At 61.3% G+C, this 57341-nt stretch carries 52 protein-coding genes (2 of these 52 cut by a window edge); 32 read left to right on the top strand and 20 right to left on the bottom strand.

Translation table 11 applies throughout. The annotated features are described in order from the left end of the window. The 4 genes from ACYAS9_RS07745 to ACYAS9_RS07730 form a co-directional block, all read left to right on the top strand. A protein-coding gene (locus ACYAS9_RS07745) for a PstS family phosphate ABC transporter substrate-binding protein (protein WP_463567725.1) crosses the window boundary here: on the top strand, positions 1 to 153 show its final stretch. 861 nt of this gene lie to the left of the window's left edge; only the last 153 of its 1014 coding nucleotides appear in the window; its start codon lies beyond the left edge, outside the window; the stop codon is at positions 151 to 153. Between the two features lie 135 nt (positions 154 to 288). Continuing rightward, on the top strand, positions 289 to 1335 hold the full coding sequence (locus ACYAS9_RS07740) for a hydrolase (RefSeq protein ID WP_463567724.1): 1047 nt from the start codon (positions 289 to 291) through the stop codon (positions 1333 to 1335). 45 nt (positions 1336 to 1380) lie between these two features. Beyond that, positions 1381 to 2106 (top strand): AzlC family ABC transporter permease, encoded by a 726-nt coding sequence (locus ACYAS9_RS07735; RefSeq protein ID WP_463567723.1) that lies wholly within the window; start codon positions 1381 to 1383, stop codon positions 2104 to 2106. Next, on the top strand, positions 2103 to 2417 hold the full coding sequence (locus ACYAS9_RS07730) for an AzlD domain-containing protein (RefSeq protein WP_463567722.1): 315 nt from the start codon (positions 2103 to 2105) through the stop codon (positions 2415 to 2417). Before ACYAS9_RS07735 ends, ACYAS9_RS07730 begins: the two co-directional genes overlap by 4 nt. A gap of 8 nt (positions 2418 to 2425) precedes the next feature. On the opposite strand, the gene ACYAS9_RS07725 is transcribed toward ACYAS9_RS07730, so the two are convergent. Further along, positions 2426 to 3280 carry a sulfurtransferase gene (locus tag ACYAS9_RS07725; protein ID WP_463567721.1) on the bottom strand — a complete coding sequence of 285 codons (855 nt, stop codon included), beginning with the start codon at positions 3278 to 3280 and terminating at the stop codon, positions 2426 to 2428. A 245-nt stretch (positions 3281 to 3525) separates the two neighbouring features. Here ACYAS9_RS07725 and coaD point away from each other — a divergent pair, with 245 nt between their 5' ends. Both coaD and ACYAS9_RS07715 read left to right on the top strand, forming a co-directional pair. After that, the gene (coaD, locus tag ACYAS9_RS07720) at positions 3526 to 4008 is read left to right on the top strand and encodes a pantetheine-phosphate adenylyltransferase (protein WP_463567720.1); all 483 of its coding nucleotides are present in this window, start codon (positions 3526 to 3528) and stop codon (positions 4006 to 4008) included. A gap of 111 nt (positions 4009 to 4119) precedes the next feature. Then, the gene (locus ACYAS9_RS07715; RefSeq protein WP_087268466.1) at positions 4120 to 4371 is read left to right on the top strand and encodes a YfhL family 4Fe-4S dicluster ferredoxin; all 252 of its coding nucleotides are present in this window, start codon (positions 4120 to 4122) and stop codon (positions 4369 to 4371) included. 13 nt (positions 4372 to 4384) lie between these two features. Here the strand turns inward: ACYAS9_RS07715 and ACYAS9_RS07710 are convergent, their stop codons facing one another. From ACYAS9_RS07710 to ACYAS9_RS07700, 3 genes are all read right to left on the bottom strand, one after another. Beyond that, positions 4385 to 4726, bottom strand: a complete 342-nt coding sequence (locus tag ACYAS9_RS07710; RefSeq protein ID WP_463567719.1) for a multidrug transporter — start codon at positions 4724 to 4726, stop codon at positions 4385 to 4387. A gap of 109 nt (positions 4727 to 4835) precedes the next feature. Beyond that, a complete protein-coding gene (mutM, locus tag ACYAS9_RS07705; RefSeq protein ID WP_463567718.1) occupies positions 4836 to 5648 on the bottom strand; it encodes a bifunctional DNA-formamidopyrimidine glycosylase/DNA-(apurinic or apyrimidinic site) lyase in 813 nt (270 codons plus the stop codon). An 18-nt stretch (positions 5649 to 5666) separates the two neighbouring features. Beyond that, positions 5667 to 6479, bottom strand: a complete 813-nt coding sequence (locus tag ACYAS9_RS07700; protein WP_463567759.1) for an HDOD domain-containing protein — start codon at positions 6477 to 6479, stop codon at positions 5667 to 5669. Positions 6480 to 6705: 226 nt separating this feature from the next. On the opposite strand from ACYAS9_RS07700, the gene ACYAS9_RS07695 reads away from it, so the two are divergent. From ACYAS9_RS07695 to ilvD, 6 genes are all read left to right on the top strand, one after another. Then, positions 6706 to 7245, top strand: a complete 540-nt coding sequence (locus tag ACYAS9_RS07695) for a type 1 glutamine amidotransferase domain-containing protein (RefSeq protein ID WP_463567717.1) — start codon at positions 6706 to 6708, stop codon at positions 7243 to 7245. 81 nt (positions 7246 to 7326) lie between these two features. Then, positions 7327 to 8523, top strand: coding sequence for a class I SAM-dependent rRNA methyltransferase (locus ACYAS9_RS07690; protein ID WP_463567716.1), 1197 nt, complete (start codon positions 7327 to 7329; stop codon positions 8521 to 8523). Positions 8524 to 8933: 410 nt separating this feature from the next. Then, on the top strand, positions 8934 to 9077 hold the full coding sequence (locus ACYAS9_RS07685; protein WP_463567715.1) for a hypothetical protein: 144 nt from the start codon (positions 8934 to 8936) through the stop codon (positions 9075 to 9077). A 69-nt stretch (positions 9078 to 9146) separates the two neighbouring features. Continuing rightward, positions 9147 to 9632: a glycine-rich domain-containing protein gene (locus ACYAS9_RS07680; RefSeq protein ID WP_463567714.1), complete on the top strand. Its 486-nt coding sequence runs from the start codon at positions 9147 to 9149 to the stop codon at positions 9630 to 9632. Beyond that, a complete protein-coding gene (locus ACYAS9_RS07675; RefSeq protein WP_463567713.1) occupies positions 9629 to 10894 on the top strand; it encodes a hypothetical protein in 1266 nt (421 codons plus the stop codon). Before ACYAS9_RS07680 ends, ACYAS9_RS07675 begins: the two co-directional genes overlap by 4 nt. A gap of 300 nt (positions 10895 to 11194) precedes the next feature. Next, on the top strand, positions 11195 to 13036 hold the full coding sequence (ilvD, locus tag ACYAS9_RS07670) for a dihydroxy-acid dehydratase (RefSeq protein WP_463567712.1): 1842 nt from the start codon (positions 11195 to 11197) through the stop codon (positions 13034 to 13036). A gap of 70 nt (positions 13037 to 13106) precedes the next feature. Here ilvD and ACYAS9_RS07665 read toward each other — a convergent pair whose 3' ends face one another. Then, a complete protein-coding gene (locus tag ACYAS9_RS07665; RefSeq protein WP_463567711.1) occupies positions 13107 to 14174 on the bottom strand; it encodes an HAD family hydrolase in 1068 nt (355 codons plus the stop codon). 166 nt (positions 14175 to 14340) lie between these two features. Further along, entirely contained in the window at positions 14341 to 14859 is a 519-nt protein-coding gene (locus tag ACYAS9_RS07660) for a dihydrofolate reductase (protein ID WP_463567710.1), read from the bottom strand. Between the two features lie 93 nt (positions 14860 to 14952). On the opposite strand from ACYAS9_RS07660, the gene ACYAS9_RS07655 reads away from it, so the two are divergent. The 3 genes from ACYAS9_RS07655 (at position 14953) to ACYAS9_RS07645 (ending at position 18243) form a co-directional block, all read left to right on the top strand. Then, a complete protein-coding gene (locus tag ACYAS9_RS07655) occupies positions 14953 to 16332 on the top strand; it encodes a DUF2868 domain-containing protein (protein ID WP_463567709.1) in 1380 nt (459 codons plus the stop codon). Next, positions 16325 to 17701: a DUF3482 domain-containing protein gene (locus ACYAS9_RS07650; RefSeq protein WP_463567708.1), complete on the top strand. Its 1377-nt coding sequence runs from the start codon at positions 16325 to 16327 to the stop codon at positions 17699 to 17701. Before ACYAS9_RS07655 ends, ACYAS9_RS07650 begins: the two co-directional genes overlap by 8 nt. Positions 17702 to 17784: 83 nt before the next feature. Then, positions 17785 to 18243, top strand: a complete 459-nt coding sequence (locus ACYAS9_RS07645; protein WP_459742543.1) for a YkgJ family cysteine cluster protein — start codon at positions 17785 to 17787, stop codon at positions 18241 to 18243. Here the strand turns inward: ACYAS9_RS07645 and ACYAS9_RS07640 are convergent. The 4 genes from ACYAS9_RS07640 to thiI all read right to left on the bottom strand — a co-directional run bounded on the left by ACYAS9_RS07640 (position 18240) and on the right by thiI (position 24697). Then, positions 18240 to 19655, bottom strand: a complete 1416-nt coding sequence (locus ACYAS9_RS07640; RefSeq protein WP_463567707.1) for an aminotransferase-like domain-containing protein — start codon at positions 19653 to 19655, stop codon at positions 18240 to 18242. The genes ACYAS9_RS07645 and ACYAS9_RS07640 overlap by 4 nt on opposite strands. Positions 19656 to 19682: 27 nt before the next feature. Continuing rightward, positions 19683 to 21107, bottom strand: a complete 1425-nt coding sequence (locus ACYAS9_RS07635; RefSeq protein WP_463567706.1) for an L-lactate permease — start codon at positions 21105 to 21107, stop codon at positions 19683 to 19685. Between the two features lie 175 nt (positions 21108 to 21282). Continuing rightward, positions 21283 to 23103 (bottom strand): translational GTPase TypA, encoded by a 1821-nt coding sequence (gene typA, locus ACYAS9_RS07630; protein WP_459742538.1) that lies wholly within the window; start codon positions 23101 to 23103, stop codon positions 21283 to 21285. A gap of 139 nt (positions 23104 to 23242) precedes the next feature. Continuing rightward, positions 23243 to 24697 carry a tRNA uracil 4-sulfurtransferase ThiI gene (thiI, locus tag ACYAS9_RS07625; RefSeq protein WP_463567705.1) on the bottom strand — a complete coding sequence of 485 codons (1455 nt, stop codon included), beginning with the start codon at positions 24695 to 24697 and terminating at the stop codon, positions 23243 to 23245. 335 nt (positions 24698 to 25032) lie between these two features. Here thiI and glnA point away from each other — a divergent pair, with 335 nt between their 5' ends. The 7 genes from glnA (at position 25033) to ACYAS9_RS07590 (ending at position 33820) form a co-directional block, all read left to right on the top strand. After that, positions 25033 to 26439 carry a glutamate--ammonia ligase gene (gene glnA / locus ACYAS9_RS07620; protein WP_463567704.1) on the top strand — a complete coding sequence of 469 codons (1407 nt, stop codon included), beginning with the start codon at positions 25033 to 25035 and terminating at the stop codon, positions 26437 to 26439. Positions 26440 to 26486: 47 nt separating this feature from the next. Then, positions 26487 to 27698, top strand: coding sequence for a hypothetical protein (locus ACYAS9_RS07615; protein ID WP_463567703.1), 1212 nt, complete (start codon positions 26487 to 26489; stop codon positions 27696 to 27698). A gap of 226 nt (positions 27699 to 27924) precedes the next feature. Then, on the top strand, positions 27925 to 28440 hold the full coding sequence (locus ACYAS9_RS07610) for a DUF4124 domain-containing protein (RefSeq protein ID WP_463567702.1): 516 nt from the start codon (positions 27925 to 27927) through the stop codon (positions 28438 to 28440). Between the two features lie 34 nt (positions 28441 to 28474). Next, positions 28475 to 29068, top strand: coding sequence for a DUF4124 domain-containing protein (locus ACYAS9_RS07605; RefSeq protein ID WP_463567758.1), 594 nt, complete (start codon positions 28475 to 28477; stop codon positions 29066 to 29068). Between the two features lie 330 nt (positions 29069 to 29398). After that, positions 29399 to 30484 (top strand): nitrogen regulation protein NR(II), encoded by a 1086-nt coding sequence (gene glnL / locus ACYAS9_RS07600; RefSeq protein ID WP_459742530.1) that lies wholly within the window; start codon positions 29399 to 29401, stop codon positions 30482 to 30484. Continuing rightward, a complete protein-coding gene (gene ntrC, locus ACYAS9_RS07595; protein WP_463567701.1) occupies positions 30481 to 31917 on the top strand; it encodes a nitrogen regulation protein NR(I) in 1437 nt (478 codons plus the stop codon). Before glnL ends, ntrC begins: the two co-directional genes overlap by 4 nt. 130 nt (positions 31918 to 32047) lie before the next feature. Next, positions 32048 to 33820 carry an amidase gene (locus tag ACYAS9_RS07590; protein ID WP_463567700.1) on the top strand — a complete coding sequence of 591 codons (1773 nt, stop codon included), beginning with the start codon at positions 32048 to 32050 and terminating at the stop codon, positions 33818 to 33820. 158 nt (positions 33821 to 33978) lie between these two features. Here ACYAS9_RS07590 and mgrA read toward each other — a convergent pair whose 3' ends face one another. The 4 genes from mgrA to ACYAS9_RS07570 all read right to left on the bottom strand — a co-directional run bounded on the left by mgrA (position 33979) and on the right by ACYAS9_RS07570 (position 39674). Then, positions 33979 to 35016 carry an L-glyceraldehyde 3-phosphate reductase gene (gene mgrA / locus ACYAS9_RS07585; protein ID WP_463567699.1) on the bottom strand — a complete coding sequence of 346 codons (1038 nt, stop codon included), beginning with the start codon at positions 35014 to 35016 and terminating at the stop codon, positions 33979 to 33981. Between the two features lie 111 nt (positions 35017 to 35127). After that, a complete protein-coding gene (locus ACYAS9_RS07580; protein WP_463567698.1) occupies positions 35128 to 36063 on the bottom strand; it encodes an aliphatic sulfonate ABC transporter substrate-binding protein in 936 nt (311 codons plus the stop codon). Between the two features lie 16 nt (positions 36064 to 36079). Beyond that, positions 36080 to 37402: an LLM class flavin-dependent oxidoreductase gene (locus tag ACYAS9_RS07575; RefSeq protein ID WP_463567697.1), complete on the bottom strand. Its 1323-nt coding sequence runs from the start codon at positions 37400 to 37402 to the stop codon at positions 36080 to 36082. Position 37403: 1 nt separating this feature from the next. Then, positions 37404 to 39674, bottom strand: a complete 2271-nt coding sequence (locus tag ACYAS9_RS07570) for a TonB-dependent receptor (protein WP_463567696.1) — start codon at positions 39672 to 39674, stop codon at positions 37404 to 37406. Positions 39675 to 39899: 225 nt separating this feature from the next. On the opposite strand from ACYAS9_RS07570, the gene ACYAS9_RS07565 reads away from it, so the two are divergent. Further along, a complete protein-coding gene (locus ACYAS9_RS07565; protein WP_463567695.1) occupies positions 39900 to 40946 on the top strand; it encodes a LacI family DNA-binding transcriptional regulator in 1047 nt (348 codons plus the stop codon). Positions 40947 to 40991: 45 nt separating this feature from the next. After that, the gene (locus ACYAS9_RS07560) at positions 40992 to 41729 is read left to right on the top strand and encodes an SDR family oxidoreductase (RefSeq protein ID WP_463567694.1); all 738 of its coding nucleotides are present in this window, start codon (positions 40992 to 40994) and stop codon (positions 41727 to 41729) included. A gap of 120 nt (positions 41730 to 41849) precedes the next feature. Here ACYAS9_RS07560 and betT read toward each other — a convergent pair whose 3' ends face one another. Both betT and epsC read right to left on the bottom strand, forming a co-directional pair. After that, the gene (gene betT / locus ACYAS9_RS07555) at positions 41850 to 43805 is read right to left on the bottom strand and encodes a choline transporter BetT (RefSeq protein ID WP_459742688.1); all 1956 of its coding nucleotides are present in this window, start codon (positions 43803 to 43805) and stop codon (positions 41850 to 41852) included. Positions 43806 to 44082: 277 nt separating this feature from the next. Next, on the bottom strand, positions 44083 to 45036 hold the full coding sequence (gene epsC, locus ACYAS9_RS07550) for a serine O-acetyltransferase EpsC (RefSeq protein ID WP_463567693.1): 954 nt from the start codon (positions 45034 to 45036) through the stop codon (positions 44083 to 44085). A 200-nt stretch (positions 45037 to 45236) separates the two neighbouring features. Between epsC and ACYAS9_RS07545 the strand changes: the two genes are divergently transcribed. The 8 genes from ACYAS9_RS07545 to ACYAS9_RS07510 all read left to right on the top strand — a co-directional run bounded on the left by ACYAS9_RS07545 (position 45237) and on the right by ACYAS9_RS07510 (position 51721). Next, a complete protein-coding gene (locus ACYAS9_RS07545; RefSeq protein WP_463567692.1) occupies positions 45237 to 46235 on the top strand; it encodes a D-cysteine desulfhydrase in 999 nt (332 codons plus the stop codon). Positions 46236 to 46440: 205 nt separating this feature from the next. Beyond that, entirely contained in the window at positions 46441 to 47238 is a 798-nt protein-coding gene (gene tcyJ / locus ACYAS9_RS07540) for a cystine ABC transporter substrate-binding protein (RefSeq protein WP_463567691.1), read from the top strand. After that, positions 47235 to 47903 carry a cystine ABC transporter permease gene (gene tcyL / locus ACYAS9_RS07535; protein ID WP_463567690.1) on the top strand — a complete coding sequence of 223 codons (669 nt, stop codon included), beginning with the start codon at positions 47235 to 47237 and terminating at the stop codon, positions 47901 to 47903. Before tcyJ ends, tcyL begins: the two co-directional genes overlap by 4 nt. A gap of 3 nt (positions 47904 to 47906) precedes the next feature. After that, positions 47907 to 48650 (top strand): L-cystine ABC transporter ATP-binding protein TcyN, encoded by a 744-nt coding sequence (tcyN, locus tag ACYAS9_RS07530; RefSeq protein ID WP_463567689.1) that lies wholly within the window; start codon positions 47907 to 47909, stop codon positions 48648 to 48650. Between the two features lie 306 nt (positions 48651 to 48956). Then, a complete protein-coding gene (locus ACYAS9_RS07525) occupies positions 48957 to 49682 on the top strand; it encodes a hypothetical protein (RefSeq protein ID WP_463567688.1) in 726 nt (241 codons plus the stop codon). 178 nt (positions 49683 to 49860) lie between these two features. Continuing rightward, on the top strand, positions 49861 to 50319 hold the full coding sequence (locus ACYAS9_RS07520) for an REP-associated tyrosine transposase (RefSeq protein ID WP_463567687.1): 459 nt from the start codon (positions 49861 to 49863) through the stop codon (positions 50317 to 50319). Between the two features lie 155 nt (positions 50320 to 50474). Beyond that, complete coding sequence (locus tag ACYAS9_RS07515; RefSeq protein ID WP_463567686.1) at positions 50475 to 51101, top strand: class I SAM-dependent DNA methyltransferase; 627 nt, start codon at positions 50475 to 50477, stop codon at positions 51099 to 51101. Positions 51102 to 51223: 122 nt separating this feature from the next. Next, entirely contained in the window at positions 51224 to 51721 is a 498-nt protein-coding gene (locus tag ACYAS9_RS07510; RefSeq protein WP_463567685.1) for a hypothetical protein, read from the top strand. Here ACYAS9_RS07510 and ACYAS9_RS07505 read toward each other — a convergent pair. From ACYAS9_RS07505 to ACYAS9_RS07490, 4 genes are all read right to left on the bottom strand, one after another. Further along, on the bottom strand, positions 51718 to 54819 hold the full coding sequence (locus tag ACYAS9_RS07505) for an efflux RND transporter permease subunit (protein ID WP_463567684.1): 3102 nt from the start codon (positions 54817 to 54819) through the stop codon (positions 51718 to 51720). The two genes, ACYAS9_RS07510 and ACYAS9_RS07505, sit on opposite strands and share 4 nt — an antisense overlap. Beyond that, on the bottom strand, positions 54816 to 55886 hold the full coding sequence (locus ACYAS9_RS07500; RefSeq protein ID WP_463567683.1) for an efflux RND transporter periplasmic adaptor subunit: 1071 nt from the start codon (positions 55884 to 55886) through the stop codon (positions 54816 to 54818). The genes ACYAS9_RS07505 and ACYAS9_RS07500 overlap by 4 nt, the downstream gene beginning before the upstream one ends. Then, positions 55883 to 56995, bottom strand: a complete 1113-nt coding sequence (locus ACYAS9_RS07495) for an efflux RND transporter periplasmic adaptor subunit (protein WP_463567682.1) — start codon at positions 56993 to 56995, stop codon at positions 55883 to 55885. Before ACYAS9_RS07495 ends, ACYAS9_RS07500 begins: the two co-directional genes overlap by 4 nt. 138 nt (positions 56996 to 57133) lie before the next feature. Next, positions 57134 to 57341 carry the 3' portion of an RHS repeat-associated core domain-containing protein gene (locus tag ACYAS9_RS07490; protein WP_463567681.1) on the bottom strand. It continues 839 nt past the right edge of the window, so only the last 208 of its 1047 coding nucleotides appear in the window; its start codon lies beyond the right edge, outside the window; its stop codon occupies positions 57134 to 57136.

Genomic DNA, 57341 nt, shown 5'->3' with positions numbered 1-57341 from the left:
TCACTGGCACCGTTTATCAAGGCGTACCTGCGCCTGGCCTTGAGCGATGAGGGTCAGGCACTGGTGCGCGCGCAGACCGCCAGCGAAGAGGGCTATGTACCGCTCAGCGCCCAGGACCTGGCGCTGGAACGGCGCAAGCTCGAAGGGCTTTGATGGCCAACGGGCGGTTGCACTGGCAATCGCCCGATACGGCCTGGCATTGGCACCATTGGGGCAATCAGCCCTTACATCTGGCCCGACTTGATGGCAACGTAGGCAACGACTTTGTCTGGACCGACGATTGACGCCATGCCCTCGCCTTCCTTCCATCCCCTCCACGTCAGCCCCTTCGTGCCCGCCACCGGGCTGGGCAATCCGCACCTGCAAACCCTCTGGGGACCGTTATTGCGCCGGGGCATGCCGATCGAGCGAACCCGCGAGCGCATGTGGCTGGACGATGGCGACTTTCTCGACCTGGACTGGCATGGCCCGCACCAGCCCGAGACACCGCTGGTGCTGGTATTGCACGGGCTGACCGGCTCGGCGAATTCGCCGTATGTGGTGGGTTTGCAACGGGCCATGATGGCGCAGGGCTGGGCCAGCGTGGCGCTCAACTGGCGCGGCTGTTCGGGCGAGCCCAACCTGCGTTCGCGCAGTTATCACTCCGGCGCCAGCGAAGACCTGGCGGCGGTCATCGCCCATCTGCGCGCCAGGCGACCGCAGGCACCGCTGTATGCGGTGGGCTATTCGCTGGGCGGCAATGTGCTGCTCAAGTACCTGGGCGAGTCGGGCGACTACAGCCAATTGCTCGGCGCCGTCGCGGTGTCGGTGCCGTTTCGGCTGGACCAGTGCGCCAATCGTATGAGCCAGGGCTTCTCGAAGGTCTACCAACGGCACTTCATGCGCGAGATGCTCGGCTATATCCGCGACAAACAGCGACGTTTCCAGCATGAAGGGCTCAGCGAAGGCCTGGCCGAACTGGCCGCCCTCGGTTCGCTGGAAAACCTGCGCACCTTCTGGGACTTCGACGGCCGGGTGACCGCGCCCCTGCACGGCTTTGCCGATGCCGATGATTACTACCGACGCGCGTCCAGCCGCTATTTTCTCGGCCAGATCCGCACGCCGACGCTGATTATCCAGTCGCTCGACGACCCGTTCGTGTTCGCCCACAGCCTGCCGGAACCGGCCGAGCTTTCGTCGTGCATCGACTTCGAACTGCAAGCCCGCGGCGGGCATGTGGGGTTTGTCGAAGGCTCGCTGAAAAAGCCCCGGTATTACCTGGAGCGGCGCATTCCGTTGTGGCTGGGCATTGCCCATGAACGGGATAACCCGTACCCACGCAGCATGACGGTGTAGTTGCAAAAAGCATTAAGATGCGCGGCACAAGGAGGTGGTATTCCCATGTCACGCAGTCATCTGTTTTATCGCGGTCTTCGCGACAGTGTGCCGATGCAGGTCGGTATCGCGCCGTTTGGCATCATTTTCGGCACGCTGGCCGGGGTTGGCGGGCTTTCGCTGTTGCAGGCGGTGGGCATGTCGGCGCTGGTGTATGCAGGCTCGGCGCAATTTATCGTCATCAGCCTGCTGGGCTCCGGCGCCAGTGCAGCGGTGATTCTGCTGACCACGCTGGTGGTCAACCTGCGCCATGTGCTGTACAGCGCGACCCTGCAGCCGCAGGTGAGTGCGCTGCCACAACGCTGGCGGATATTGCTGGCGTTCTGGCTGACCGACGAAACCTTTGCCGTGGTGCAGCGCTTTTATCTGGTCCATGGCCGCACGCCGCAGGCGCACTGGTACTGGCTGGGCGTGGCCACGGCGTTGTACACCTGCTGGGTTGGCAGTTCGCTGATCGGCGTGTTGTTCGGCCAGGCCGTGCCGGACATGGCAGGCTGGGGGCTGGAGTTCGCCATGCTGGCCACGTTCATCGGCATTGTCGTGCCGATGTTGCGCAACCGGCCGCAGATCGCCGCCGCGCTGGTGGCCGGCGGCGTTGCCTTGTTGACCTATGAACTGCCCTACAAGCTAGGGCTGATGGCCGCCGCGTTCAGCGGCATCGTCGCCGGCGTGCTGCTGGAACGCAGGCGTCCGGCAGCGGTGCAGGAAAATGCCGGCGAGGTGAAGTCATGAGCTTCTGGTGGCTGGTGGCAGCCATGACCGCGATTACCTTTGTGCTGCGTTACAGCCTGTTCGCCTGGCCGGGCCTGAGCTTTCCACCCGTGGTGCGCCAGGCTTTGCACTATGTGCCGACGGCGGTGCTGACCGCTATCGTGGTGCCCGGCATGTTGCTGCCCGATGGCCAGAACTGGCAGGTGTCGTTGAGCAATCCTTATCTGCTGGGCGGCATTGCCTGCATCGGCATCGCCGCCCTGACCCGCAACCTGCTGGCGACCATCGGTGGCGGGCTGGCGGTGTTTTTTCTGTTGCGCTGGATTCTTTAAAGCCTGAATCAGGCGCCGGTCGCCACTTCGCGGCGGGCGTCGGTGATCCACTCGCTCCAGGAACCGGCATACAGCGCGCCCAGCGGGTAACCGGCCAGCGCCATCGCGAACAGGTTATGGCAGGCGGTCACGCCAGAGCCGCAATAGGCCACCAGGTCCGTGGGCGAGCGACCTTGCAGGGCCTGGGCGAAACGCTCGTGCAGTTGCGCCGCCGGCAGAAAACGCCCATCGGCGCCAAGGTTATCGGTGAAGGCCAGGCATTGCGCGCCCGGAATATGCCCGGCGACCGGGTCGATAGGCTCGACCTCACCGCGAAAACGCGGTTCGGCGCGGGCATCGATCAGCGTCAGGGACGGACGCCCGAGCCGGCTTTGCAAACGCTCGGCACTCAACAGCAGCGACATGTCCGGCTCGCCCTTGAACTGGCCCGGCTTGTTGCCCGGCGCATCGAGGCTCAGCGGCAGGCCTGCCGCATGCCAGGCTTTCAGGCCGCCATCGAGCAGGTAAACACCGTCGCGCTTGCCCAGCCAGGCCAGCAACCACCAGGCACGGGCGGCGAAAGCACCGGGGCCGTCGTCGTACAGCACGATGTCGCTGTTATCGTTGATGCCCCAGCCACGCAGCTTCTCCAGCAGCACCTTGGGGTCGGGCAGCGGGTGACGGCCGGTCTTGCCCTTGGTCACCGGCCCGCTGAGGTCGCGCTCCAGATCCGCAAATGCAGCACCGTCGATATGCCCCTGAGCATAACTGCGCTGCCCGTAATCGGAGTCTTCCAGGGCAAAGCGGCAGTCGAGGATCACCAGATTCGGCGCCTGTTGCCGGGCGGCCAGCTCCCGGGGGCTGATCAGTTGCGCAATCGGCATAACGAACTCCTGTAGGCAGAAAAGCGAATAATCGGGCGGCGTGGCAAATAGCAACGCCAAGATATCGAGCATAGGCTGTGGCAGCCGATGACGTCGACTGGCCTTTGGTATGCCCGCTTTCAACCGCCTTGCCGGTGGCCGATTATCGGCGCTTGTTACTTAGGTCGAAAGGCTCTTGGCTTGGCCCCTGCAAGCGGCTGCGATACCATCCGAGTCCCTCAACGGATTCCTTACAGGACCGCGCGATGAATAGAGTGTTGTATCCAGGCACCTTCGACCCTATTACCAAGGGCCACGGCGATCTGGTCGAACGCGCCTCGCGCCTCTTCGATCACGTGATCATCGCGGTGGCGGCCAGCCCCAAGAAAAACCCGTTGTTCGGCCTGGAGCAGCGCGTGGAGCTGGCCCGCGAGGTCACCCGCCACCTGCCCAATGTCGAGGTGCTGGGCTTCTCCACCTTGCTGGCGCAGTTCGCCAAGGAGCAAGGCGCCAATGTACTGCTGCGCGGTCTGCGTGCGGTGTCGGACTTCGAATATGAATTCCAGCTGGCGAACATGAACCGGCAACTGGCACCGGACGTCGAAAGCCTGTTCCTGACGCCTTCGGAGCGTTACTCGTTCATTTCTTCGACGCTGGTCCGGGAAATTGCGGCGCTGGGCGGCGATATCACCAAGTTCGTGCACCCGGCGGTGGCCGAGGCATTGAACGAGCGCTTCAAGCGCCCTTGATCTGCTGGAAGTGAGCTGACTGTAAGCTCAGGGTGCATCCCGAGACCTAATGCGGCACAATTCGCCGCATTGGTTTTCATGTGCCCGGTCCCCCCGCGGCAGGAGTGTTGCATGTCCCTTATCATCACTGACGATTGCATCAACTGCGACGTTTGCGAACCCGAGTGCCCGAACGAAGCGATTTCACAGGGTGAAGAGATCTACGTGATCAACCCCAGCCTGTGCACCGAATGCGTCGGCCATTACGACGAGCCGCAGTGCCAGCAGGTCTGCCCGGTCGATTGCATCCCGCTGGATGAAAACCGCGTCGAGAGCAAGGACGAGCTGATGAGCAAGTACCTCATCATCACCGGCAAGGCCTGATCGCTATCCCTGATTACTCCTGCTCGCCGTAACGATCGCCGGTACAGCCCAGGCAACGCACAAAGGCGGCCTTGGCCGGGTCGACCACCAGCGCCTTGCCGGTGCGGCCGATGCCACCGCCGGTCGCGGTAAAGGGCAAGGCCACCACAAACAGCGCAGTGCCGGCCACGGTTGCGGCAATCAGCAGCGGCCGGGCGATCAGCAGGTCGCCGATCATGGCGAAAGCAGGCGGGTTCTGGATTTCGTAGGCCGGGTTGCCCTCACCGGTGGGGTGATCGAAGCTGGCCATGGCGGGCATGGCCTGCACGCCGATGAACAAGGCCAAGGTAACGGCGAGAATGCGGAACGGGCTCATGCTGGATCCTTCGGCTGCACGGTTTGAATGCGCTTAACTATAAACAGCGGCAAGGGTTAAGCAAGGGCCGCACGCCGGCACTGTGTAAAGGCTTTGTGTGCCGGGCTTTTCAGCGCTGACACTTGGGGCAGAAGACACTGGCACGCTGGCCCAGCTTGACCTCGCGCAGCAGGCTGCCACAGACCTTGCACGGTTGCCCGCCACGCCCGTAAGCGAACAGCTCCTGCTGAAAATACCCAGGCTTGCCGTCGCCGCCGATGAAATCGCGCAAGGTGGTGCCGCCGCGCTCGATGGCATGCGCCAGGATGCGTTTGATCTCGATGGCCAGCTTCAGATAACGCGCGCTGGAAATGCTTCCGGCCTCGCGGCGCGGATCGATGCCAGCCGCGAACAGCGCTTCGGTGGCGTAGATATTGCCCACCCCGACCACCACCGCGTTGTCCATGATGAACGGCTTGACCGCCATCGACTTGCCACGCGAGCGCTCGAACAACCGCGCGCCGTCGAACAGGTCGGTCAGCGGCTCCGGCCCCAGCCGCACCAGCAGTTCGTGGTTATGCGGATCAAGGCTCCAGAGCATCGCGCCGAAACGTCGCGGGTCGGTGTAGCGCAGCGCCATCCCCGACTCCAGCTCGATGTCGACATGCTCATGCTTGAGCGCCGGCAGCCCGGCCTCGACCAGGCGCAGGTTGCCCGACATCCCCAAGTGGCTGATCAGTGTCCCGACCTCGGCCTGAATCAGCAGGTACTTGGCCCGCCGGCTGACCTCGACGATGCGCTGCCCGGACAAGCGCACATCCAGGTCTTCGGGGATCGGCCAGCGCAGACGGTGGTCACGCACGATCACGCGGCTGACGCGCTGCCCTTGCAGATGCGGCGCAATGCCCCGGCGGGTGGTTTCGACTTCAGGTAATTCGGGCATGGGGAACTCAGGTTGTGATCAGTGTCCGCTCAATTCGCGGATGCTTTCCTTGAGGTATTCGAAATCGTATTCGGACAAGCCGACGTAATCGAGCACCAGCGGGCCGACCGCCTCCCATTCGTGGTCTTCGTCCTGATTGCCCAGCACCCGATACGACTGGCAGATGTGTTCGGCCATCTTCAGCGGCCCCATCAGGTTCTTGAGCGGCGCGTTGCGGCTCGAATCGTCCTGGAAGATCGCCAGCGCATTGTGGTGGTTGGCAATCGCCGCACACAGGTGCTCGGGCAAGCGCCACGAGCGTGCGGTGTAATAGCCCACCACCGAGTGGTTGGTGTTGAAGGTGTCGTTTTCGGTGTCGACGATGCGCCAGTCGGCGGTGGCGCGCGCGTAGGCGTTTTCCAGCACCGGCATGTAGTCCGGGAAACGCTTGAGCATCAGCGGAATGCCGCAATCGTGAAACAGCCCCAGCGCGTAAGACTCATCGACCGTCTGCGAACCCAGGCGCTTGGCCAGGGTCAGGCTGGTCATGGCCACATCCTGGGCGCTGTCCCAGAAACGGTTGAGCGTAACGATGGTTTCATCGCTCATCTCACCCTTGATCGACTGGGCATTGATCAGGTTGATCACCGTGCGGCTGCCCAGCAGGTTCACGGCCCGATCAATCGAGGCGATCTTGTTCGACAGGCCGTAATGCGGCGAATTGACGATTTTCAGCAGCGCACCGGAAAGCCCCGGATCCTGCGAAATCAGCCGTGCGATCACGCCCAGATCAGGATCGGGCATGTACTGCTCCATCTGCAGATCGACCAGGATTTGCGGCTGCGGCGGCACACTGATGCCTTGCAGGGCAAGCTGGATCTGCTCTTGGGTCAACTCTTGGGACATAGATGCTTACTCGGGATCAGATCGGAATTCTGCCCCCTTAATCAGAAACGGTCCATCACCACCCGGTGATTTTTCATGAACTTTGCAGCGCCTCAGGCTTCGGACTCTTTAACACTGGCGCGCCGTAAACCTGTGTGCCAGATAACAGACCAAGCCGAGACAGGAGACGTTCATGTCCAGTTCACTGAGTGGGAAACGTGTTGCATTTCTGGTGACCGATGGTTTCGAGCAGGTCGAACTCACCGGCCCCAAAGAGGCGCTTGAAAAAGCCGGTGCCAAGGTCGAAATCCTCTCCAGCCAGGCCGGCAAGGTCAAAGGCTGGAATCACGACAAGCCGGCAGACGACTTCGAGGTCCATCGCACCTTTGTGCAGGCCAAGGATGAACACTACGACGCCGTGGTGCTGCCCGGCGGCGTGCAAAATTCCGACACCATTCGTGTGGATGAAGGCGCGCAACACATCGTGCGGCTGATCAATGGCCAGAACAAACCCCTGGCGGTGATTTGCCACGGCAGCTGGTTGCTGATTTCTGCCGAACTGGTCAAGGGCAAGACGCTCACCAGCTACAAGACCCTCAAGGACGACCTGGCCAATGCCGGTGCCCACTGGGTCGATGAAGAAGTGGTGACCGACGGTAATCTGATCAGCAGCCGCCAGCCCGACGATATCCCGGCCTTCAACAAGCGCCTGATCGAAGCGCTGTCTGTCTGAGACCCAGGGTTAATTCGCGTCCTTCCGGCCCTTGGCCGGGATGACGCGCTATACTCCCGCTCTTTTTTTCGGAGCGACGTCATGTCCCTGCCCAGCCTGCGCCTGAAAGCCAATGCCGACCGTCGCCTTCGTAACGGCCACCTGTGGGTCTACAGCAATGAAATCGACGTGGCCGCCACGCCGCTGAACAAATTCGCGGCCGGCGACCAGGCCGTGCTGGAAGCCGCCAACGGCAAGGCGCTGGGCATCGTCGCCATGAGCCCCAACAACCTGATTTGCGCGCGCCTGCTGTCGCGCGACATCAAGCTGCCGCTGGACAAGTCGCTGCTGGTACACCGCCTGAACGTGGCGCTGTCGCTGCGCGAGCGGCTGTTCGACAAGCCGTTCTACCGTCTGGTGTATGGCGACTCGGACCTGCTGCCGGGTCTGGTGGTCGACCGTTTCGACCATATTCTGGTAGTACAGCTGGCTTCGGCGACCATGGAGCAACACAAGGAAGACGTGGTCGCCGCTCTGGTGCAAGTGCTCAAGCCCAGCGGCATCCTGTTCAAGAACGACTCCAGCGCTCGCGACGCCGAAGGCCTGAACCGCTATGTCGAAACCGTTTACGGCGTAGTGCCTGAATGGGTCGCGCTGGAAGAAAACGGCGTGAAATTCGAAGCCCCGGTACTGGGCGGCCAGAAGACCGGCTGGTTCTACGACCACCGCATGAACCGCGCCCGCCTGGCCCCTTACGTCAAGAGCAAGCGCGTGCTGGACCTGTACAGCTACATCGGCGGCTGGGGCATCCAGGCCGGCGCGTTCGGCGCCAGCGAAGTGTTCTGCGTCGACGCCTCGGCCTTTGCACTGGACGGCGTTGAACGCAACGCAGCGCTGAACGGCTTTGCCGAGAAAGTGACCTGCATCGAAGGTGATGTGTTCGAAGCCCTGAAAGAACTCAAGGCCTCCGAAGAGCGTTTCGACGTGATCGTCGCCGACCCGCCCGCCTTCATCAAACGCAAGAAAGACCTGAAGAATGGCGAAGGCGCCTACCGCCGCCTGAACGAACAAGCCATGCGCCTGCTCAGCAAGGACGGCATCCTGGTCAGCGCCTCGTGCTCGATGCACCTGCCTGAAGACGACCTGCAAAACATCCTGCTGCAAAGCGCCCGTCACCTGGACCGCAACATTCAGTTGCTGGAGCGCGGCGGCCAGGGCCCGGACCACCCGGTGCACCCGGCGATTGTCGAGACGCGGTATATCAAGAGCATTACGTGCCGGTTGTTGCCCAATAGTTGAGGTTGATCAGACTCCCTTTGATGGCAGAGGGAGTCTGTCTTAAGGACCGCTATCCATTTACCTCGCGTCTCTATCACTCAAAACACCATCTATAAAAACCAGATCAGCAACCAAAACTCCCTCCCCACCTGCAGAAGACTGTCCTTACACCCTCCCCACGAACAGGTAAAACTCCAAGTACCTTAGCGGCCTATTCGAAATGGTTTAATACATCCTGTCCCTCCTGCTCGAAAATTTAAATTCAATAAAAATAACAAGTTACGAAAAATATTCACATATTTCTAACCATTTCCTACAAAACGCATTGAAAAAACTCACAACTCCAAACAATTTTCTTACCTTACAAGGCAGTAGGTATACCTTTATGGTTTTGGTTGTGGCAAGTCCGCCACCCAACCAGAGAGTAATTCATGAAAGCTAGTACTTCCCCTATCTCCGATCTGACTAAAAAACCAACCCAACACTTTTCGCTGGAAGCAAAGGCTGTATTGATCAAGCGAAAAGATATGAATGCCAGTGGCCATCATTGCCAAGGCGGCGGCGTCTGGCACTAAAAGAAATCTAACATAGCTAATATTACACTGCCTGCATTCGCAGGCAGTGTAATAGGGGAGAAACAAACCATGAACAAAAATTATGAAAAAATAGTTGACTCACTCCCACATATGAAGCATGTCAAAACCAATGCAGAGCCTGCACTTGAAGAGGCAATCTATCACATAGAAAAAATGGATTTATCCATGATCCACAAAAAGCTTTGCTCAGGAAGCAAGCTTATATGTCGAACATGGAGCACAACTGAAAGTGAAATTGCAATTCAGTATTACAAAAACTTCTTATTTTTAAACAGGAAATATTTAGGATTATACCCTGTGATCCCACCCTCACTTGAAATTGATGAGGTTTGGCATCAACACATTCTAGACACGCTAAAATATACTGAAGATTGCACCAAGATTTTTGGTAACTACTTCCATCACAACCCCTATTTCGGTACCCGGGGACTTCAAGATGCCAAAAACCTGAACACGGCATTTGAAATCACACAGCACCTTCATCAAAAAGAATTCGGCAGCCCTATACTTTCTATTTGGGAAGACCTGACATGAAGTACAACACCTTCATGCTAAAGTCTCTCCCCGCGTTCACTTTAAATCGTACATTCCCATTACTGGGTGTTTCGTTGATCTTTTCATTGATCGCTCATAAAAACCCAACGGACTTGGTAGTCACCTCTTACCTCCTTGCGTTGTTCTCGATTGTGTCAGCCACCACTTCGATGCTGGTTGCCACATCAGGAAACATCACTTCACTTCTAGCTAATGATGAAGAAAAAAAACGTGCTTTTTTTACGGGAGCCTTCACAACAGCATTATACTTATCAGGCGTTACCGTACTGCTTTGTATTTTGACCTTTTCAGCAGCAATCAATTTCTTCAATCTAGATAATATTGACACCCAAACATTCGCTTTCCTTGCAACAATCTACATACCGGCAACAGCATTACTTCCAATCAACTTATTCCTTCAGCTATTCCACGAAGCCAACAACAAAGCCAATCATTATTCAAAAATAAAAATTCGCATTACACTGATAGGCTCACTCTTCCTTATAACAGCATTTACCTACAGCACTGAAAAAAACTTCGTCTATTATGCCATCTCATATTTTTTCATCACAGAAGCGCTGTCGCTTATATGTTTGTTAAGCATGAGCAAAGGCTACAGCTTCATATCAATTGCTCAAGCTCGGATCACCGCATGTGAATTAACAAATAAAGGACTAACTATAGCCACTGGTCTTGCAGGACAAAAAATCTATTTTTACTTAATCATTGAACGATTGACCACAAGCAACATCATACTTGCCGCGCAATTTTCAGTACTCATGAGCATCATCAGCATCATTGCAATACCTAGCATAGCACTTAGCCAAATCCACAGTCTTTATATCAGCAGGCAACTGACCAAACCCGAAACGAGTTATCACACTGGATTAGTATGGGCCACAGCATTGACATTTACACTTATGATAATTTTTTCACCGATTGCAGATTTTGCCTTTTCGATTTATGGAAACAATACGATAAACTATTCTACAACGCTTTACGTTGCGATGATGGCTTTCTTATTTTCCAATGCACTTCTAGCACTAACAATGGCTCATCTTCGCGCCCAACATGATACCCTGCTTCCACACATGGCGATCAGTATCATTATGCTCGCCGTAGTCACCCCTGTTCTTTATATACTTCCATGGAAAGCTGGAAGTGTCGTCACACTCATCCTGATTCAAAGCACCGCCCTTCTTTTCGGGGCTTATATTTTGCATAAAAGAATCGCTGTATTTCACAGACGACACCCTCAGTGAAATACTTGAAGATGGCGACGGCTTACCGGCTGAAGTGAAGCACCACCCGGCGCAAGCCGACTCGCCAGTCGTGCGGATCGCAACCAGCCAGCACCACAGATTGTCCGCAACACCCCCCAGAGGTGTAGAATCGCGCCTATTCATCGCCAGTCACCCCCGGCGGGTTTATGAGCTCAGGCCGATTACACGGTGATCCCATGGTAGTCGGTGTCTTCGCAACATCCGGTCACTGCCAGTGTCTGCGGCGCCAATAGAAGCTCACTCCCCTTACTGATTAGCCTGCTTTGCCGGAGTGTTCCAATGCCTGATTATCGTTCCAAGACTTCCACCCACGGCCGCAACATGGCCGGGGCCCGTGCACTGTGGCGCGCCACAGGCATGAAGGATGACGACTTCAAGAAGCCGATCATCGCCATCGCCAACTCCTTCACCCAGTTCGTGCCGGGCCATGTGCACCTCAAGGACCTGGGGCAGCTGGTTGCCCGCGAGATCGAGCGCGCCGGTGGCGTGGCCAAGGAATTCAACACCATTGCCGTGGACGACGGCATCGCCATGGGCCATGACGGCATGCTGTACTCGCTGCCGAGCCGCGAGATCATCGCCGACTCCGTTGAGTACATGGTCAACGCCCACTGCGCCGACGCCATCGTGTGCATCTCCAACTGCGACAAGATCACCCCCGGCATGCTGATGGCCGCCCTGCGCCTGAACATCCCGGTGATCTTCGTGTCCGGCGGCCCGATGGAAGCCGGCAAGACCAAGCTGGCCAGCCACGGCCTGGACCTGGTCGATGCCATGGTGATCGCCGCCGACTCGACTGCAAGCGACGAGAAAGTTGCCGAATACGAGCGCAGCGCCTGCCCGACGTGCGGTTCGTGCTCCGGCATGTTCACCGCCAACTCGATGAACTGCCTGACCGAGGCCCTGGGCCTGGCGCTGCCGGGCAACGGTTCGACCCTGGCCACCCACAGCGACCGTGAGCAACTGTTTCTGCAGGCCGGCCGTACCATCGTCGAGCTGTGCAAGCGTTACTACGGCGAGAACGACGAGTCGGTATTGCCGCGCAACATCGCCAACTTCAAGGCGTTCGAGAACGCCATGATGCTCGACATCGCCATGGGCGGCTCGACCAACACCATCCTGCACTTGCTGGCTGCCGCCCAGGAAGCCGAGATCGCCTTCGACCTGCGCGACATCGACCGCCTGTCGCGCGTGGTACCACAGCTGTGCAAAGTGGCGCCGAACATCCAGAAGTACCACATGGAAGACGTGCACCGCGCCGGCGGCATCTTCAGCATTCTGGGTTCGCTGGCCCGTGGCGGCCTGCTGCACACCGACCTGCCGACCGTACACAGCCGCTCGATGGAAGAGGCTATCGCCAAATGGGACATCACCCAGACCCGCGATGAAGCCGTGCACCACTTCTTTAAGGCAGGTCCTGCCGGCATCCCGACCCAGACCGCGTTCAGCCAGTCGACCCGTTGGGAATCGCTGGACGACGACCGCGAGAACGGCTGCATCCGCAGCTTCGAACACGCCTACTCCAAAGAAGGCGGCCTGGCCGTGCTGTACGGCAACATCGCTCTGGACGGCTGCGTGGTGAAAACTGCCGGCGTCGACGAGTCGATCCACGTCTTCGAAGGCAACGCCAAGATCTTCGAAAGCCAGGACAGCGCGGTACGCGGCATCCTTGCCGATGAAGTGCAGGCCGGCGACATCGTGATCATCCGCTACGAAGGCCCGAAAGGCGGCCCGGGCATGCAGGAAATGCTCTACCCGACCTCCTACCTGAAGTCCAAGGGCCTGGGCAAAGCCTGCGCCCTGCTGACCGATGGTCGTTTCTCGGGCGGCACCTCCGGCCTGTCCATCGGCCACGCTTCGCCTGAAGCCGCTGCCGGCGGCGCCATCGGCCTGGTTCGCGATGGCGACAAGGTGCTGATCGACATCCCGAACCGCTCGATCAACCTACTGATCAGCGACGAAGAACTGACCGCCCGCCGCGTCGAACAGGACGCCAAAGGCTGGAAACCGGTCGAAGTCCGCCCACGCAAGGTGACCACCGCCCTGAAAGCCTACGCCCTGCTGGCCACCAGCGCCGACAAGGGCGCAGTGCGCAACAAGGCACTGCTCGACGGTCTGTGAGTGAGTTTTAGCGAATAAAAAACCGGCGCCTGGCGCCGGTTTTTTTATGTGGACTGAAAAGGGGCCGGCCTTACTGAATCTCTTCCGGCTTCACCACCACCCAGTTCTTGTCCGCCGTCACCGGCAAACCTTCTTTGGCCTGGGCCTCGGCGTTGCTCTTGATCATGCCGTCGAGCTGTTTCATGTACTTGTCCTTGCGGTTGATCCACAGGTGGATACCGCCCTTGTTGACGTCGACACCGTGAAACAGCATGTAGCCGTCGCTGCTGGGCGTGTCGCCGCCGACCAGTACCGGCTTTTTCCATTGGTCGATGTAGGTCAGGATCGCGGCCTGCTTGCCGGCCATCCAGGTCGCCGGGGTCCACAGGTACGGGGTGATTTCCAGGTCCATGTTGGCCTTGGCGTCGTACTTGCCGGCGCTGATCTGTTTACGCGCGGTGGTCAGTTCGCCGGTTTTCTTGTCCTTGAGCAGCATGGTGACGCCGATGACGTTTTCCGGTTTGACGTTGTAGCCGTACTTGGGATCGGAGGCGACCATGCGCACCAGTTCTTCGGAGGCGGCGGTCATCACGTAGACCTCGATGCCGTTCTCCATCAGCTTCTTGTACAGCTCGGTCTGCCCGGTGAAGACCTTGGGTGGCTCGACATTGAGGGTCTTGACCGTGTCGCCTTCGTAATAGGTGGCCGGAATCGGCTTGCCCAGGGCCATCAGCTCATCGACATAGCCCTTGAGCTGCTTGAGGGTGAAGCCCGAGAACACTTGCGCCACCCATGGGTAGCAGACCATGTCGTCCAGTTCGCACAGGCGATAGTAGTAGCTGAACAGGCTTTCCTTGTGCTCGGCGGTGTCTTTGAAGGGGATCAGTTTCAGCGAGGGATCAAGCGTGTCGCGGGTGATCAGGCCTTTGCTTTCCATGTACGGCAGCAGCGACTCTTCGAGGTCGAAGCGGTAGCTGGTGTTGTCCATGTCGAACACCGCGTAGTTGCCCTTGTTGGCGTTGGCCGCGATCATCGCGTCCAGCGCCTTGGCAGCAGGCTCCGGCCAGTGCTTCAGATCGGTGGCCGAAGCCTGACCCGCCAATGTCAGACCCAAACCCAGGCAGAGCGCGGCCGTTAATAATCCTGGCTGAAACTTCATCGTTGGTGTCCCCTTCGTGGTAGATGAGGTCGACCCTAACAAAATCCTGTTTCAGCTTGTGCGCGCCTGCGACTGCTTCGAGTCCGATCCCGTCAGGCAGTTTTCCGTTTGCGACATCCGCCCGTCAAAGCGACACTTTTATGACCGAAAGATGTCAAGCGTTGCCTTAGTCGCTACGTCGTTCCCAGACGTCGAAGTGATACGCCGACTTGCCGTCTTCGGCCGCATTGGCCTGGGTCGAAACGAGTTGCCATTGCGTGGCATCGAACTCGGGAAACCAGGCATCGCCTTCAGGGTTGAGTTCGACGCGGGTCAGGTACAGGCGATCAGCATCCGCCAGGCCCTGCGCGTACAGCTGCGCGCCGCCGATCAGCATCACTTCGCTGACGCCCTGCTCGATCGCCCATTGCTCGGCACGGACCACCGCGGCTTCAAGCGAGGCAAACACTTCGGCGCCTTCAAGCTGCAGACCGGCCTGGCGGCTGACCACCAGGTTCAGGCGGCCGGGCAGCGGGCGGCCCAGCGAATCCCAGGTCTTGCGGCCCATGATGATCGGCTTGCCCAGCGTGGTGGCCTTGAAGTATTTGAAATCCCCCGGCAAATGCCAGGGCATGGAATTGTCGATGCCGATGACCCGGTTTTCGGCCAGGGCGGCGATCAGGCTGAGTGGGAGTTGTTTTTTCATGGCGGCGAGAATACCAGAGCCCAAGGAACTGTTGCCCACCAAGCTTCATCACAAAGGTATGCTGCCTGTCGGTATTTCTTGAAGAGACGCTGTGTGACTGCCCTGACTTCCCTCGATACCTTATGGCTGACCGAAGCCGTGCGCCTGCGCGAGGCCCAGGCCGGCCCGCTGGATGACCTGGAAGCGTGCCGTCTGGCCCGCGTTGCCAATGGCGACCTGACCACCCGCGTGCAGCAACGCGCGCTGTGGCTGGCCGAACGCGACGGCATGACCCAGGCGCTACGGCGCTGGAAGCAAGGTGCGCGTCTGGCCCTGCTGGCCTTGATGGTGCTTTCGGTGATCAGCGGTGCGGGCCTGGCCTTTGCCGCGCTGGGCGATGGCCGTGCGCCGGTCAATGTGTTCTGGGCGCTGGGCAGCTTGCTGGGCATCAACCTGCTGCTGTTGCTCGCTTGGGGGCTGGGCATGCTGTTCGCGCGGCATACGGTCGGCAACCTGGGCCAGCTGTGGTTATGGCTCAGCGACCGGCTGGCCCGCGACGCGCAGGCCGTGCAACTGGCACCCGCCTTGCTGGTGCTGCTGCAACGCCAGCGCCTGGAGCGCTGGGCCTTGGGGCTGTTGAGCAACGCGCTATGGCTGCTGGCCCTGGTCAGTGCGCTGGTGGTGATGCTGGCGTTGATGGCCACGCGGCGTTACGGCTTTGTCTGGGAAACCACGATTCTGGGCAGCGAGACCTTTGTCGGCCTGACCCAGACCCTGGGCACGTTGCCGGCCCTGTTGGGTTTCAGCGTGCCGGACGCCGAGATGATCCGCGCCAGCGGCAACAGCCTTGCAGGCCTGGAAGAGGCCCGGCAAAGCTGGGCCGCCTGGCTGGTCGGCGTGCTGCTGGTCTATGGCATCCTGCCGCGTTTGCTGCTGACGTTGCTGTGCCTGTGGCGCTGGCGGCGTGGTCGCGAGGCCCTGAAGCTGGACCTCAACGACCCGGCTTACCTGCAATTGCGCGAGCGCCTGATGCCGAGTAGCGAGCGGCTTGGGGTAAACGACGCCGCACCTGAGCATTTGCATCAGGTCAGCGCGCCAGCGGCAGCATTTGCCAGCGCAGGTGCGGTGATGGTGGCGATCGAGCTGGACGATCAACAACCCTGGCCACCGCAACACACCGATAACGTGGCGAATGCCGGTGTACTCGACAGCCGAGAGTCGCGCCGGCACTTGCTGGAGCAACTGGCGCACACGCCGCCGGCACGCCTGTTGATCGCCTGCGACCCGCGCCGCTCGCCGGATCGCGGCAGCCTGGCGCTGATTGCCGAGCTGGCGCGCAGTGCCGGCGATACACGGGTGTGGTTGCTGCCGGCGCCTACCGGCCAGCACCTGGACCCGGAACGGCTGGATGACTGGCAGGTGGCACTGCGCGACCTGCCACTGGCGTACACCGACAACGCCCCGATGAGCTGGCTGGAGACAGGCCATGACTGAAACCCTGCAGCCCCTGAAGCTGGCCGTGGTCGGCCATACCAATGTCGGCAAGACCTCGTTGCTGCGCACCCTGACCCGCGATGTCACGTTCGGCGAGGTGTCGCATCGCCCCAGCACCACGCGGCACGTCGAAGGTGCGCGGCTGTCGGTGGACGGCCAGGCGCTGCTGGAGCTGTACGACACGCCGGGGCTGGAAGACGCCATCGACCTGCTCGACTACCTGGAACGCCTGGCCGCCGAGCAGCGCCTGGACGGTCCGGCGCGGCTGGCGAAGTTTCTGCAAGGCAGCGAGGCGCGCCAGCGCTTCGAACAGGAAGCCAAGGTGCTGCGCCAGTTGCTGACCTGCGACGCCGGGCTGTACGTGATCGACGCCCGCGAGCCGGTGCTGGCCAAGTACCGCGATGAACTGGCGGTGCTCGCCAGTTGTGGCAAACCGCTGTTGCCGGTGCTCAATTTCGTCAGCAGCCCGCAGCAGCGCGAAGCCGAGTGGCGCGATGCGCTGTCGCGCCTGGGCCTGCATGCGCTGGTGCGTTTCGACAGCGTCGCGCCGCCGCAGGACGGCGAGCGGCGGCTGTATGAAAGCCTGGCCCTGCTGCTGGAAAGCGCCCGCCCGCGCCTGGAAACACTGATTGCCGATATCGAGGTGCAACGCCAGGCGCGTTATCACAGCGCCACGCGACTGATCGCCGACCTGCTGATCGACTGCGCGGCCTGCCGGCGCAGTGTCGAGTCCCGCGAAGAACCCGAACGCCAGGCCATCGAAGCGTTGCACCAGGCAATTCGCCAACGTGAACAGCGCTGCGTCGAAAGCCTGCTGACGCTGTACGCCTTTCGCGTGCAGGATGCGGCGGCCAGCCATTTGCCGTTGCTCGACGGGCGCTGGGGCAATGACCTGTTCAACCCGGAAACCCTGCGTTTGCTCGGCGTGCGCGTGGGCGGTGGCGTGGCAGCCGGTGCGGCAGCCGGTGCCGGGGTCGACCTGCTGGTCGGCGGCATCACGCTGGGCGCGGCCGCGCTGGTCGGCGCGATTGCCGGCGGCGCCCTGCTGACTGCCCGCAGTTACGGCGGCCGCCTGCTGGGCAAACTCAAGGGCCAGCGCGAGCTGACCGTCGACGATGCCGTGCTGCGCTTGCTGGCGTTGCGTCAGCGCCAGTTATTGCAGGCGCTGGGCGTACGCGGCCATGCAGCGATGAGCAGCATCGAGCTTGATACGCCGCAGGATGATCAATGGCGCAAAGGCAAACTGCCCGAGCCGCTGCGCAAGGCCCGTGCGCACCCGCAATGGTCGGCGCTCAATGCCCATCCACGGCTGAGCCAGGCAGAACGGCAGGAAACCCTGGAAGAACTGGCGCAGGTGCTACATACGTAGCGCCACACATCATCTATCGCTACTGCAAAGCCCTGCGGACCGGTATCATCCCGCGCCCGTGATGTCCGCCTCCAGAAACGATAATGAAACCGACCCTGATTGCCGCCGCTGAAATCGACCGCCTTGAAACCTGGGCCAAATACGCCAGCCACATGTGCGGAGGCTGTATTTCCAGCTGCTGCACGCTGCCGGTGGAAGTGAAGATCAAGGATTTGATCCGCATCGGCGTGGTCGATGAGTTCGAGAGCGGCGAGCCGCCGAAGAACATCGCCAAGCGCCTGCTCAAGGAAGGCACCATCGAGCGTTACAACCAGAAGAGCGGGATTTTCACCCTGCAGCGCATGAGCAACAACGATTGCCTGTACCTGGACCGCAAGAGCCGCTTGTGCACCATCTACGAAAAACGTCCCGACACCTGCCGCAGCCATCCCAAGATCGGCCCACGCCCCGGCTATTGCGCCTACAAGCCCAAGGCTGTCGAGCGTAACAACAGCAGCAGCGCGCTGAACCAGAGCTCGGCGCGGGCACCGATCAAGTTCTAAGCCGCCCTCGCCAGATGCGCGCAGGCCGCCAGGGTTTTCAGGCGCTGCACGACATCTGGCGACAGCGTGGTGCCCAGGCACACCCGCAACCCCGTTGCACAGCGGCCATCGGCAAAGAAGATTCCGCTGCCCGCCACAGGACAGCCGCGCTCACGCGCCAGGCGCTGCAAGGCGTCCATGTCGGTCTGTGCGGCAAATTCAAACCAGTGAATAAACCCGCCGCGTGGCGGCACATAGCGTGTGCCCGGCGGAAAATCACTGCGCACCAGTGCCTCGACCGTCGCCGTCACCTCGCTCAGCCGGGCGCGCAATCTGGCGAGGTGTTCTTCCATGTAGCCACGCCCGATGAACTCGTTCAGCACATGCTGGGCAATGCTCGACACCGCCAGGTTGCGCGAGAACATCTGCGCCAGGATGGCATCGCGGTACTTGCCCGGCACGCACCAGCCCACCCGGTAACCGGGCGCCACGGTCTTGGAAAACGATGAGCAATACAGCGTGTTGCCGGACGCATCGTAACTCTTGATCGCCCGCGGGCGATCCACCTCGGGCACCAGGTCGAAAAAGATGTCGTCCTCGATGATCGGCACGCTCGCCGCGCTGGCCAGTTGCGCCAGACGTGCTCGGGCGTCGTTGCCCATAATGAAGCCGCGCGGGTTCTGCAAGGTGGGGTTGAGAAAGATCGCCGCCACGCTTTTCTGCTTCAGCGCTTCTTCAAGGTGGTCGATGTCCAGACCCTGCTGCGCATCAGTGCGAATCGGCAAGGCGCGCAGGCCCAGGCGTTCGAGGGTTTGCAGGATGCCGTAGTAGGTCGGGGTTTCAATGGCCACCGTCGCGCCCTTGGGCGCCACCGCCTCCAGCGCCAGCTCCAGCGCCGTGGTGTCGCCGCTGGTCACCAGAATGTCTTCCGGGCCGCAGACCACGCCGCGCGCCAGCATCAACCCGGCGATGCGCCGGCGCAGTGCCGCCAGGCCCGGCGGTGCGACCAGACCGCTCAAGGCGGCGTCGGTCCTGGCGACCGCGACCAGGCATTTGTTCAGCAGCACATCAGGGGCGAGGTCAGCGTGCAGCACGGCCGAACTCAAGGACGGCGTGTCATGGCTGGCCGCCTGGGCGAGCATCTCGACCACCGCATGGTTGACGTTGACCGTCACCCCGGAAAGGTCGAAGCCACGGGAGGCGCTGATACGCGCCACCCGATAGCCGACTCGCGGCACACTGAAAATCCAGGCATCGGCTTCAAGGTCAGCCAGGGCACGCTGCACGGTGGTGATGCTGGTATCGAACATCCGCGCCAGCGTGCGCACTGAAGGCAGTTTCGCCTCGCAGGCCCATTCGCCGCCGTCGATTTGCCGGATGACCCAGTCCCTGACCACATGCCAGCGTTTGGCGGATACATCGAAGCTGTGCATGGTGGCTCTTGCTGGACGGTGTGGATTTCAAGGCCAGGAAAGTAGCACAGCGCCCATCACCGCGACGATGACAATGTTGAGCAGCACCAGGGCAAAACCGAAGCGCACCAGGTGGTGTTCTTCTTGCCGGCTGGCCGCCGCCAGCCCGGTGATCAGCGAAAGAATCGACAACGACCCCAGCGCGCCATGCCCTGCGGCGCTGTTGACCATCGCTGCCAGCCAGGCACCGTGCTCGCCGGACAATGCCATGACCGAAGGCATCACCAGCGTGTTGCCGCCGACATTGGAGCCGGTGACATAGCCGGCCACCCCCGAGAACAGCGCCACCGTGGGCGCCAGCGATACGCCGGACAGCGATTGCAGAAAGCGCTGGGCCTCCAGCAGAAAACCGGCGTTGACCATGACCTGCGACAGCAGCAGGAACAACAGGATGCTCAAGACCGGAAAGCGACTGCGCTTGAACAATGCACCCCAGGCAAAGCCTTGCGCGGCAGCGGGCCGAACCGACATCAGCACGCTGACGATCAACAGCGCCAGCCCCGGCGACGCCAATGGTTTCCACGACACGCGCTCGCCCTTGATGACCCAGAGCTCGTCCCAACCGCTCAGCACAAAAATCCCCCGTGACAGCACCACGATGCCGAGCAATGCCAGATAAGGCCAGGCTGCCTCGGGCCAGCGCAGTAGGCTTTTGCGCTGTACAAATGACAGCCCCAGGCCCACGCCCGCGACGGCCAGCGCCGCCAGCACGCCGGACACTTCAGGCCCGACCCAGCGGTTGATCGCATACAGCACCGCAATGAACAGCGCCGTCATCAGCAGCAGGCCCAGCCACGGCGCAACCTTGCAAATGCCGGCCTGCCACAACGCGATGGCTGCCAGGCAGAAAAACACCGGCGCGCTGATCAGCGCCGAATGGCTGCCCAGGGTGTGCGCCGGCAGGTGCGCCAGCAAGGCGCCAATCGAAGTCGCCAGGCCCAGCGTGCCCCACGGCATGATGACCATGCCCGCCAAGGCGATTTTCATCCCGGCCGCCCGACCGAACAGGCCCATCAGCAGCGGCACGGTGGCAATCAGCGACACGCCGAAACCGGTCATGGCCTCCAGCAACGGCGCAAGGCCCAGCACAATGAAAATCACCTGCGCGGCAGGCTTCCAGCCCAGTCCCTTGACCCATTCGCCAATCGCGGCAGGCGCGCCGCGCTGCTCCACCTGAATGACAAAGGCCAGCCCCGGCACGATGACGCACGCAGTGCTCAGAAACAGAATCGTGGTGTCTTGCGCGATGACGGCCGACAGGGCCAGCGACCAGGGCGCCGCGACGCCGGCCTGCCACAACAGCAGCACCAGCACCACGCCCATGAACGCCGCCTGCACCGGCGGCCTGCGCAGGATGAGGATCAAGGCAATCACCAGCGCGACGGGTGAAAGTTGCAACAACAGTGGTGCCATGGTTTTGCGCTTCCCGGTTCAGTCATGTGGCTGTTCGGGACAGGGTGAGGGATAGGTGAGGCGGGCGAGAGATACAGATGGGCGGTGTTTTTCAATACGCAGCCGAAAGCCACAAACAAGAACGCCCCCGGCCTTGCGACCGGGGGCGTTTCTAGTCAGCGCTTGAACCGATTACTCAGTTCTTGGCTTTCTTGGCAGCGCGGGTACGCTCGCTTTCGTCCAGGATCTTCTTGCGAAGACGGATGGACTTCGGCGTGACTTCGCACAGCTCGTCTTCCTGGATGTATTCCAGAGCCTGTTCCAGAGTGAACTTCACTGGTGGAACCAGAGCGATGGTTTCGTCTTTACCCGAAGCACGCATGTTGTCGAGCTTCTTGCCCTTGGTAGGGTTGACGCCCAGGTCGTTGTCGCGGCTGTTCTGGCCGACGATCTGACCGTTGTAGATCTCCTGGCCGTGCTCGACGAACAGCTTGCCGCGCGCTTGCAGGGTTTCCAGCGAGTAGGTCAGTGCCTTGCCGGTTTCAACCGAAACCAGTACGCCGTTCTGACGGCCGGACATGTGGCCCGACTTGACGGTGTCATAGCGATCGAAGATCGAGGTCAGGATGCCAGCACCGTTGGTCAGGGTCAGGAACTGGTTACGGAAACCGATCAGACCGCGAGCAGGGATGTTGTATTCCAGACGAACACGGCCTTTGCCATCCGGCACCATGTTGGTCAGGTCGCCCTTACGCAGGCCCATCTCTTCCATGACCTTGCCCTGCGAATCTTCAGGGATGTCGATGGTGACGTTTTCGAACGGTTCCTGCTTGACGCCGTCCACTTCGCGGATGATCACTTCAGGACGGCCCAAGGCCAGCTCGAAGCCTTCGCGACGCATGGTTTCGATCAGTACCGAGAGGTGCAGCTCACCACGGCCGGAAACCTTGAACTTGTCAGCGCTGTCGCCTTCTTCAACTTTCAGGGCAACGTTGTACAGCAGCTCCTTGTCCAGACGATCCTTGATGTTACGCGAGGTCACGAACTTGCCTTCTTTACCGCAGAATGGCGAGTCGTTGACCTGGAAGGTCATGGAAACGGTTGGCTCGTCGACGGTCAGAGGCTTCATCGCTTCGACGTTCAACGGGTCGCACAGGGTGTCGGAGATGAACAGCTCGTCGAAGCCGCTGATGCAGACGATGTCGCCGGCAGCTGCTTCTTCAACGTCTACACGGTGCAGACCGTGGTGACCCATCAGCTTCAGGATACGACCGTTGCGGCGCTTGCCGTCGGCGTCGATGGCGACCACCGGGGTGTTCGGCTTGACGCGACCACGGGCGATACGGCCAACACCGATAACACCCAGGAAGCTGTTGTAGTCCAGTGCCGAGATTTGCATCTGGAACGGACCGTCACGGTCAACGGCTGGCGCCGGAACGTGATCGACAACCGCCTGGTACAGCGCGGTCATGTCTTCGCCCATGGCGGTGTGGTCCAGACCGGCGATGCCGTTCAGGGCCGAGGCGTAAACAACCTGGAAGTCCAGTTGTTCTTCGGTAGCGCCCAGGTTGTCGAACAGGTCGAAAATCTGGTCCAGAACCCAGTCCGGACGCGCGCCTGGACGGTCAACCTTGTTGATGACCACGATCGGACGCAGGCCGGCTTCGAAGGCCTTCTTGGTCACGAAACGGGTTTGCGGCATAGGGCCGTCCTGAGCGTCGACCAGCAGCAGCACGGAGTCGACCATCGACATGACGCGCTCTACTTCACCGCCGAAGTCGGCGTGGCCCGGGGTGTCCACGATGTTGATGTGGTAGCCGTTCCAGTTGATGGCGGTGTTTTTCGCCAGAATGGTAATACCGCGCTCTTTCTCCTGGTCGTTGGAGTCCATCACGCGCTCGTCGTTGAGCTCGTTGCGCTCCAGAGTGCCGGACTGACGCAGGAGTTTGTCTACCAGGGTGGTTTTACCATGGTCAACGTGGGCGATGATGGCGATGTTGCGGAGATTTTCGATCACTTGTGTATCTCGATCAGAGGATTCGGTTTGCTGCCCGACAAGGGTCAGCGATTAGCGTTTGAAGCTTCAAGGCGTCGGCCGATGCCGCAAGGCGTCGGGGGGCCGGTGACGCAAGCCACAGGCAAACAGCCCCGGGCACTTAGCTCGGTCGATATACGCGCACATTGGCATACCCCTCACTGAGCAGATGGTGAGCATGCAGGCGGCTCATGACGCCTTTGTCGCAATACAAAAGGTACTGGCGATTACCGTCCAGTTCCTTGAAACGGCTGTTCAGTGCATAGAACGGCAGCGTCTGTACTTCCACGCCCGGCACGTGCAACGGCTGGTCTTCCTGGGCATCCGGGTGACGGATGTCGACGATGACCTGGCCTGCCAGGGCCTGTTGGACTTCTTCAACTTCGACATGCTGACCCAGATCATCGATTACCTGATCGATGGTCACCAGCCGGGCGCGCTCCAGAGCACGCTCCAGCACCGCCATGTCGAAGCGGGTTTCTTCATGCTCGACGCGGTTGCGCTTGGCATTGGTCTTGGGGTTGACCGAAATCACCCCGCAATATTCAGGCATGTGCCGGGCGAACTCGGCGGTGCCGATCTTCGTCGCCAGGTTGACAATCTCTTGCTTGTCGGTCGCCACCAGCGGACGCAGCACCAGCTTGTCGGTCGCCGAATCGATGAGGCTCAGGTTCGGCAGGGTCTGGCTCGACACCTGGGAAATCGCCTCGCCGGTGACCAGCACATCAATCTCCAGTCGGTCAGCCATGGCGGAGGCTGCGCGTAACATCATACGCTTCAACACTACACCCATATGACTGTCGTCGACGTTTTGCAGAATTTCGCCCAGAACTTCCTCGAACGGCACGCTGATGAACAGTACACGCTGGGAGCTGCCGTATTTTTTCCAGATAAAGTGCGCGACTTCCATCACGCCCAGCTCGTGGGCGCGGCCGCCCAGGTTGAAGAAGCAGAAATGCGTGACCAGGCCACGGCGCATGATCTGGTAAGCCGCCACGGTGGAGTCGAAACCGCCCGACATCAACACCAGGGTCTGCTCCAGCGCGCCCAGCGGATAACCGCCCAGGCCCTGATGCTGGCTGTGGATCACGAACAGGCGCTGGTCGCGGATTTCCATGCGCACCACCAGTTCGGGCTGTTTCAGCTCGATGCCGGCGGCCCCGCATTCGCGGCGCAGCTGGCTGCCCACGTAGCGCTCGACTTCCATCGACGTGAAAGTGTGCCTGCCGGCGCGCTTGCAGCGCACCGAAAACATTTTGCCCGGCAGCAGGTCGGCGTAATGCGTCTTGCATTTGGCCACGATGTCATCGAAGTCGCCCAGCGGGTATTCGGCCACCTGCAGGAAGTTGGCGATGCCGGGCATGCAGCTCAGGCGCTCGGTGATGCCGTGCAGGATCTTCGGATCCGTCAGCCGGGTTTCGACCTCAAGGTTGTCCCACACGCCGCCCACGACAATGTCCGCATCCAGCTCACGCAGGACGACACGGATGTTCTTGGCCAGCTGGCGAATGAACTTCTTGCGCACCGGCGGGCTTTTGATGGTGATTTCGGGGAAAACTTTGACGATCAGTTTCATAGAAACAATGCGCGTGGGGCCAGCTAAAAAAGAGGGGCGCGGATTATAGCGGAAATTGCTCAAGGTTTAACCAGTTATCGTACGCCCGATCATCGGCGCACCAAAAACGCACACTTCAGGCAATATCAGCATCATTACGGTGCATATATTTCGCGAAAAATCTCTCTGATAGCGGTAAACGCTTGTATTTGGGGCGCTCAACCCAACTCGGGGCACTGGCATGCAATTTGCTCCCTTGTGAGGCAGGTTGCCATGGCAGAGTATTCTGCGCCGTGCATCACCCAAATCGTCGGGGCCAATACCAAGAAAAGGCCTCAAGTCACCCGGAGGACACCATGTCGAAGTCGGTTCAACTCATCAAAGATCATGACGTTAAATGGATTGATCTGCGCTTCACTGACACCAAAGGCAAGCAGCAGCACGTCACCATGCCGGCGCGCGACGCGCTGGACGACGACTTCTTTGAAGTCGGCAAGATGTTCGACGGTTCCTCCATTGAAGGCTGGAAAGGCATCGAAGCCTCCGACATGATCCTGCTGCCGGACGACGACTCCGCAGTACTGGACCCGTTCACCGAAGAGCCGACCCTGATCCTGGTCTGCGACATTATCGAACCTTCGACCATGCAAGGTTACGATCGCGATCCACGCGCCATCGCTCACCGCGCCGAGGAATACCTGAAGACCACCGGTATCGGTGACACCGTCTTCGTAGGTCCTGAGCCGGAGTTCTTCATCTTTGACTCGGTCAAATACAAGTCCGACATCTCTGGCTCCATGTTCAAGATCTTCTCCGAGCAAGGCTCGTGGATGACTGACCAGGAAGTCGAAGGCGGCAACAAAGGCCACCGTCCAGGCATCAAAGGCGGCTACTTCCCGGTGCCACCGGTCGACCACGACCACGAAATCCGTACTGCCATGTGCAACGCACTGGAAGAAATGGGCCAGTTCGTCGAAGTGCACCACCACGAAGTGGCCACTGCCGGCCAGAACGAAATCGGCGTGAAATTCAACACGCTGGTCAAGAAGGCTGACGAAGTCCAGACCCTGAAGTACGTTGTTCACAACGTTGCCGACGCTTATGGCCGCACCGCTACCTTCATGCCGAAGCCTCTGTACGGTGACAACGGTTCGGGCATGCACGTCCACCTGTCGATCGCCAAAGACGGCAAGAACACCTTCGCCGGCGAAGGCTATGCCGGCCTGTCCGACACTGCCCTGTACTTCATCGGCGGTATCATCAAGCACGGTAAGGCCCTGAACGGCTTCACCAACCCGTCGACCAACTCCTACAAGCGTCTGGTCCCAGGCTTCGAAGCCCCGGTCATGCTGGCCTACTCGGCACGTAACCGTTCCGCCTCGATCCGTATTCCTTACGTCTCCAGCCCACGTGGCCGTCGTATCGAAGCCCGCTTCCCGGATCCGGCTGCCAACCCGTACCTGGCCTTCGCAGCTCTGCTGATGGCCGGCCTGGACGGTATCCAGAACAAGATCCACCCAGGCGATGCTGCCGACAAGAACCTGTATGACCTGCCGCCTGAAGAGGCCAAAGAGATTCCACAGGTTTGCGGTAGCCTCAAAGAAGCCCTGGAAGAGCTGGACAAGGGCCGTGCGTTCCTGACCAAGGGCGGCGTGTTCTCCGACGACTTCATCGATGCCTACATCGAGCTGAAAAGCCACGAAGAAATCAAAGTCCGCACCTTCGTACACCCTCTGGAATACGATCTGTACTACAGCTGCTGATTGCAGTGCGCGGGGTCAGCCCCGCGCAACAAAGAGGCCACCTTCGGGTGGCCTTTTTCGTTTGTGCGCGCAGCGTTATCCTGCCGCTCATGACCAAAGACGCGCAGCACCTCATCGACCTGACCGGCCCCGCCAGCCATACCCTCAAGCGCGAGCCGGGCGTTGGCCTGTTGCGCATGGGGCCTGCGGCACTGGGTAAAAATGCCGACCTGCACCTGGAAGCGCATGAGCAGCCGGACTGGAGCGTGTTCGACGCCTTCAGCACCCCGGCCGGCACGCCCTGGCCGCGCGTGCTGAGTTACACCGGCAGCGACAGCGGGTTCTTCGACTGGGCCTGCAAGCGCCCGATCGAAACCCTGAACTGGACACCGATCCTGCCCAGGGACACGCGGATCGATGCCCGCCACAGCAATATTCACCAACTGTCGCTGGACCTGAGCCAGCCGGGCGGGCACCTGCACCTGACCTTGCCCAGCCACGAGGTCTGGCCGTCTCGCCACTTGAGAGTCGAAGGCGATCTGGCCCGCCTCAGCACCGACGGCGACTTGCCGACTGATCTGGCGCTGGCGCCCGCCACCCTCGCCCGTAAAACCTCGCAGCCCTACGTGCTGCCCGATCTGGGCGACCTGCATGGCGTCGACAACCTGACGCTGCATAACGGCCCGATGGCGCAGCCGATTTCACTCAAGTGCCTGGCGCGTTTTCCGCACCTTGCGTCGCTGAGCCTGTGGGGGCATTTCTGCGATTTCGAGCAACTGGCCAATCATCCTGGTTTGCACAGCCTGCAATTGCGCTTCATGCCTGAGCTGAGCACGCTGCCAGCGCTCGACACCTGGCCGAAGCTTGAGAGCTTCATCGCCTTCAATGTCGAGGAAAACACCGGCAAGCGCCTGCGCCAGCAGCTCAAGAAGCGCGCGTGGACCGGGCATGCTTCGGTCAGCCAGCTACGCAAGCCGCAGTGGTGGCAAGCCGAGTTTGGCCGGCCTTTCTCGGCCTGGCCGAAGCGACAGGCCACACTGGCCAACCAGGCTTTCGACCACGCCCTGGTGCAACTGGGCGATGCGCAAGATCTGGCGCAGGCTCAAGCCGCTGTCACCACCTTCGTCCGCAGCTTCAATGCCTTCAAGGGCATCGAGACCCGCGAGCGCGAAGACCTGGGCGAAGCGGTCTGGCAGCTCAGTCAGTGCGCCGATGCCGTGCGCCTGGGCGTGACCGAAACTGTGGCACAACGATGGTTCGATCAGGCGAGAGATTACTGAGTAATACTGATCAGTTTAGCCTTGGCACCGCGCTGTCGCGCAGCAAGCATCAGACTGTGGGAGGCAGCTCTGCTGGCGATTGAGTGCGAAGCGCTCACAGAATTTTACGACTGCTAGCGCAGCCGATCGCGAGCAGAGCTCCCTCCCACAACTGAGGGACTCACGCAATACGCGCCAATGTGCATTATGCTGGTTGCCCATCGCGCCCATTGATGTCGAGAAGTCCATGCGCCGTTACCTCGCCTGCCTGCTGCTGTTGATCTGCGTGCCCGCCATGGCGCAGATCTACAAGTACACCGATGCCAATGGCAACACTGCCTTCAGCAATCAGCCACCCGACGGCACCAAGGCCGAAGCGGTCGAGCTCAAGCCGCTCAACAGCGTCGAGGCCCAGCGCCCCATGGCGCCGGTCAGCGAGCCCACGCAAAACCCGGCCGACCAACCTGCCTATCAGCGCCTGGAACTGACCGACCTGCCCGCTGACGCCGCGGTGCGCGCCAACGACGGCACCTTTACCCTCAATGTCGCGGTCGAGCCGCGCCTGCAACCGGGCCATCGCCTGCAACTGCTGGTCGACGGCAACCCGTATGGCCAGCCGAGCAACCTGCCGCGCCTGCAAGTGGTGAATCTGGAGCGTGGCGAGCACAGCTTTGCGGTGCTGGTGCACGATGCCCGGCGCGTCATCCAGCAGAGCCCGAACGTGACGCTGAGTATCATGCGCGTCGCTGCGGGCAGGCCTTGAAGTGAGCCTTGTCCGCGCCCTGTCGCTATGCCTGATGCTGTCGAGCCCGTTGATGGCCGCCGAGATCTATACCTACATCGATGCCCAGGGCAATCGGGTATTCACCGACCAGCCACATAAAAACGCCAAGCGCGTGGACGTAGCCCCGAGCAATAACATGACCGCCACGCCGCCCACCCGCAACGTAAAGGTCAGCCCGCCTTCCCCGGTCAAAACCAGACCGGCCGTGCGCTACACGCTGCTGCGTATTCTGGTGCCTGAACCCGATGCCATCATGCGCAGTGTCGAAGGCAACCTGATCGTTACGGTGAGCAGCGAACCGGCCCTGCAGGAAGACCATGCCTACCGCTTGCTGCTCGATGGCCAGCCGGTTGCGGCACCGGGACGCAGCCCGGTATTCCCGCTGAGCAATATCGACCGCGGCACGCACCAGCTGTCGGTGGAAATCCTCGACCAGGACGGCCACCTGCAGGAAAAGACCCCCAACCAGCCCTTCCACCTGCAACGCCAGACCCTGACCCAGAAGCGCCTGGCCAATCCCTGCCAGATCGTGGAGTACGGCGTGCGCCCAGAATGCCCGCTCAAGGACAAGCCAGAGCAAAAAAGCAGCTGGCTGCCGTTTCTCTGAAATGGCGCAGACCTCGCGAAGAGTTCGGCATCGGCGCACCAAAACACCACAAAGCACTAAACTAGTGCATAAATAATCCGACGCACTGGCGTATAGCCCCACTTCGGTTCAATTTTGTCGGGCAACGGGCGTAGGCTTTCAACAAGGGCACAATAAAAGCCCGGTTTTTGCTGAACGGCCGCTTCTTTTCGGAGCCTTGGTTTGGTTCTTGCAACTTCACCCGGCACAGCACTGCGTTACGCACCGTCTTGATGACAGTGCCCAGGCTGGCAAATCCTGCCAGCGTTACAGTTCGTGATTGCAATGTGCCAAAAGAGGTCACCCGGATTCATGACTATCAGCGACGCGCTGCACCGATTGTTACTCGACAATCTGACCACTGCGACGATCCTGCTCAACGCCGACCTGCGTCTTGAGTACATGAACCCCGCCGCAGAAATGCTCCTGGCCATCAGTGGTCAGCGCAGCCACGGGCAGTTCATCAGCGAACTGTTCACCGAGTCCGCCGAAGCCCTCAGTTCGCTTCGCCAGGCGGTGGAACATGCGCACCCGTTCACCAAGCGCGAGGCCATGCTCACGGCGCTGACCGGCCAGACCCTGACTGTCGATTACGCCGTCACCCCGATCCTCAACAAGGGCGAAACCCTGCTGCTGCTCGAAGTCCACCCGCGTGATCGCCTGCTGCGCATCACCAAGGAAGAGGCTCAGTTGTCCAAGCAGGAAACCACCAAGATGCTGGTGCGCGGCCTGGCCCACGAGATCAAGAACCCGCTGGGCGGCATTCGCGGGGCGGCGCAGCTGCTGGCCCGCGAGCTGCCCGAAGAAAGCCTCAAGGACTACACCAACGTCATCATCGAAGAGGCCGACCGCCTGCGTAACCTGGTCGACCGCATGCTGGGCTCCAACAAGCTGCCCTCGTTGGCTTCGACCAATATCCATGAAGTGCTCGAACGGGTTTGCAGCCTGGTGGATGCCGAAAGCCAGGGGCGCATCACTTTGGTGCGTGACTATGACCCGAGCATCCCCGATGTGCTGATCGACCGCGAGCAGATGATCCAGGCCGTGCTCAATATCGTGCGCAACGCCATGCAGGCCATTGGCAGCCAGAACGAGCTGCGCCTGGGCCGCATTACCCTGCGCACCCGGGCCATGCGCCAGTTCACCATCGGCCACATCCGCCACCGGCTGGTCAGCAAGGTCGAGATCATCGACAACGGTCCCGGCATCCCGCCCGAGCTTCAGGAAACCATTTTCTACCCGATGGTCAGCGGCCGTCCCGACGGCACCGGGCTGGGCCTGGCCATTACTCAGAACATCATCAGCCAGCACCAGGGCCTGATCGAGTGTGAAAGCCATCCCGGCCACACCAACTTCTCGATCTTCCTGCCGCTGGAACAAGGAGCCGCTTCGACATGAGCCGTAGTGAAACTGTCTGGATCGTAGATGACGATCGTTCCATCCGCTGGGTGCTGGAAAAAGCCCTGCAACAGGAAGGCATGACCACGCAGAGCTTCGACAGCGCCGATGGCGTGATGAGCCGCCTGGCCCGCCAGCAGCCGGATGTGATCATTTCCGATATCCGCATGCCCGGCGCCAGCGGCCTGGACCTGCTGGCGAAGATTCGCGAGCAGCACCCGCGCCTGCCGGTGATCATCATGACCGCGCATTCGGACCTCGACAGTGCCGTGGCCTCTTACCAGGGCGGTGCCTTCGAGTACCTGCCCAAGCCGTTCGATGTCGACGAAGCGGTGTCGCTGGTCAAGCGTGCCAACCAGCATGCCCAGGAACAACAGGGCCTGGATGTACCGCAAGTAGTTGCCCGCACCCCGGAAATCATCGGTGAAGCACCGGCGATGCAGGAAGTGTTTCGCGCCATCGGGCGCCTGAGCCACTCCAACATCACCGTGCTGATCAACGGCGAGTCCGGCACCGGCAAGGAGCTGGTGGCGCATGCCCTGCACCGTCACAGCCCGCGCTCCATCGCCCCGTTCATTGCGCTGAACATGGCCGCCATCCCCAAGGACTTGATGGAGTCCGAGCTGTTCGGCCACGAAAAAGGTGCCTTCACCGGCGCGGCCAACCTGCGCCGTGGCCGCTTTGAGCAAGCCGACGGCGGCACGCTGTTTCTCGATGAAATCGGTGACATGCCTGCCGACACCCAGACCCGCCTGCTGCGCGTACTGGCCGATGGCGAGTTCTACCGGGTCGGTGGCCACACGCCGGTCAAGGTCGATGTGCGCATCATCGCGGCGACTCACCAGAACCTTGAAACCCTGGTGCATGCCGGCAAGTTCCGCGAAGACTTGTTCCATCGCCTGAACGTGATCCGCATCCATATTCCGCGCCTGTCGGACCGTCGCGAAGACATCCCGACCCTGGCCCGGCACTTTCTCAGCCGCGCAGCCCAGGAGCTGGCGGTCGAGCCCAAGCTGCTCAAGACCGAGACCGAGGAATACCTCAAGCACCTGCCGTGGCCGGGCAACGTGCGGCAACTGGAAAACACCTGCCGCTGGATCACGGTCATGGCCTCGGGCCGTGAAGTGCACGTCAGCGACCTGCCGCCAGAGCTGCTCAACGTTCCGCAGGACGCCGCTCCCGTCACCAACTGGGAACAAGCCCTGCGTCAGTGGGCCGATCAGGCTCTGTCGCGTGGCCAGTCCAACCTGCTCGACAGCGCCGTCCCGGCCTTCGAACGGATCATGATCGAGACCGCCCTCAAGCACACCGCCGGCCGTCGCCGCGATGCAGCGGTATTGCTCGGCTGGGGTCGCAACACGCTGACCCGCAAGATCAAAGAGCTGGGCATGAAAGTCGACGGTGCTGACGACGACGACGGCGAGGACAGCTGACCAAAGGGTACGCCCGGCCAGCAAGGCGTGGCGGGGCATGCTGGTATTTTTGTCAGTTTACGGCTGCAACATTCGCTGATTAGCTCCTTGAAACGGCCTTGTCTCTCAGGGCTTCAAGGAGCTGATCGTGATGGATTACACCCTCTATCCAGAGCTGCGCGCCGTCAATGCACGGTTGCTCGCCTGCCTGCCGGCACGTTCGTCGTTCAAGTTGCGCAACCGCATCGTGGATTACGAAATAGTCGAAATGGCCGTGCTGTTTCGCACAAACGAGCTAACCGCCGAGCAAGTGACCATTGCCTACCTGGCGCAGATCTACAACCACAACGGCCCCTTCGAGGTGTACGACGACAACGGCGGATTCAATGCCTTTGTGCGTATCGATGCACAAGAAGCCCTGACCCAGTCGCGCTGGGCCGATCAGTGGCTGAGCAACCCCGATGATCCACGCGGCCCGGCGCCGGTCATGTGCGGCATTGCCTTGGGCGCCAAGGATGTCATCGCCATTCACGGGCGTGAAAGCAAGAATGGCACCCACGCTTTCGACACCAATGTCGCCTTGCGGGACGCCACTATTGTGGCCCGCCTGCGCGAACAGGGCGCGGTGCTGATCGGTCACACCATCTGCTCGGAGTTCTCCGGCAGCGTGGACGGTGATTTCGGTGCCAATGCGTGGGATCAGACCCGCGTGCCGGGTGGCTCGAGCTCCGGCTCCGGTATTGCTCCGGTCGCCCGCCTGTGTGCCGGGGCACTGGCCGAGGAAACCGGTGGTTCGCTGATCATTCCTGCTGCCGCCAATGGCGCCAGCGGTATCAAGCCCTCGCTGGGCCTGGCCTCGACCGCAGGCCTGATGCCACTGACCATGGGCTGGGATGTGCCTGGCACGATCGCCCGTTCAGTGCGCGATGCCTCGCTGATCCTCTCGATCATCAGTGGCCTGGACCCTGTCAACGACCCGTTGACCCTGTCGGCGCCCATTCCGGCGCTGGAACTGCCGTGCGCGCCGCGCAATGACCCCACACCGCTGCGCGGGATCACCATCGGCATTCCACAAACCGACTGGATGTTCCCTCAGACGGCCGGCCTGCCGCCCTCCAGCGCCTATGACGCGGACTACCTTGAAGCCTTCGAGCGCTTCAAGACGCAACTGGCCGACATGGGCGCGCGAGTGATCGACTTTCCGGGCCTGGACATGAACCTCCCCGAAAACAAGCTCTACTGCCGCGCCGCGCCGATATTCAACACCGAAGACCCGGCCATGTTCATGACCCCCACCATGCTGACCAGCTATCCGGTGCAGTACGAGGCCCATTACTGGCAGGCCGGGGCCGACTTTGCCGAACAGCGCCCGGACCCACACCGCGAAACCTTGCTGCGCATGTACGACACGGCGTTTTTTCACGGCGTCATCGAGCAGGTTCCTTACTCGGTGATGGTCCAGGCCGACCTGCTGCGGCGCCAGCAACAGGACCTGTGGTATCAGGCCCTGCGCATGCGACAAGTGGATTTCATGCTGGTCATGCCATTGGGTGCGCATGTCGGCCTGCGCCTCGGCACTGACCCGGACCCGGCAAAGACCGGCTTGCAGGCCCGGCGCAATTTCTATGAACTGCCCAATGCGCTGGGCTGGCCGATGGTCACCTTTCCCATTGGCCACGGCAGCACCGGAGTGCCGAACAGGATGCCCATCAATGCAGCCTTTTGGGGGACCCGTTTCGGCGAAGTGCAGATCATCCAGGCGGCACTGGACTTCCAGGCGCGTTACCCGCATTACCACGACGAGGCACCACCGACTCCGGAGTTTGGTCCGGCGACCCGACGCCCGGCGGGCGCGCCCCGCGTCTGGGAGGTCACCCCGCAGAACGCCACCGACCCACGAATCATCGAGCGGGGCCGGCTATGAACAACGCCACTGACTTCTACAGCGTGGCCTGGAAACCCATGCACGAACCGGCACTGCTGCCGGCCAGCGATGAGCAGGCACCGACAGCGTTTTTCAGTATTGCCTGGCAGGTGCCGCTAAGAGCGCTGTATTACCCGAACATCCCGCTGCCCTCGGGCTTATTGCGCCAGGGAAGGCTTGGCCCACAGGTTGATGCCGCCCTCGACTGCAAAGCGGTCGATGGCGGCCAGTTCCTCAGCGCTGAACGTCAGATTGTTCAAGGCCGCGACGTTCTCGACGATTTGCTCGGGACGGCTGGCGCCGATTAGTGCCGACGTCACCCGCGGGTCGCGCAGGGTCCAGGCTAGGGCCATTTGCGCCAGGCTCTGGCCACGGCTGCGGGCAATCTCGTTGAGGGCGCGAACGTGGGCCAGGTTCTGCTCCGACAAGTGCTCGGCCTTCAGCGAGCCACCGCCGGGACGGTTGACCCGGGCGTCCTGCGGCACGCCATTGAGGTACTTGTCCGACAGCAGGCCCTGCGCCAGGGCGGTGAAGGCAATGACGCCGGCACCCAGCTCGTCGGTGGTGTCGAGCAGGTCTTTTTCGACCCAGCGGTTGAGCAGGTTATAGGCCGGCTGATGGATCAGCAGCGGCACGTTCCACTGCTTGAGCAAGGCCGCGATTTCCCGGGTCTTGCTGCCCGAGTACGACGAGATGCCGATGTACAACGCCTTGCCCTGCTGCACGGCAGTCGCCAGGGCGCCGGCGGTTTCTTCCAGCGGCGTGTCGGGGTCGAAGCGGTGCGAATAAAAGATATCCACATAATCGACGCCCAGGCGTTGCAGGCTCTGGTCGAGGCTGGCCAGCACGTATTTGCGCGAACCGCCGCCCTGGCCGTAAGGGCCCGGCCACATGTCCCAGCCGGCCTTGGTCGAGATGATCAATTCGTCGCGGTAGGCCTTGAAGTCCTCGCGCAGCAAACGGCCGAAATTCACCTCGGCGCTGCCGTAGGGCGGGCCGTAGTTATTGGCCAGGTCGAAATGGGTGATGCCCAGATCGAACGCGGTGCGCAGCATGGCGCGCTGGGTGTCGATCGGCGTGCTGTCGCCGAAGTTGTGCCACAGCCCCAGCGACAAGGCCGGCAGCAGCAAGCCACTGCGGCCGGTACGGCGATAGAGCATGTCGGTGTAGCGGTTTTCGGCAGCGATATAGGTCATTGAGGGTATCCCGGCTCTCTGGATTTCGAATTTCTCGTAGGAGCGGCTCGTAGGACCGACTTTAGTCGGGAACGATTGCGCGCCATTCCCGGCTAAAGCCGGTCCTACGGGTTATGGTTTTTGCCACACGGTTTTCTGGATATCGACCTTCTTGGGCAGCAGCCGATTGTCGAAGAACAGGTCCGCCGTCACTTGCTGTGCCTGGATGATTTCCGGCGTGATCGGCAGGCTCGGCGACACCGGGCGGTGGTCGATGTACAGGCCGATCACCTCGGCAGGCAGGCCCATGCTGCGGGTCAGGATCTGGATGCTTTGCTCGCGCTGGCTGCGGGTCAGTTCGTCGGCACCGGTCAGTTCATCCAGCACCTGCTGGACGAATGCCGGATGCTGCTCGGCAAAGCCGCGTCGGGCAGTGTAGACCGGTCCCGACAATCCCAACCCGGTGCCGTCGGCCAACAGCCGGCTATGGCCTTCGACCAGGGCGATGGAATAGTACGGGTCCCAGATTGCCCAGGCATCGACGCTGCCGTTTTCAAAGGCGGCGCGGGCATCGGCGGGGCTCAGGTAGATCGGCTGGATGTCCTTGAAACTCAACCCGGCCTTGAGCAACGCACGCAGCACCAGGTTGTGGGCGCTGGAGCCTTTTTGCAGTGCAACCTTGCGGCCCTTGAGCTCGGCGACGTTTTGCAGCGGGCTGTCCTTGCGCACCAGAATCACCTCGGCCTGAGGCTTGGCGGGTTCTGCGCCGACATACACCAGATCGGCGCCGGCCACCTGGGCAAAAATAGGCGGGATATCGCCGGTGGAGGCGATGTCCAGGCTGCCGATGTTCAGCGCTTCAAGCATCTGTGGCCCGGCCGGGAACTCGATCCATTTGATCTGCGTATTGGCGAAGCGCTTTTCCAGCAGGCTGTGTTCCTTGGCCAGCACCAGAGGAATCGAGCCTTTCTGAAAACCGATGCGCAAGGTCTCGGGATCAGCGGCGGCCGCGGTATTGATCAGCCCGCAGAACGCCAGGGCGGCGGCGAGTAATGCCAGTGGTTTCATCGCAAAGTCCTACACGTCATTCAAATGTGTTGGCGGGGCGTTGCAACCCGAGGTTGTCACGCAACGTGCTGCCTTCGTACTCGGTGCGGAACAAACCGCGCCGTTGCAGTTCAGGCACCAGCAGGCGCGCCACGTCTTCAAGCCCGCCGGGCAAATGCGGCACCAGCACATTGAAGCCGTCGGCGGCGCCCTGCTCGAACCAGTTCTGCAGCTCGTCGGCAATCTGCTCAGGCGTGCCGATCAGGCTGTAATGCCCGCGTCCGCCAGCGATGCGGCGGCCCAGCTGGGCCAGGTTGAGGTTTTCCCGCGCCGCCAGTTCGGTCAGCAATACCTGACGGCTGCGCTGGCCGCTGTCGGTCAATGGCAGTTCGGGCAACGGCCCGTCCAGCGGATAGCCCGACAGGTCGAAGTTGCCCAGCATGCGGCCCAGCAACGCCACACCGACGTGCGGCTCGACCAGGTCCTGGAACGATTCGAACTTCTCTTTGGCCAGGGCCTCGGTTTCAGCCACCACGATCAGCACGCCGGGCATGATTTTCAGCGATTCGGGGCTGCGGCCATACGCGGCCAGCCGACCCTTGAGGTCCGCATAAAACGCCTGCGCGCTGGCCAACGAGGTTTGCGCGGTAAACACCACTTCGGCGGTACGCGCCGCCAGATCACGGCCTACCTCGGAAGAGCCGGCTTGCACCACCACCGGCTGGCCCTGCGGCGAGCGCGCCACGTTGAGCGGGCCCTTGACCTGGAAGTGTTCGCCCTGATGGTCGAGCACATGCACTTTGGCCGGGTCGTAGTACTGACCGCTGGCCTTGTCGCGGGTAAAGGCATCGTCTGCCCAGCTGTCCCACAGGCCGGTCACCACCTGATGAAATTCACGCGCCCGGCTGTAGCGCTCGGCATGGCCGACATGTTCGTCGAGGCCGAAATTCTGCGCCTCGGCAGCCGCATCCGAGGTCACCAGGTTCCAGCCTGCCCGCCCGCCGGACAAGTGATCGAGCGAGGCGAACTTGCGCGCCACATGGTACGGCTCGTTGTAGGTGGTGGTCGCCGTGGCGATCAGGCCGATGTGCTCGGTGACCGCGCTCAGCGCCGACAACAGGGTCAGCGGCTCGAAGTGATCGGAGCGCGCCATGCGGCTGGCAATATCACCGGTCGCGGCGGCCACGCTGTCGGCCACGAACAGCGCGTCGAAACGCGCCGCCTCCGCCACCTGGGCCAGGTGCTTGTAGTGCTTGAAATCCAGGCCGGCATCAGCCGGTACTTCCGGGTGGCGCCAGGCAGCAACGTGGTGCCCGGTGGCCATCAGGAATGCGCCCAGTTTCAGTTGACGCTTGCTCATGTCAGAAATCCTTACGCAACTGCACACCGAAATAACGCTCATCGTCACGCGGTACGGCGCGGTAGATGTAGTTGCCGCCGGTGGCGAGCATTGGCGAGTACGACTTGTCGGCCAGGTTCTTGCCCAGCAAGGCTACACGCCAGCCGGCGTTGTAGTCAGCCAGGGCGATGCTGGCGTTCCAGATGCCGTAGGCGCCCTGTTTGGTGTCGACGTTCTGGCTGATGTCGTACTGCACCTCGCTCTGCCAGCTGTAGTCGCTGCTCAGCTCGATATCCAGGCCGTTGTCCAGCGGGATGCTGTAGTCGGCACGCACATAGCTTTTCCAGTCCGGGCTGTACGGCAGGGTCTTGCCGTCGACGTTGCACGACGCGGCAGCACCGGCCGGGCAGGCGAAGCTGTCGATGCGCGCCTTGGTGTAGGCCAGTGCGCCGGAAACCTTGAGTTGCGGAGTCACTTGCAGCGCGTAGTCGAGTTCGACACCTTCGGTTTTCACGCTACCGGCGTTGATCAGCCGGGTCACGACCTGGCCGGCAACGCTGTCGAAAAAGTTCGCTTGATAGTTGTCGTAGTCGCTGTGGAACACCGCCAGGTTGGTGGTCAGGCGGTTGTTCCAGGCGCTGGCCTTGATGCCGACTTCCCAGGTGTTGGAGGTCTCAGGCTTGAGCGCATCGGTGTCGCGCGGCTGCATGTTGAAGAACACGTTGTAGGCCGGGCCCTTGTAGCCGCGCGAGTAGGTCACGTAGCTGGTCACCGTGTCGCTGAGGTCGTATTGCAGGCCCAGGCGGCCGGACTTGCCGTCTTCGTCCACCGAGCCTGAGCTGCTGGTCGCCGGCTGGATACCGCTGACCGTGACCGCCGAGGTCGAGACGCGGCGGTGATCGTATTCGAGCTTGTCATGGGTCCAGCGCAAACCTGCGATGGCCCGCAGATCCGGGGTCAGGTTGAAGGTGCTTTCGCCGAACACCGAGTAGCTCTCGCTGGTGGTGCTGTAGTCGGCGATGCCACGGTCCTGGGAGGTCGTGGTGATCAACGTGCGCTGGTAGGTTTCGTCGCTCTTGCCATGCATGTAGAACAGCCCGCCGACGTACTCGACAAAGCCGCCCTTGGGCGAGGCCAGGCGCAGTTCCTGCGAGTACTGGTTGTAGTCCAGGTCGCCCTTGTCTTCGGTACCGGCAAACGCCGGGCTGATGGTGCTCAGGCGGTCGCCGTCCTGGTACTGGGTGTTGTCCCAGCCACGCCAGGCGGTGATCGAGGTCAGGGTGAAGTCGCCCAGTTGCCAGTCCAGCTGGCCAGATAACCCCTTGTTCACATCGTCGACATGGCTGCGGTAATCGCTGACCACATCGCGGTTGTCGCTGCTGGCATTCACCGGTGCCAGGGCGCTGGCGAACGCAGGCGTCAGGCTCTTGCTGACCACGCCGTTGGGTGCGTCGTCATGGGACTGCATGTAGTCGGCGGCCAGGGTAAAGGTCACGTCGTCGTTGGGGGTGAACTCCAGCTTGCCGCGCACGCCCTTGCGGTTGTAGCCGTTGACTTCGTGACCGTTGGCCTTGTTGTCGACGTTGCCGTCGTAGCTGCCGAACAGCGTGGTGATCGAGCCCTTGAGGGTGTCGGGAATCAGCGCGCCGCCGATGCCGAAGCGGGTACGGCTTTCGTTGCCGCTGTACCACGACTGGTCGATGTAGCCGTGGGTTTCTTCGGTCGGCGCCTTGGTCACGATGTTCAGCACGCCGGCCGAGGCGTTCTTGCCGAACAGCGTGCCTTGCGGACCGCGCAGCACTTCGATGCGCTCAAGGTCGAGCAGGTCCAGCGTCGCCTGGCCCGGACGGCCGAGCACCACGCCGTCGATGACCGTCGCCACAGTGGGCTCGACGCCCGGAGAAGTCGAAATGGTGCCGACGCCGCGAATGAACAGCGAGGTGTCCTTGTTGGAGGCGCCGGTACGAAAATTCAGGCTCGGCACTTGCTGCACCAGCGCCGCCACGCCATTGCGGTTATCGCGCTCAAGCTGTTCGCCCTCGACCACCGAGACCGCCACCGGGACTTTTTGCAGCGACTCTTCGCGGCGCGTGGCGGTGACCGTCACGGCATTGAGCACCGGCGCGTCGGAGGCGTTCGGGGCGGTGTCTGCCAGCACGACAGTCGAGGTCAGTGGCAAACTGGCCAGGCCCATCAACAGCCACGCGCAACGACGTGCCCGCGCTGAATGAGCTTGCCCGATGGCCTGTGCCAGAGGAGTGTGTGCGGTGCCGCTGCCAAGTGTCGTGTGCATCTGCGTGCCTGCCTGAAAGTTCTGCGTGAAAGTGCCTGAATTCGTCGATGCCCCACGCATCTTCGGGTTATTGCGGCTAAACGGGCTTCGGCATTCGCAGTGGCGAGTAGCAGACAAACCATGACGTTAGCGCTAACATCGCCAGTATCAGAAAACGGACCATAGAGCGTCCAATACTGAAAAATTACTTTTATATTCTTTTTTCTTTTATGCGAACGATCAGGCATGGCAGAGCTTCCTCCCGCAACACGCAAACGCCGCGGCGCAGGCAGAGTCACACTCAGCGCCGTGGCCAAGCAGGTCGGCGTGTCGTCGATCACCATCTCGCGCTACTTCAACCAGCCTGACCAGGTCTCCCCCGACCTGCGCGAGCGCATCGCGGCGGTGGTCGAAGAACTGGGTTATGTGCCCAATCTGGTGGCCGGCGGGCTGGCCTCGGCGCGCAGCAAAGTGGTGGCCATGGTGATCCCGAACATTTCCGGGCCGATCTTCGCCAACACCATCCAGGGCTTCAGCGACACCCTGAGCCAGCACGGCTTCCAGTTGCTGCTGGCATCCAGTTACTTTTCTGCCGAACAGGAAGAAAGCGCGGTGCGGGCGTTTCTCGGCTGGTCGCCGGCAGCGCTGGTGCTGACCAGCCACTTTCATACCGACGGCACGCAAAAGATGATCGAGCAGGCCGACATGCCGGTGATCGAAACCTGGGATTACCGCCCGGAGCGCAGCCCGATCCAGATCGGTTTTTCCCATTACCAGGTCGGCGTTACTGCAACGCGGCATCTGCATGGCAAGGGCTACCGGCGCATCGCCTTTGTGCAAAACAGCGTGGCCGGCGACTTCAGCGCGCTGGAGCGCCGCGACGGTTATGCCGACACCTTGAAAGCGCTGGGCCTGGAACCATGGGTGTTCGCCCCCGACCTTGGGCTGGCGCCGTTCGAGGCCGGCAAGCAGGCCATGCAACAGCTGATGAACAGCGAGACGCGCCCGGACGCGATCATTTTCGCCAACGACAATCTCGCGGCCGGCGGGCTGCTGGCCGGCCAGCGTGCCGGGCTGTCGATTCCGCAGGATTGCGCGGTGATGGGTTTTGGCGACTATGCCTTCGCCGAAATGCTGCTGCCGAGCCTGAGCACCATCAAGCCGCCAGCGCTGGAGATCGGCGTACTGGCGGCGCAACGGGTGTTGCAGAGTCTTGGGGTGTTGCCGGTAGAGGACGAAATCCAGCGGCTGAACCTGCTCGATTGCCGTTTGATTGAACGGGAAAGCACATAGCGCTCTAAGATGGATGTCTATTCAACGTCTGGAAGGAGATGCCCCATGAGTCGTCCTCGCAAAGTCGCCATCGTCACCGGAGCCTCACGCGGTATCGGCGCACAAATCGCCCGGCGCTTGGCTGCCGACGGGTTTGCCGTGGTGATCAACTACGCCAACAGTGCCGACGAGGCCGATAACCTGGTGGCCGAGCTGATGGCCGAAGGTCGCGACGCGATTGCGATCAAGGCCGATGTCGCCAGCCCCGCCGATGTGCGCCGGCTGTTCGATGCCACCGAACATCATCTGGGCAAGGTCGATGTGCTGGTCAACAACGCCGGCATCCTCAAGACCACGCCACTGGCCGAGACCAGTGACGAACTGTTCGAGCAGACCTTTGCGGTCAATACGCGCGGCGTGTTCAACACCCTGCGCGAAGCCAGCAGTCGCCTGAACGACGGCGGGCGGATCATCAACTTCTCGACCACCGCCCTGGCGCTGAACCTGCCCGGCTACGCCATCTACAACGCCAGCAAGGCCGCCGTCGAAGCCATGACCCCGGTGTTCGCCAAGGAACTGCGCGGGCGCAGCATCACCGTCAACGCCGTGGCGCCAGGGCCGGTGGCCACCGAACTGTTTCTGAATGGCAAGACCGAGGAGCAGATCCAGCACTTCGCCAGCCTGCCACCGCTGCAACGGCTTGGCGAGCCGGAGGATATTGCCAGCGTGGTGGCGTTTCTGGCGGGGCCGGATTCGGGATGGGTGAACGGACAAGTGCTACGCGCCAACGGCGGCCTCGCCTAAATCCACTTTTAAATCCGTAGGAGCGAGCGTAGAGCTCGCGAAAGGGTCAGTCCAGACAACATATCGGCGCCTGACAGGCCGCATTCGCGAGCTCTGCGCTCGCTCCTACAAGGTTTGCTTTTACCGTACCAAGTGCAAGAACTGCATGTGCCGTTCGTACTGGTCGAGCACGTCGTTGATCACTTGCTCCTTGGTGTAGCCGACCAGATCGTAATCCTGGCTGCCTTCGCTCAGGTGCACTTCGGCGCGGTAGTAGCGGCGGTTGTTCAGTTGCTTGGAGCCCATGCCGCCACGCGCGAAGGACGGGGTGAAGAAGCCTTTCATCTGCACCTGATAGATGAACGGGCGCTCTTCGCCGTGGCCGATTTCGAGGGTAACCGAGTCGTTGGCAGGATCAGGCACCTGGCTCACGCTCAGGCCCTTCTCGACGAACACTGCCGTGACCTCGTCGATGGCCGGGCGTACGGTCTGGTCGAGGAAGCGGTACACCTCGTCACGCGACGGGTAATGCACGGCCTGACTCAGGCGCTGGCGCCAGCCGCCACGCCGGGCACCGGAGGCCGGGGCGAGCGAGTACAGCTGCGCAAGCTGGCGCTGCGATTCCATGTAGAACGCCTTGTGCAGCCCCCACATCATCAGCAGCAGGATCAGCGAGAACGGCAGCGAGGTCAGTACCACCGCCGACTTGAGCGCATCGATGCTGCCGGAAAACAGCAGGCCGCTGGTGATCAGCGCGGTGGCCGCGCCCCAGAACACCCGCAGCCATTTCGGACCGTCTTCATCGGCGCTGCCGCCTTTGGCCGACAGGGTCGAAAGCACCACGGTGCCAGAGTCGGCAGAGGTCACGAAGAACACGAAGCTGATGAACACGGTCACGGCGATGACCGTCTTGCTCCACGGGTAGGTTTCCAGCAGCAGGTACAGGGTCATCGACGGGTCGTCGATGGCTGACTGGCCCAGCGCAGTCATGCCGTTTTCCAGCACCTGGTGAATGGCGCTGTTACCGAAGATCGACATCCAGGCCAGGGTGAAACCCAGTGGAATCAGCAGCACACCGAAGACGAATTCACGGATTGTGCGGCCGCGCGAGATGCGGGCGATGAACAGGCCCACGAACGGCGCCCAAGCAATCCACCAGGCCCAATAAAACACGGTCCAGCCGCCCAGCCAGCCATCGACGCTCTTGTAGGCATACACGTCGAAGCTCTTGGTCGGCAGCGCGCCCAGGTAATCGCCGATGTTCTGCACCAGCGTGTTGAGCAGGTGTTGCGTGGGACCGGCGAACAGCACGAACAACAGCAGTGCACAGGCCAGCAGCATGTTGATGTCGGACATGACCCGCACGCCCTTGTCGACTCCGGACACCGCGACCACGATGGCGGCGCCCATCATCAGCGTGATCAGCCCGACCTGTACCCAATGGGTGTGGGCCACGCCGAACAGATAATCCAGGCCGGAATTGAGGTGCAGCACGCCAAAGCCCATGTCGGCGCCCAGGCCGAAAATCGTGGCGATGATGCCGAAGCCGTCGACTGCGTAACCGATCGGGCCATTGATGCGCTTGCCGATCAGCGGGTACAGCGCCGAGCGCAAGGCCAGCGGCAGGTTATGCCGATAGGCAAAGTACGCCAGGGCCATGCCGACAAAAGCGAACACGCCCCAGCCATGCAGGCCCCAGTGCAGAAACAGCAGCTGCATGGCCTGGCGCGCCGCATCCACGGTGCCGGCCTCGCCTTGCGGCGGTTGCAGCATGTGGGTCAGCGGTTCGGACACACAGAAGAAGAACAGCGTGATGCTGATACCGGCGGCAAACAGCATGCCGGCCCAGGACAGGTAGCTGAATTCGGGCTCGTCGTGGTCGGCACCGAGCTTGATCTTGCCGTAGCCAGACAAGGCGGTGACCACCACGAAGACCAGATACAGGGTCATGACCAGCATGTAGTACCAGCCGACCGTGCTGGCCGCCCAGTTTTGGGCCGCCAGCAGCCACTGGCCGCTGGCCTCGGGAAAGCTGATGACGACGATGCCGAAGATCAGGATGAAACTGGCAGCGAAGTAGAAAACCGGCGCATTCATGCGCACCGGGCCGCTTGAGGCGGGATTGAGGGGATTCATACGCGGTACGCCTCCATAGCCTGTAAAACAAGAGCCTGGAAAACAAGGATCAGACGTAAGCAGGACAAGGGCTTTGCCTCCTGTTGGGAGCGGGCAGCGGACCACCGTTCATCATTGATTGAACGTTCAATTTAAACATGAAAAGGCCGGCGATGACGAATCGCAGGCCTTGCTCAAGAGGTCGGAACAGGAGTAGGACGTGTGCGGCGAGTGGATCGTTCCGTGACGGGGTAAGGGTTTATTTCTGCGTGCCGTCGTCGGTTTGCAGCAGATTGGCCTGGGTCAGGTTGCTGCCGGCCGGCACGCTGCGGGTCAGCCAGACGTTACCGCCGATGGTGGTGCCCTTGCCGATGGTGATGCGCCCCAGAATGGTGGCGCCGGCATAGATCACCACGTCGTCCTCGACGATCGGGTGGCGCGCCTGGCCCTTGTGCAGGTTGCCGTTCTCATCGGCCGGGAAACGCTTGGCGCCCAGGGTTACGGCCTGGTAGATGCGCACGCGCTCGCCAATGATCGCGGTTTCGCCGATCACCACGCCGGTCCCGTGGTCGATGAAAAAGCTCGGGCCGATCTGCGCACCGGGGTGCAGGTCGATGCCGGTTTCGGAATGGGCGATTTCAGCGCTGATGCGTGCCAGCAACGGCAATCCTGCGCGGTACAGATGGTGCGCCAGGCGGTGATGGATAATCGCCAGAATGCCCGGATAGCACAGCAGCACTTCATCGACGCTGCGCGCGGCCGGATCGCCCTGATAGGCGGCCAGCACATCGGTGTCCAGCAGCCTGCGGATGCCTGGCAAGGCAATGGCAAAATCCTGAATCAGCTGCAACGCATGCGCGTCGATGCCTTCGATACTCAAGCCCTGCTGCTGCGCCACATAGCGCAGTTCCAGCCGGGCCTGGGCCAGCAAGGCATTGAGGGCGACGTCCAGGGTATGGCCGACGTAGAAATCTTCGCTCTCTTCACGCAGGTCCACCGGGCCCAGGCGCATCGGGAACAGCGCCCCGGTCAGGGCTTCGATGATTTCACTCATGGCCGCGCGCGACGGCAGCTCGCGGCCGCCATGCTCGCCACTGACCCGCCGGTTACGGGTGCGCCAATCGTCACGCGCCTCACGCAACTGACCGACGATACGCTGCAATTGCCAATGGCTGTAGCGGCCATCGGCAGCGCCTGGTGGAATATCGCTCACGCTGAACTCTCCTGAGTCGGTAAAGGGGCGCGATCGCTTGTGTGCGGCCGCCTGCCTTCTACTGTACGGCAAACAATTGTGTTGAAAAAATACCCGTTTTTACCAGCACCGTCACACACAGGTATAAGGCCCCGCAGGTTGCCGTGTCAGAAACCTCTGCCTATAGTCGAGCGATTATCTACAGGAACGCCGTTATTCCCATGCTCAATAAACAGCTTGAACGTTTCCCGCGCCTGGACCTGATCGGCGCCCCTACCCCGCTGGAAAAGCTTGTGCGCCTGTCGGCCTGGGTCGGCCGCGATATCTACATCAAGCGCGATGACACCACCACGCTGGCGCTGGGCGGCAACAAAGTACGCAAGCTTGAATACCTGGCCGCCGATGCCCTGGCACAAGGTGCCGACACGCTGATTACCGCCGGTGCCATCCAGTCCAACCATGTACGCCAGACCGCAGCCCTGGCCGCTCGCCTGGGCCTGGGTTGCGTGGCCCTGCTGGAAAACCCCATCGGCAGCGAAGACCCCAATTACCTGCATAACGGCAACCGGCTGCTGCTGGAGCTGTTCGATGCCAAGGTCGAGCTGGTCGAAAACCTCGACAACGCCGATGAGCTGTTGCAAGCCCTGGCCGCGCGCCTGCACAGCAACGGCAAAAAGCCGTATCTGGTGCCCATCGGTGGTTCCAGCCCGGTCGGCGCGCTGGGCTATGTGCGGGCAGGCCTTGAACTGGCCGACCAGATCGAGCAACTCGGCGAGCCGTTCGCCGCCGTGGTCGTGGCCTCCGGCAGTGCCGGCACCCACAGCGGCCTGGCCCTGGCGCTGGCGGAACGACTGCCGGATCTGCCGCTGATCGGGGTCACCGTTTCGCGCAGCGAAGAGGACCAGTTGCCCAAGGTTCAGGGCCTGGCCGAACGCACCGCACAATTGCTCAATATTTCCTTGCCGGAACGCTTGAAAATCAACCTGTGGGACGAGTACTACGCCCCACGCTACGGCGAACCGAATGCCGGAACGCTGGCGGCAATCCGTCTGGTGGCCAGCCAGGAAGGCCTGTTGCTCGACCCGGTCTACACCGGCAAGGCGATGGCCGGGCTGCTCGACGGCATCGGCCGGCAGCGCTTCGACGATGGCCCGATTGTCTTCGTCCACACCGGCGGAGCCCCGGCCTTGTTTGCTTATCCGGATGTGTTTGCCAGTTGAATAGCGCAGGCCAGAGCGCTCTGCGTTGCTTATTCAATAAGGAAATATGAATCCATTTTTTAGTTATTTTTGTTTATAAAAAACAACTTCTATAGTGCGCACCATACGAACCCGGTGCCGGGTAAATCCTCGTTTTCCCGGCACTTTGTTCGTCAGTGAGAAGTCTGAAATCCTGCTCGACACGTGCATTCATTTAGGGGCTCGCATGAACATTTCCGCTATTCGTCGTACCTTCCTGTTTTCCGCTCTGAGCCTGGCGCTCGGCACGGGCCTGGCCGGGCAAGCTCTGGCCGGCGAACAACTGCAGAAAATCAAGGACAGCGGCACCCTGAGCGTGGGCCTGGAAGGCACTTATCCACCGTTCAGCTTCGTCGACGCCGACGGCAAACTCACCGGTTTCGAGGTCGAGCTGTCTGAAGCACTGGCCAAGGAACTGGGGGTCAAGGCCAAGATCCAGCCGACCAAATGGGACGGCATTCTTGCCGCACTGGAATCGAAGCGTCTGGACGTTGTCGTCAATCAGGTGACCATCTCCGAAGAGCGCAAGAAAAAATACGACTTCTCCAAACCCTACACCGTGTCCGGTATTCAGGCCCTGACCAAGAAGGCGGATGCCGACAAGGTCAAGAGCGCCCAGGACCTGAGCGGCAAGAAAGTCGGTCTGGGCCTGGGGACCAACTACGAGCAATGGCTCAAGGAAAACGTACCGACCGCCATCATCAAGACCTATGACGATGATCCGACCAAGTACCAGGACCTGCGCGTAGGCCGCATCGACGCCATTCTGGTCGACCGTCTGGCGGCGCTGGAACTGGTCGCCAAGACCAAGGACACCCTGGCTGTCGCCGGTGAGCCGTTCTCGCGTCAGGAAGCCGGTATCGCCCTGCGCAAAGGTGAGCCCGAGCTGCTGGAGGCCATCGACAAGGCGCTGGATAAACTGCGCGCCGACGGCACGCTGGCCAAGCTGTCGCAGAAGTACTTTGGCGCCGATGTCACTCAATGATTGAAGAAAGCCTCAACCTCGTCATCGAGTCCGCGCCCTTTCTGCTCAAGGGCGCGTATTACACGGTAGTGCTCAGCCTGGGCGGCATGTTCTTCGGCCTGCTGCTGGGTTTTGCCCTGGCCCTGATGCGCCTGTCGCGGTTGAAGCTGGTGAACTGGACGGCACGTGTCTACGTGTCGTTCTTTCGCGGCACGCCGCTGCTGGTGCAGCTGTTCATGATTTATTACGGCCTGCCGCAACTGGGGATTGAACTCGACCCGCTGCCGGCCGCGCTGATCGGTTTTTCGCTGAACATGGCCGCCTACGCCTGTGAAATCCTGCGTGCCGCCATCGGCTCGGTGGACCGCGGGCAATGGGAAGCCGCTGCCAGCATCGGCATGACCCGCTGGCAGGCCATGCGCCGGGCGATCCTGCCGCAGGCTGCGCGCACGGCGCTGCCGCCGCTGGGCAACAGTTTCATTTCGCTGGTCAAGGACACCGCGCTGGCCGCCACCATTCAGGTGCCGGAGTTGTTCCGCCAGGCGCAGTTGATCACCGCTCGCACCTTCGAGATTTTCACCATGTACCTGGCCGCTGCGCTGATTTACTGGGTCTTGGCCACCGCACTGTCGCACCTGCAAAACCGTCTTGAAGCGCGGGTCAACCGCCATGAACAGGAGTCCTGATGCATGATTGAAATCAAGGGGCTCACCAAACAGTTCAAGGGCAACGAGGTGCTCAAAGGCATCGACCTGCGTGTCGAGGCCGGCGAAGTGGTAGCGATCATCGGCCCCAGCGGCTCGGGCAAAACCACCTTGCTGCGCTGCCTGAACCTGCTTGAAGAACCGTCGGGCGGCACGCTCAAGGTCGGCGATATCCAGATCGACGGCAACCGCCCGCTCAGCCAGCAACAAGGGCTGATCCGTCAGTTGCGCCAGCAAGTGGGTTTTGTGTTCCAGAACTTCAACCTGTTCCCGCACCGCACGGCACTGGAGAACGTCATTGAAGGCCCGGTGGTGGTCAAGAAGGTGCCCAGGGAAAAGGCCATTGCCCTGGCGCGGCAGTTGCTGGCCAAGGTCGGCCTTAGCGGCAAGGAAGACGCTTACCCCAAGCGCCTGTCCGGCGGCCAGCAGCAACGGGTGGCCATTGCCCGCGCGCTGGCGATGGAGCCGCAGGTGATTCTGTTCGATGAGCCAACCTCGGCGCTGGACCCGGAACTGGTGGGCGAAGTACTCAACACCATCCGCGCCCTGGCCGCCGAAAAGCGCACCATGGTCATCGTCACCCACGAGATGAGCTTTGCCCGGGATGTGGCCAATCGGGTGATCTTCATCGACAAAGGCGTCATCGTCGAACAGGGTGAAGCCAAGGCGCTGTTTGCCGACCCCAAGGAAGAACGCACCCGGCAATTTCTGGAACGCAGCCGTTCCTGAACTTTTCACCCGTTGCTCAGTAGGACGGCTGCTTACCGCCCGGTAAACAGCCTCTGCCGACAAGTGTAGGAATCGTCTGATTATCTCGTTTCATACCTTCCCCGCCGGCTTACATGTTGACAGCCCCAACTAAAGTCCATTAGCTCAAAAAATAACAAGTTCGATGCACTCAAAAGCGCTCATTCGAACCTTGTGCCACTTTTCTGCGCACCCTGTTATTGATCAACCGGCGACTAGGCTCGTGACAGGGGCTGGTTCGCCTGTTCCTTTTTAGTTGCACGACTGAAACGAGCGAGTATTTCGGACATGAACCACACCCCTTGCACCAACAGCCTGTTAAAACTGCCGGCCCCGCATATTCCAATGGCCTGTCGTCATGGCATCGGACTGCTGGCGGCGTCGCAACTGACGGTGCAGATCGAGGCCTACGAAGCGATGGACGAAGGCGATTTGATCGAGCTGTTCTGGGACGGTTGCTACGTGGCCTCCACGGTGCTGACGCGTGACGATCTGCAACAGCCGGTTAATCTGCGCGTACCGGAAAGCTTCCTGCAGAACGGCAAGGCCCGCACCTATTACCGGGTAATGAAAATCGGCGCAACGCCCGTGATTTCGTCGTGCCACAAGCTGTGGGTCAAGCTCGATGCACCCGGCGGACAACTGCCTGGCTGTAGCGAGGAAGAAAACCAGGGGCTGGCGCCGCTGTCGCTGCCCGCCTCGGTCGCCCGCCGTGGCGTGACCTCCAGGCATCTGGAAAATGGCCTGCCACTGACCATCGAACCCTACCTGAACATGGCCGCCCACGACGAAATCACCCTGCGCTGGGGCGACCTGCGCCTGGACCTGCCACCGCTGCGTAGCGAAGATGTAGGCGACGCCATCGACCTGATCGTGCCCGCTTCATTTATTCGCGAAGCGATAGAAACCCAGCCGGCGGAAGTGACTTATAGCGTGATTGACCGGGTCTGTAATCACTCTTACTGGGCACCGCCGAGAATAATAAACATCCAACTTCTGGATCCGAAAAGTTGATGAATTCATAAATACCAAAGCATAGCGATACGCCAGTTATTCACACTGTGTGGGAGGCAGCTTGCTGGCGATTTGGCCTGCATGAATGGCATGAAATACTCTGACACCTCCCTGGCCCTGAAAAAGTTTTTCTACGGCTACATTCAAGCCCTCATGATCTCAATTTGAAGGACAAGGAATGTTAGCTCAACCACGATCACATAATTTACGTGCCGGACGATTTTCGGGGGTGGGTCAGGTTTATCTGGTAACGGCCACTACTCGCAACAGAGAGCCTGTCTTTAGCAATTGGGCTATCGGGCGTCTGCTGGTCTTTGAATTGAGGGCGGCTCAGGAGCTGGACTTTGCTCACTCCCTGGCCTGGGTGGTAATGCCCGATCATTTTCATTGGCTGCTTGAAATTCGTAATGGCTCATTGTCGCGAGTCATGCAGAGGGTCAAATCAAAGAGTGCGATTGCGATCAACAAAGCGAACGGGCGCCAAGGTCGGCTTTGGCAGGATGGCTATCACGACAAAGCGGTGCGCCGAGAGCAGGATATTGTCAGGTTCGCTCGCTACGTGGTCGCCAATCCGTTGCGGGCAGGCCTGGTCAATAGCGTGCGTCAGTATTCGCTTTGGGATTGCTGCTGGGTTTAGTGTTCTCAGACATCATGTGCCGCTGCCTGAACGGGCCCTATCGCCAGCAAGCTGCCTCCCACAAGAGTGCCTGCCATCCTGAATGTGCCAGCGTCCAATTGCCCCCGATGCCAGCCGGCGTATATTGGCGGCTCGCCCATGACGGACAGCCGCCTGTGAAACTCGACCCGCCAACCCTCGCCCGCATCACCGATACCACGCTTGCGCATTACAACCAGGTGGCCGACAGCTTTCGCGAGGGCACCCGCGATCATGATGTCAGCCAGAATATCGAAGCGCTGTTGCGCCATATTCAAGGCACCGCGCCTTGGCAGATTCTGGATTTCGGCTGCGGGCCGGGCCGTGATCTGAAGGCCTTCGGTGCCTTGGGGCATGTGGCGGTCGGGCTCGATGGCAGCGCACGCTTTGTCGAGATGGCTCGCGCCGACACCGGCTGCGAGGTCTGGCATCAGGACTTTCTGGCCTTGGACCTGCCAGCGGCGCGCTTCGACGGGATTTTTGCCAACGCCTCACTGTTTCACGTCCCGGCCCAGGAGTTGCCCAGGGTGCTGAAGCAGTTGCAGGCCACCTTGAAGCCTGGCGGCGTGCTGCTCAGCTCCAACCCGCGCGGCGAGAATCAGGAAGGCTGGAACGGCCGGCGCTATGGTTCATACCACGACCTGGACAGCTGGCGCGCACGGATGACCGATGCAGGCTTTGTCGAGCTTGAGCACTATTACCGCCCCGCCGGCCTGCCGCGTGATCAGCAACCCTGGCTGGTGAGTGTGTGGCGCCGGCGTTGAATCATCCGGTCTTGCAATTGCGTCATGAACCTAGCATTTCTGATAGTACCCGGCACCTCAGGCAGTGTTCAGAATGAGTGCACTTCAGGACGCTTTCGTACTGATGATCAAAGGAACAGATCATGGCTAGCGAATTCATCAGCAATGGCGACTTCAGAAAAAAATTCCGGGACTGGATTTACAATGCGCAATTCCAGGTCAACGGCGATGACACCAGTTTCCGGATGCCCGTCAGCGTCATTGCTTCTCAAAACCTGGTGCAAGACATCCCCGGCCAGACCATGCGGCTGAAATTCGATGTGCTTGGCCTGGAGCCGGACGGCGCACGTATTACTGTCACCGTTGGCGGTCTGCAACCCGACGGCAACACAATGGTTTCAATCGCCCCCGTCATGACCACGACACAATGGAGAGAAGTATCGACCCGGCTCGCCTTCGAACAGCCATTGACCAGCTGCTTTATAAGTATCACCACGCTGCACACACCGGCGTCAGTGCCTCAGGGCGCCATATTAGTCGACAACGACCTGCCACCTGCAGCAGCAACGCCCACACAGGCACTGCCCCAGGCAGACGTGCTGATCCGTCGAATTTCCCTGACCATTGAACCTGTCGCCTAAGTTTCAGCCTGCGCATCAGCCGTGTGCTGGCTGGCCTGTCGTTCGTGGCGCTGCTGCTCGCTCGGCTCCTTGATCCGGTACCAGGCCACATACAGCGCCGGCAGGAACAGCAGCGTCAGCAAGGTGGCCACCACAATCCCGCCGATCATGGCATAGGCCATCGGTCCCCAGAACACTTCACGGGCGATGGGGATCATGCCGAGGCTGGCCGCCGCTGCCGTCAGCAGAATTGGCCGGCGGCGGTGTTCGGTGGCTTCGACCACCGCGTCCCACGGCAGGTAACCAGCGCGCTCGTAGGCATCGATCTGGGTCACCAGAATCACCGAGTTGCGGATGATGATGCCGATCAGCGCCAGCACCCCGAGGATCGCCACGAAGCCCAGCGGCGTGCCGGTCGGCACCAGCGCCAGCACCACGCCGATCAGCCCCAGCGGCGCCACGCTGACGACCAGAAACATCTTCTGCACGCTGTGCAGCTGGATCATCAGGAAGGTCGCCATCAGAAACAGCATCAGCGGCAATACCTGAGCAATCGGGCCTTGCGCCTTGCCGCTCTCCTCCACGGTGCCGCCGGTGGCGACCTTGTAGCCGCTGGGCAGGCCTTCGGTGAATTTATCGATCTCGGGCTTGAGCTGCGCCACCAGATCGGTGGGCTGAATCGCATCGCGCACCGAGCTTTTCACGGTGATGGTCGGCTGCCGGTCGCGGCGCCAGACCAGCGGCTGCTCCAGTTCATAACCAACCGTGGCAAAGGCCAGCAGCGGAATCGAGGTGCCGGCCGGGGTGACGATCTGCAGGTTTTGCAGGGTTTCCGGGCTGCCACGTTCGGCATCCACCGCGCGGCCCACCACGTTGATCAGGTAAATGTCGTCGCGTACCTGGGTCACGGTCGAGCCGCTGACCACGCTGTTCATCACCGAGGCCACGTCTTCGGACGACAGCCCCAACTGCCGCGCCTTGTCTTGATTGATGTCGATGCGCAGCACCTTGCCCGGCTCGTTCCAGTCGTAGACCACTTCGCCGACATGGCTATTGTTGTCCAGCAAGGTCGCCAGTTCGATGGCGTGCTGACGCACCTTGTCGATGTCCGGCCCACTGATCCGGTACTGCAATGGCCGGCCCACCGGCGGGCCCATTTCCAGCGGCTGCACGAACGAGCCGACGCCGACAAAATCTTCGCGCAGGCGTTGCTGCAAGCGGGTAGTCAACGCGCCACGGGCGTCCAGGTCCTTGCTGACGATCACCAGCTGGGCATAGAACGGGTTTTGCAATTGCTGGTCCAGCGGCAGGTAGAAACGCAGCGCGCCCTGGCCGATGTAGGTGCTCCAGCGCACGATGTCTTCATCGCCCTTGAGGGTCGCTTCCAGGCGGTCGACCACCTTGCGGGTTTCATTGATCGACGCACTCTGCGGCAGCTTCAGATCGACCAGAATTTCCGGGCGATCGGAGGCCGGGAAGAACTGGTTCTGCACGAACTTCATCGAGAACAGCGCCCCGGCAAACAGCAGCAAGGTAATCCCGATCGCCCACCAGCGATGGCGCATCGACCAGATCATGCTGCTGTTGAACGCCCGGCCGATACGGCCCGGCTCTTCGGACTTTTTCTTGATCTTGCTGCTGAGAATGTGCACGCCGATCACCGGCGCGAACAGCACCGCGACGACCCATGAGACCAGCATGGCCACGGCAATCACCGCAAACAGGGTGAAGGTGTACTCACCCGCCGAGCTGTTGTTCAGGCCGATGGGCACGAAGCCTGCCACCGTCACCAGCGTGCCGGTGAGCATCGGGAAAGCGGTCGAGGTGTAGGCATAAGTCGCCGCCTCTTCCTTGCTCTTGCCCTGCTCCAGGCGGGTGACCATCATTTCGACGGTGATCATTGCATCGTCCACCAGCAACCCCAGCGCGATGATCAATGCGCCCAGAGAAATGCGCTGCATGGTGATGCCGCTGTACTCCATGAACACAAAGACCATGGCCAGCACCAGCGGGATCGAGCAGGCCACCACCAGGCCCGCGCGAATCCCCAGGCTGATAAAACTGACCACCATGACGATGATCACCGCCTCGAGCAACGCGCTGGTAAAGCCGCCCACCGCCTTGTCGACCACCTCGGCCTGGTCCGACACCTTGTGCACGCCAACGCCCACCGGCAGGTTGGCGGTGGCCTCGTCCATGCGCGCATGCAGGGCCTTGCCGAAGCTCTGGATATTGCCGCCGTCCTTCATGGCAATCGCCAGGCCAATCGCCGGCTGGCCGTTGAAACGAAACAAGGGCGCCGGCGGGTCGGTGAAACCACGCTCGATCTCGGCAATGTCGCTCAGCCGGTAGAAGCGGTCGTTAAGGCGCAGATTGACTGCCGCCAGATCCTTCTCCGAGGCGAACTGCCCAGAGGTGCGCACCGAAATACGCTCCGGTCCCGCCTCGATGACCCCGGCCGGCGTGACCGAGTTCTGTGCTTGCAGGCTTTGCAGCACCTGGCGCTGATCGAGCCCGAGCGCGGCCAGCTTGCGGGTCGAGAAATTCAGGTACAGCACTTCGTCCTGCTGGCCGATCATCTGCACTTTGCCGAGCCCTTCGACCCCGCGAATCTCGGCACGCACCTGCTCGACATGGTCGCGCAACTGGCGCATCGAAAAACCGTCGGCGGTGAAGGCGTAGATCGAGCCGTAGACATCGCCGAACTCGTCGTTGAACGACGGCCCTTGCAGGCCCTGCGGGAACTGGCCGCGAATGTCCTCGATCTTCTTGCGCACCTGGTACCAGATTTCCGGAATCGCCTTGGCGTCGGTGGTGTCACGCAGGAACACCATGATGGTCGACTCGCCCGGCAGCGTGTAGCTCTTCACATAGTCCAGCGAGTCGAGCTCTTCGAGCTTTTTCTCGATGCGGTCGGTGACCTGCTCGATGGTCTCGTCGACCGTCGCGCCGGGCCAGCGGGTCTGGATGACCATGGTCTTGATGGTGAACGACGGGTCTTCCTCACGGCCCAGGTTCATGTAGGAAAACACGCCCATCAACAGCGCAACGAACATCAGATACCAGACAAACGACTGATGCTTGATGGCCCACTCGGACAGATTGAAGCCACCTTTCATCGTGGGCCTTCCTTATCGATTTTGATGTTCTGCCCAGGCTTCAGGCTATTGACCCCGGCCGTGACCACCCGCTCGCCGGCCTGAATGCCGCCGGCCAGCCACACGCTGTCGGCCGAGCGACTGAGCACCTGCACCGGTTTGGGATTGACTGTCTTGCTGGCGGTATCGACCACCCAGACCTGGGTTTTGCCCTGCACTTCCTGCAAAGCACTGAGCGGCAGGCGCAGGCGCGGCGCGATAGCGGAAGTCAGGCTGACGCTGACCGCCGTACCGAGGCGCAGCGCCGGCGGCTGTTCGGCCAGGGTCAGGCGCGCGCGGCGGGTGCGGGTCGAGCGGTCCGGCTGCGGTTCAACTTCCCGCAGCGTGGCAGCGGTGCTGACGCTGGGGTCAAGCTGACTGGCAACGGTGAACTGCACCCCAGCCGGCAACTGTTCGAGCAGGGCGGCCGGCAGATCGATCACCGCTTCCTTGATGTCGGGTTGCGCGAGGATGACCACTTCCTGGCCTGCCGTGACCACTTGCCCGGCTTCGACTTTCCATTCGGTGACCACCGCCTTGTGATCGCTGCGCAACTCACTGTAGGTCAGTTGATCACGGGCCTGGGCGACGGCGGCGCGGGCCTGGTCGAGAGAAGAGCGGGTGGTTTTCAGATCAGTGAGGGCAATATCCAGTTGCGCCTGGGCGCCGACGCCACGATCAAACAAGGTCTGTTGGCGGCGGGCGTTGGCCTGGGCGTTGATCCACTGTGCCTCGACCTGCGCCTGATCGCCTTCACGGCCGCGCACGACGTTTTGCTGATCGGTGGGGTCGAGAGTGGCGAGCAGATCGCCCTTGGCCACTTCATCGCCCACATCGACCACGCGCCGGGCGATCCGCCCAGGCACCCGAAAGCCCAGCACGCTTTCATAGCGCGCTTGAATATTGCCGGCAAAACGACCGAAATCCGCCACCGACTCGGTTTCGGCCAGCACCGACAACACCGGGCGTACCGGCTCCGGCGCCGGTTCGTCCTGGCCGCAGGCCGCCAACAAGGCAGCGCTCAATACAAGGCAGGCACGGCGCTTCATGGTTTGGCTCCCGGATCTTTCTCTTTTGGTTCGGCAATCTCGACCTGCATGTCCGGGTGCAGCAATTGCCCACCGGCGGTGACCACCCGCTCGCCCGACTCCAGGCCGGAATCGATAATCACCTTGCCGGTCAGATAACGCGCGACCTTGACCGTGCGCAGGTTGGCCTTGCCGTCACCGTTCACCACCCACACCGCAGGCTGGCCGATGTCCTCGCCGATGTTCTTGGTCAGCGCCGCCCACGGCAGCTCGACCCGTGGCCTGGCCGGCCCGTTGAGGGCCACGCTGACCACCGAGCCGAGGTCCATGCCGGCCGGGAGTTTTTCCAGGGCAACCTTGACCTGCAAGGTGCCGGTCTGCGCCGACACCGCTGGCGTCACTTCGCGCACCTTGCCCTGCACTTGTATGTTCGGGTTATCCAGCAGGCTGACCTGCACAGGTTGATCGGTCGGCGGCTGCACGAATAGTGATTCATAGACGTTGAACACCGCATCGCGCTCGCCATCGCGGGCCAGGTCGAAGATCGGTTGCGTGGCCTGTATCACCTGCCCCACTTCGGCCTGGCGCGCGGTGATCACACCCGGCGCGTCGGCCAGCAGCGCGGTGTAGCTCAGTTGCTCGCGGGCATTGGCCAGTTGCGCCTGCGCCGCCTTCAAGGCGCTTTCGCTGCCGCGCAACTGGGCCTGCGCTGCATCGTATTCACTGCGGCTGGTGTAGCCCTTGGGCAACAGTTGCTCCTGCCGCCAGAACGCCGTTTTCGCCTGCGCGACCCGCGCCTGCTCGGCGGCCACGGCGGCCTGCGCCGTGTCGACATTGATCTGCAAGTCTTTCGGGTCTAGCCGGGCCAGCACCTGCCGCGCCGTGACCCGGTCACCGACATCGACCAGACGCTGGGTGATCTTGCCGTTGACCCGGAATGACAGCGGCGTCTGCACCCGCGCCTGGATATCGCCGGTCAGCGCCACACTGGCGGCAAAGCCTGCCTGCTGCACGTCTTGCACATAGACGCGCGGCAACTCGGGCGCCTGGGGTTCTTTGTCGCTACAGCCGGCCAATAGCAAGGCGGCTGCCAGGCCAACAGGAAGCAGTCTTGCAGGAGGGAGTGGCATGCAGACTCCTTGACGGATGCCGGGGCAAGCGGGGTATCGCTTGAAGTGATGTGAATATGCGACTGTTGCCGAGTGAGAGGGTTCCTTGCGACATGCCGCCTGAATCGTCATGCCGCCATTGAAGGGGTTATGCCGTCGCTATACCCAACTGATAGTGCGAATTTTTCGAGTCGTCGCCTGCTGGGCCCTGAGCAGGATGTTCCGGTTTTTGGGGCTGTCCAAAGCCTCAAGCCACGAGTCCAGAGCGGCTCGCTCCCGGACCTGAGACTCTTGTGGCACGGGTTGAGCCGTTTTGCGCACGGCAAGACGCTGCCACCATTGCTCCAGAGACCCCTTGCGCTGAGAC

This window comes from Pseudomonas sp. HP_08, from assembly GCF_055284095.1.
The sequence above is the reverse complement of the archived record's forward strand: the minus strand, read 5'-3'. Positions and strand labels throughout refer to the sequence as shown.

Excerpts from the sequence above, each read along its gene's own strand:
- ACYAS9_RS07640 (WP_463567707.1), bottom strand. The coding sequence starts at position 19,655 with ATGCACAGCTTCGATGTATCCGCCAAACGCTGGCATGTGGTCAGGGAC.
- mgrA (WP_463567699.1), bottom strand. The coding sequence starts at position 35,016 with ATGACCTATATCGCTGCCGAAAACCGCTACACCGACATGCTCTATCGC.
- ACYAS9_RS07680 (WP_463567714.1), top strand. The coding sequence starts at position 9,147 with ATGAACAAAAATTATGAAAAAATAGTTGACTCACTCCCACATATGAAG.
- ilvD (WP_463567712.1), top strand. The coding sequence starts at position 11,195 with ATGCCTGATTATCGTTCCAAGACTTCCACCCACGGCCGCAACATGGCC.
- coaD (WP_463567720.1), top strand. The coding sequence starts at position 3,526 with ATGAATAGAGTGTTGTATCCAGGCACCTTCGACCCTATTACCAAGGGC.
- ACYAS9_RS07675 (WP_463567713.1), top strand. The coding sequence starts at position 9,629 with ATGAAGTACAACACCTTCATGCTAAAGTCTCTCCCCGCGTTCACTTTA.
- ACYAS9_RS07715 (WP_087268466.1), top strand. The coding sequence starts at position 4,120 with ATGTCCCTTATCATCACTGACGATTGCATCAACTGCGACGTTTGCGAA.
- ACYAS9_RS07660 (WP_463567710.1), bottom strand. The coding sequence starts at position 14,859 with ATGAAAAAACAACTCCCACTCAGCCTGATCGCCGCCCTGGCCGAAAAC.
- ACYAS9_RS07710 (WP_463567719.1), bottom strand. The coding sequence starts at position 4,726 with ATGAGCCCGTTCCGCATTCTCGCCGTTACCTTGGCCTTGTTCATCGGC.
- ACYAS9_RS07500 (WP_463567683.1), bottom strand. The coding sequence starts at position 55,886 with ATGAAGCGCCGTGCCTGCCTTGTATTGAGCGCTGCCTTGTTGGCGGCC.
- ACYAS9_RS07690 (WP_463567716.1), top strand. The coding sequence starts at position 7,327 with ATGTCCCTGCCCAGCCTGCGCCTGAAAGCCAATGCCGACCGTCGCCTT.
- ACYAS9_RS07505 (WP_463567684.1), bottom strand. The coding sequence starts at position 54,819 with ATGAAAGGTGGCTTCAATCTGTCCGAGTGGGCCATCAAGCATCAGTCG.
- ACYAS9_RS07740 (WP_463567724.1), top strand. The coding sequence starts at position 289 with ATGCCCTCGCCTTCCTTCCATCCCCTCCACGTCAGCCCCTTCGTGCCC.
- ACYAS9_RS07565 (WP_463567695.1), top strand. The coding sequence starts at position 39,900 with ATGGCAGAGCTTCCTCCCGCAACACGCAAACGCCGCGGCGCAGGCAGA.
- ntrC (WP_463567701.1), top strand. The coding sequence starts at position 30,481 with ATGAGCCGTAGTGAAACTGTCTGGATCGTAGATGACGATCGTTCCATC.
- glnL (WP_459742530.1), top strand. The coding sequence starts at position 29,399 with ATGACTATCAGCGACGCGCTGCACCGATTGTTACTCGACAATCTGACC.
- mutM (WP_463567718.1), bottom strand. The coding sequence starts at position 5,648 with ATGCCCGAATTACCTGAAGTCGAAACCACCCGCCGGGGCATTGCGCCG.
- ACYAS9_RS07560 (WP_463567694.1), top strand. The coding sequence starts at position 40,992 with ATGAGTCGTCCTCGCAAAGTCGCCATCGTCACCGGAGCCTCACGCGGT.
- ACYAS9_RS07575 (WP_463567697.1), bottom strand. The coding sequence starts at position 37,402 with ATGAGCAAGCGTCAACTGAAACTGGGCGCATTCCTGATGGCCACCGGG.
- ACYAS9_RS07605 (WP_463567758.1), top strand. The coding sequence starts at position 28,475 with ATGCTGTCGAGCCCGTTGATGGCCGCCGAGATCTATACCTACATCGAT.
- betT (WP_459742688.1), bottom strand. The coding sequence starts at position 43,805 with ATGAATGCGCCGGTTTTCTACTTCGCTGCCAGTTTCATCCTGATCTTC.
- ACYAS9_RS07570 (WP_463567696.1), bottom strand. The coding sequence starts at position 39,674 with ATGCACACGACACTTGGCAGCGGCACCGCACACACTCCTCTGGCACAG.
- ACYAS9_RS07610 (WP_463567702.1), top strand. The coding sequence starts at position 27,925 with ATGCGCCGTTACCTCGCCTGCCTGCTGCTGTTGATCTGCGTGCCCGCC.
- ACYAS9_RS07590 (WP_463567700.1), top strand. The coding sequence starts at position 32,048 with ATGGATTACACCCTCTATCCAGAGCTGCGCGCCGTCAATGCACGGTTG.
- ACYAS9_RS07495 (WP_463567682.1), bottom strand. The coding sequence starts at position 56,995 with ATGCCACTCCCTCCTGCAAGACTGCTTCCTGTTGGCCTGGCAGCCGCC.
- ACYAS9_RS07725 (WP_463567721.1), bottom strand. The coding sequence starts at position 3,280 with ATGCCGATTGCGCAACTGATCAGCCCCCGGGAGCTGGCCGCCCGGCAA.
- ACYAS9_RS07685 (WP_463567715.1), top strand. The coding sequence starts at position 8,934 with ATGAAAGCTAGTACTTCCCCTATCTCCGATCTGACTAAAAAACCAACC.
- ACYAS9_RS07735 (WP_463567723.1), top strand. The coding sequence starts at position 1,381 with ATGTCACGCAGTCATCTGTTTTATCGCGGTCTTCGCGACAGTGTGCCG.
- ACYAS9_RS07510 (WP_463567685.1), top strand. The coding sequence starts at position 51,224 with ATGGCTAGCGAATTCATCAGCAATGGCGACTTCAGAAAAAAATTCCGG.
- ACYAS9_RS07545 (WP_463567692.1), top strand. The coding sequence starts at position 45,237 with ATGCTCAATAAACAGCTTGAACGTTTCCCGCGCCTGGACCTGATCGGC.
- ACYAS9_RS07730 (WP_463567722.1), top strand. The coding sequence starts at position 2,103 with ATGAGCTTCTGGTGGCTGGTGGCAGCCATGACCGCGATTACCTTTGTG.
- ACYAS9_RS07645 (WP_459742543.1), top strand. The coding sequence starts at position 17,785 with ATGAAACCGACCCTGATTGCCGCCGCTGAAATCGACCGCCTTGAAACC.
- ACYAS9_RS07650 (WP_463567708.1), top strand. The coding sequence starts at position 16,325 with ATGACTGAAACCCTGCAGCCCCTGAAGCTGGCCGTGGTCGGCCATACC.
- tcyN (WP_463567689.1), top strand. The coding sequence starts at position 47,907 with ATGATTGAAATCAAGGGGCTCACCAAACAGTTCAAGGGCAACGAGGTG.
- ACYAS9_RS07695 (WP_463567717.1), top strand. The coding sequence starts at position 6,706 with ATGTCCAGTTCACTGAGTGGGAAACGTGTTGCATTTCTGGTGACCGAT.
- tcyJ (WP_463567691.1), top strand. The coding sequence starts at position 46,441 with ATGAACATTTCCGCTATTCGTCGTACCTTCCTGTTTTCCGCTCTGAGC.
- glnA (WP_463567704.1), top strand. The coding sequence starts at position 25,033 with ATGTCGAAGTCGGTTCAACTCATCAAAGATCATGACGTTAAATGGATT.
- ACYAS9_RS07580 (WP_463567698.1), bottom strand. The coding sequence starts at position 36,063 with ATGAAACCACTGGCATTACTCGCCGCCGCCCTGGCGTTCTGCGGGCTG.
- ACYAS9_RS07520 (WP_463567687.1), top strand. The coding sequence starts at position 49,861 with ATGTTAGCTCAACCACGATCACATAATTTACGTGCCGGACGATTTTCG.
- ACYAS9_RS07635 (WP_463567706.1), bottom strand. The coding sequence starts at position 21,107 with ATGGCACCACTGTTGTTGCAACTTTCACCCGTCGCGCTGGTGATTGCC.
- thiI (WP_463567705.1), bottom strand. The coding sequence starts at position 24,697 with ATGAAACTGATCGTCAAAGTTTTCCCCGAAATCACCATCAAAAGCCCG.
- ACYAS9_RS07665 (WP_463567711.1), bottom strand. The coding sequence starts at position 14,174 with ATGAAGTTTCAGCCAGGATTATTAACGGCCGCGCTCTGCCTGGGTTTG.
- ACYAS9_RS07525 (WP_463567688.1), top strand. The coding sequence starts at position 48,957 with ATGAACCACACCCCTTGCACCAACAGCCTGTTAAAACTGCCGGCCCCG.
- tcyL (WP_463567690.1), top strand. The coding sequence starts at position 47,235 with ATGATTGAAGAAAGCCTCAACCTCGTCATCGAGTCCGCGCCCTTTCTG.